Consider the following 57,671-nt stretch of genomic DNA (forward strand, 5'->3'; position numbering starts at 1 on the left):
CATCCGTGACCGGCGTGACTCAGAGAGCTCCTCTCACCGACCCTGGCAATATCGCGGCCGTCAACAGCTTCCTGACCACCATTACGACTCCACTCGAGATGGACAAGCAGGCCGAGTTGATGGAAGACGCGTTCATCACCAGAGCGCGGGAGGAGTTCGATTGGAAGAGGGTCGAGCCGCGCAAGGGATACTTTGAATGGCAGAAATTCGACCTCGCCGTCAACGTTGCCTATGCCAGAAACATCGACTTCATCGGAAAGCTCGTGTATACCGCGCCCTGGGCTTCATCTGCCCCCCCGGGCACGGCTCCTCAGGACGTTGAATACTACCCGCCGTCTAACATGGACGACTACGTCCGATACGTCGAAGCAGTCGTCACCAGATATAAAGACCGCGTTAAGGTCTGGGAGGTCTGGAATGAGCCCAACATACCGACATTCTGGAAACCGAGCCCAGACCCGCAGCGTTACGCAGAGATGCTGTCTAAGACATATGCAGCGATCAAGAAGATCGACCCTGACGCAGTAGTTCTGTCAGCTGGTGTTGCGGGATTCGACAACAACTACATGGAGGCCATGGCTGCCGCCGGCGCCGGCGCGTCCTACGACGGACTTGGGCTACATACGTTCGGCGCAACGAATCCAGAAGCCGACGAGTCGCACGTCTGGCTCTCGAACGCTCGCTCGTATCTTGCGCGACACAACCCGAACGCGAAAATCTGGATTACGGAGATGGCCTGGTCAACGTGCCAGTTGGGTGGAGAAGCCTGTTCGAACCCTGTATCCGAGGCGACTCAGGCCTCCTATCTCTCACGTGCGTATATAGACGCAGCCCAGCAGGGCGTCGCGTCGATCGCCTGGTGGAGTCTCACGGAGTTCGGGGATTCGAGTTCTCGCCTTGACAACTACGGCTTAGTGGACCGAACCGGAAGAAAGAAACCCGCGTATACGTCGCTTCAGGACGTCGGTCGGGCTCTGTACCGCTCGGTCAGCCTTGGTGAAGTCATGCCGTCAAGTGGCCCGGCGACAGTGATCGATGCGCTGGCCAGTACATCTGGCTGGTCTGCATGGGGACTTTCCGGCTCGAATGCGACAAAATCTTCTACTGGTATTTCGGGAGGGACACGAGTCTCGTACGACATCGGAGTCGGCGCTGGCTTCGCGCTCTCGGCTAATCGTGTGATACCGGGCGAGCCCGGCGCGATCTCACTGCTTGTGAGAGGCGATGGCAGCTCCAACCCCGTATACCTCAAGTTCACGGACGCGAAGGGTGAGCAATTTCAGGGGCTCATCGGACATTTGGAAAGCCCGTCCTACTGGAATCGGATGGTCTTCCACCTCGACGGAACCGGTGTCGATCGAACTTCGGCTGGCGGAGACAGGATCGTTGACTACCCGATCACCGTGAACAATGTTTTCGTCTACTCCGGGAGAACACCCGTCAAGCAGGGCGTGGTCGACTTTCAGAACCTGACGGCGCACTACGGGGTTGCCCTCCGTGGGGCATCCTTCATCGGCCAGGGCTTCAACACCCAAGCCGTCTACTCGTTACGGCCACCAAGCGGCAGCGTGACCGTTCCCGTCAGCAGCACGACGGCTTACTCGAGAAGCGGAGGCGGCTTCGTGAGCCTCGCGGTCGCAAACGGCAGTGCCTCTGCGCAACTGGGGACTGCTCCGAAGTTCATAGTCTCTGTACTCGGTATCCAAGTCGGCACGGACAATGTGAGGATCCGCTGGATCGGCGGAGACCTCGTGTCGAGCGAAAGCGTCAGGATCCTTACGGGATCGATGTCTGCAGTAGCTCAGCCGACAATAGCCTCCCGAGCGGCTGATGGCTCGGTACTCTCCACGTGGAACGGTCGGATCGGCACTAGCCGTGCGCCTGGGATGAGCTACCGCGCACAGATGACGGTCAGCGGGACAAACGGCCGCTCTGCAACAATCGAGACGATTTTCAGCTGGCCGGGCTAGCGAGCATGGCGAAGGGTGCATCTCGTGTTCGCCAGCAGCCGCAACATTCCCCACCCTGCTGGCTTAGCGGTTACGGGCGGACAGCGAAAGAGTCGCGTTCTTGACCGGAATCGCCTGCTCAGAGGCTTCGAGACAGGACGTCCTTCACATCCGCGTGATGCGCACGAGGCCCAAACCATCCAGCCGTGCGAAGAAGGATTCGAGCTCTGGTGCAACGAGATACGGTTCCACGCCGAAGTCGTCTGCCGCCTTCCTTACGAGTTCTGCCAGCGAGCTACGCTCTTCCAGCAAGCTCCAGATCGTGCGAGCTGTGTTCTCGAGAACCAGCGGTACAAGCGCTTGCGGCTTCGCACCGGTGTGCAAGATGTAGAGACGCTCGTCGGTATCGATGCAGACGAGCGTCGGGCAACGGACCACGAGGACGTCTTGTAAGTGATGTCCTCGAAGGACCCTCGTTGCGGAGCCCCTGCTCTCGACCTCGCCGTCGGCGTCCGAAGGGCTAGCGCTCCGGGCCGCCGCATTAGACTCGACATCAGCAAGCGGAGTTCCGTCCGCCTGAGCAGTGAGGGTCCTGGCTCCGGGGTCTCCGCCGGCCGGATGCGGAGGGGACACGCGCCACTCCTCACGAACCGCTTGGACAGCAGTGGGGAACGCTCTCGCTGCAGCGACTAGCCGGAGCGCGCGCACCCTCAGAAGAGCTCTGGCTCCCGCTCTGCCTGCGGGATGATCGAGGTACAGGTCGTGCCGGGCCGGGAACAGCGCTCGCTTCAAGACAACCGGTCGCTCAGACCAAGCAGAAGCCTTCAGGAGGGAAAGCCAAGCAGCAGCCCTATTTCTCTGCCGTTGATTTCTTAGCCACTCACCGTACCCAGGCGGCGGCGGCGCCGCGACACCTGCATCGATGCCGATTTCCGCGAAAAAGGGCTGAATGGTCCAAGACGCACCAGAGGCAGTAGCAAGAGTGCGCAACTCGCCGCGCAGGGCCTCGGTCTCGACGGCCTTCCAACGCTCGAGCAACGTCCTGTACTCAGCTGCACCTCGGACGTCGAAAGGCGTCCGCAGCGAGTGCAAAGCGGCGATCAACACGCTGGTGACGAAGTCAGCAACGGGAACTCGGCCACCTTCGACTTCCAAGGTGTCTCGACGCTCCCACAGCCCCTCGAATGCCTGAGGATCGAGAAGGCCGGGATATGAAAGATGAACGTCTATGTCGCATGGCCAGTCCGGCTGGATCAGCGCCACCGAGTGCGTGACGAACTTCTGACTGGCCAGCGAAGCGGGTCGGGGGCTCCAACCGTACTCGGACAGAGCATCGATGAGCTCGTCTGCTCGATCAGGCTCTACCATGACATCTACATCGCTTGCCTGACGAGCGCGCCGCAACCGATGATGATTCGCGACCGGACCCTTGATGAAAACAATTCGGATACCGAGGCGTTCGGAGATGCTTGCTACGAGCAGGTGGCCGAGATCAACAGCGACGCTGATCGGGAGATTGCTGATCTCGGACGTCCGGTCCACTAGTACTCCTTCCATCTCAAAACCATCGCGAACACTAGCACTGCGAAGTGGGGCTCTGCGCGACGCGACGCGTCTCGCCTCACGTCTCTTATATCCGCACCGTTCAAGCTCACGCGCGCGAGGGTTCTGCGGCGCGCGGAACGTGGAGCGCCCGTGCTAGTTGCGACGCAGCCACCCTCAACCGCGCTCGCTACGCGGGGCGACCAAGGGCCTGGCGCGCAAGCGGACCCCTGCCTGCGCTGACTCACCTTGGCGCAGCCCCCGGGTCCGAATAACACGCTCCAGCGATCACGCCACGGACAGGCGCTCCAGGACGACGGTCCGGGCTGGCGGAGTGTTTGGTGATGCTGCCGGTCAGGGCGCAGAGGGCGACCGCCTGCTCCGACGCTGAGGCCGCTGGCGGAGGCGGATCCCTCTTCTGAGGGCGTTCAATCTCGTCAACCGCCCGGAGCCGGTCGAGTGCGTCTGAGGAGCTTCTCGGCCGGGTGATGTGGTCGGGGCCTACACGGCAGCGGTTGTTCGCGGCCGTCTCCCATCAGCCCCGTCAAGCAGCGGTCCGCGAGCGGCTCAGAACGAGGCTTACCCTGCACCCTCGGCCAACCCGACTGCCGTTGAACCCAAATTAGCCTCGAGGGCGCCACCAGCCACCAGCTCCGGCGATCTCCGTCATGCCTCTCCTGAACGCTCTAGGCGGGCATACCCCCATTTCGTGACAGGCACAACGCTGGTGTGAGCCAATCCGTTACGCTCAAACGTTCAGAGGAGGCCGCGAATGGGCGCTAGAGGATCTCGAGGGTTTCGGCGGGCACTGACCGGAGGGGCGCTCCTGATCGTTCTCTGGCTCATCGCTGCCACCGTTGTCTTTCGCTTCCCCCGAGCGGATGACCTCCCGGCGCACGCTGACGCAGTCTCGTGCTCGGTCCTGCCACGCAACCACGACTCGAACAGGGCAGGCGTCTTGTCGAGTCAGGGGTCGCCGAGACTCTCGTTGTGTCTGTGTGGTGGGCTGACTACGTGGCCACTCCGGGCACGCGAGCCGTCGACGAATGCGATGACTTGGCCCTAGACGTCGTCTGCTTTGTCGCATTTCCCCCGACAACCGGAGGAGAGGGGCGAGCGCTAGCCGCGCTTGCTGCGCAGCATCAGTGGCGCGACGTGATCGTAGTCACTCAAACTCCGCACTTGGAGCGCGCCCGGCTGATTCTGGGATTCTGTTGGAGCGGTCGTATCAGCGTCATCTCTTCTGGGGAACCAGATAGCATCGCGACGTGGGTGTATGAATACTTTTACCAGACCGGCGGGTTTGCGAAGGTCTTACTTTCTCCTAAGTGCGGCGACTCCCCTGAGCCCACGCGAGTGCTCACAAGGCCGTTGCCTCAGTCAGGAGAATCCCCGCCTTCGTAGAGAGATATTCACAACGCGAGTTCGCAAGCGCCCCTGGAGCCGTTGGCCAAACTTTCAGAGACCAACTACCTCGTCCACACGTGCTCAAAGCGTAGCCTGACTAAGACACCCGGGCATCAAAAACATTGTTTGCGGGAACGCGTGATAAGAGGTCGTATAGAACAAGCGCCACGGTGCTCATTCAAATGCGCTCAAAACATTTGCGGGTTCTCGCCTTGAATACACTCAGTACTCGCATGTACGACGCGAACAAGGTTGACGGGTGCGGTACGAACTCGCTTGACCGACGGCATTTACGACTATCGTTGCGGACCAATACGACGCCATCATTCATGCTCGACCTGAAGTGACAGCCTCGGCACCGCAAATGGACCACCTGCCGGGCCACATGTAGGCTGATTCACCGGCAGAGACCGATCCCCGCCCAACCACCCAGCCAACTCTGAGAACAGTGAGGCCGATCAGAATGCCCCGATTCCTAAGCGTGACCCTCGAGATTCCACACAAGGGAATTGCTGACGCCGGCGGCGAATTTATACGCCGTCACTATGCGGTCCTTTCTTCCCTCGGTCACCTCGACGTCATCGGTAGGCGAACTGCCGCGAACATAGCCGCGGCCGAGAACCCCAGTCCGGAGAATTTGCACACGACCATTCTCGCTGCCACAGGGTGGGAATCACCCGCACTGCGTCCCGCACGGATAGTTCGCAACACGCTTCGTGGCTTGTCGCTCGGACCCGAGTTCTCCGCTCCTCTTCTGGATCTCCTGAAAAAGAGCGACTTACGCGAGTACGACACGATCGAGTTCCACTGGGTCGAGTCGGCCCAATGGGTCAGACGGATCCGAAAGCTGGCGCCGAAGGCACAGCTCGTCCTCGTCGCCCACGACGTACTCAGTCAGCGTCGTGAACGGGTCTACACCGGCGCGCAGAAACCGGTGGACCGTCTGCAAGCTTGGATTCGGTGGCGAACCGCCGTCGCCGCTGAAAAGCGGTTGTTTCCCCTGTTCGATACCGTCGTCTTGTTCAGTGAGAAAGATCAACGGCTGGTCTCTACGATCAGTCCGCGCTCACGACCTAGGGTTCTGAGACCGTGGTTGACTCCAGAAGACGAGCCAGCGATGCGCAACAGGCCCTCGATCCCATTGAACGAAAGCCGTCCGACCGCGCTTTTCACCGGCGCGATGTCTCGGGCGGAGAACGACGACGCGGCACAGTGGCTTGTTAAGCATATCTGGCCCTCCGTTCGCGCGAGTCTCCCGCACGCACGCTTGGTAGTCGCCGGAGCGGGCCCAAGCGCCACACTTCGTCAGCTAGTCAGCAATGACGAAAGCATCGAGATAACCGGGTTTGTTGAAGACCTCGATGTCTATTATGCAAATGCTGACGCATTCGTCGTGCCGTTGCGGTTCGGCGCTGGCGTGAAGTTCAAGACGATTGCAGCACAACTCGCTGGCCTGCCTATCGTCTCGACACGAGTGGGCGCTGAAGGTGTCGGTGGGGAATTTGCTGGGATAACGGACGACGCGTCGGAGTTCGCCAGAACGCTAACTGAGGTCTTGCGCGACCCTGACTCATGGCGAGAGAGAAGCCGCGAGACGCAAATAGCAGCACACGCCCGATTTGGTTTGCATGCGTACACAGAATCGGTTCGTGCGATTTGGGATCCAGCTGCGCTTAGCGGGCAGCCGGCCGCTGATGAGTAGCGTTCGTGTTGGGCAGGCGGGTGCACGTGGCGCCGGGGTGACGATTCTCGGCCAGGCCGGAAAAGTTGCGATCCAACTTGCCTCTATCGTGGTAATGTCGCGACTACTCTCGCCAGCTGATTTCGGCCTGGTCGCGATGCTCGGCATCTTCATCGCAATTGGAGAACTCCTTCGTGACTTCGGCCTGACAGCTGCCGCGATACGCGCACGAGATCTGTCCAACAAGCAGAAGTCGACGCTTTTCTGGATAAACTCTGCAATCGGAGTTGCGCTCTTCGCGACGATGGCGGCATGCTCCGTTCCCATCTCTATGCTTTACGGCGAATCTCGCCTGGTGCCACTGGCCCCAGTGGTCGCCCTCATATTCCTTATCAATGGAATTCAAGCACAATTCATGGTGGAACTCGTCCGCGGCTTGAGATTCACTGCACTTGCCGTAAGCGATCTTCTTGGCCAATTAGGCGGCTTCATCGTCGCCGTCGGCACTGCACTCGCCGGCTGGGGGTACTGGTCGCTCGTCTTCCAGATGATCGTCGCCTTCGCGGTCACTCTCGTGATCCGGGTATTCGCGGCCAAGTGGCGTCCGGGGTTACCTTCCCGGTCGGCTCACGTGCGGGACCTCATAGGGTTTGGGGGGCAGGTCGGCGTCGCGCAAACTCTTTCATATGCAGCAAGCAACGTCGACACGCTCGTCGTCGGACTTCGATGGGATGCGAACGTTCTCGGTTTCTATAATCGTGCGTATCAACTCATGTCACTACCCGTCAATCAACTCCTGAATCCTCTCACTAACGTAGCGCTACCGCTTCTTACCGGTCTGCGAGAGGAGCGAGAACGACTTTGGGGGCTGATCACGACAGCGCAAATCGGCATGGGGTACATGTTGGTGACGTCCCTCGCGATAGTGGCAGGAAGCGCAGAGGCCGCGTTCGCCATAATTCTTGGCTCGCAATGGTCGGCGGCCATCCCGATTTTTCAGGTGCTCGCGTTTGGCGCATGCTTCCAAGTCCTTTCCCAAACAAACTACTGGGTCTTTCTCACCTTCGGATTGGGAAGAAGCCTCGTCCGGTCGAACCTGGTGACGAAATCTATAGGAATCGTCCTCCCAGTCGTCGGCTCTACGTACGGCGTTCTTGGGGTGGCTGCAGGGTATTCTGTCGCTCTCCTCGTCGCGTGGCCTATCAACCTGCTCTGGTTGCGGTCGGTAGCACAAATGCCGTCCGGCCGCTTCCTGATATCGGGCGCGAGGACTATTGCCCTTGGCGCGGTTGCATTCGCTACGAGCTGGGCGGCATCGTCCGTCCTGCACGGTGCTACGCCCATCCTTTCGCTGGCAGCGAGCCTTGCAGCGTCCTTGACGTCGGTGGCGGTCCTGGTCGGTATCGTGCCTGTGTACCGTCGAGATGTCGTCATGATGTGGAGCACCGTCCGCCTCCTTCGAGGATGACGACCCGATAAATGCGGGAAGTGGTTCGATCGCTCGTGACGTTTGCGAGCCGACAGACGGTCGCGGAACGTCGAGGCACCGCGGCGAAGTCGACAGGACAGCGGCGGACGCTGAGAGCGTTTCCTTGTGCGATCTACTTGCTTCTCGCGCGCGAGCCGTGTGATTGGCGCAGAAAGGGCTCGTGACTCCCGCTTTGCTGAGTATTTGCCAGCGCATATAGCGCTATGGCATGCCGCGCTTGAGACGGCCGCGCAGAGTGAGGTTTGGGACGGCCTTTTAGAGCGACGTGGTTGAAGCGGTGGCATCAGCACTCCTCGTGGATCAGGTTACGACCGCACAGGGATCCTGACCCACTCCCGGTTCCGCCGAGGGCCGCCAAGCGGCGATGTACGACGGGCCCACCGAGACGACCCCTCCGTCCTCGCGGGCCGTGGCTTCCAGTAGCCGTAGCCGTAGGATCAGGGCGCGAGCCTCAGCCTCAATAGCGGAGCGTATTCGTCGTCTTGGACGCTTTCCCCTGCGGACTGCGTCGAATGCTCGCCCAGCTATAAAACCATCCCGCGTCTCTCCCTAGCCCGCGGAGGGGCCGCGAACCGACAACATTCGGCGGCGTCTCAACGGGGACGTCAACGTCGGGCCGCACCGAAGCGCCCCCTGCACTGGACTCTCTCTAGCGGAAGCACGGTGCAGCTATGAGTAAGAGCGCGGGGCACCCGGAATGAGATCGGGCGACGGCGGCGATGCGCGCGTGCGACCACATTGCTCCTCGTGGATGAGCGCCTGGGCCGCACGGCCATTCTGCGAGCTTCGCTCATCCCGTACTTCGACAACTCCCCGGACTTCGACAACTCCCTTCGCACGATCCGTCGGCCCCTCGCACACCTCGAGAAATCATTGAAGCCGATCCAACTGTGCCAGTTCCTGGATCAAAGCCTTCTCGCGACCGGCCGACTCGGAGCGAATGCCCCTGCAGTGCGCTAGTCCATCGCCGTCAGCGCTGTAGACGGCTCTACATCACTGTCGACTGTGCAGACTGCCACGACACTGCCGCCTCGGAGCACCCCCCAAGAAGGGTGGTGAAAGCCGCAGTCACACTCACTTACCAGTTCTTCGAGAGCGCTCACATCCACGACCGCCTCTCGCGGCGGAGGGACGATCAGGAGGGTAGCGCAGAATATTGGGCATTCCTCGTGTTTGCCTGCACGCGAAGCTTCTTCCATACTTCTCCAGGGGAGCTTGTGGAGCCCTAGTCTCAAAGGCACCCCGATGACCATGGTCAACCCTGCAGGGCTATAGTGCATTCTGGTGCCCTATTGATTATCCGAGTTCTGACTTTCTACTGATTTGCTAACAGCAGAGTAGACACGGCCGATGCGAACGTACGGGTGCGTCAAAGAATTTCTTCCTGTGCACATAGAGCTATCGTCACTGTTTGCCTGGTCGGCTCGGATTGCAGTATGCAACTATCGGCGACCTGCGATCTCTGCGCAGACTGCAGCAGAGTCCTTGGAACCCGGGTCTATCTACGGCACCGAACCGATCGGCATGACATAACCGCTCTTAGGAATACCAAACTCACCCTCCGAGTAAAAGGGATATATGCCTTGAGAAACGTGATGCGGAAGGCCCGAGAAGGCGAGCGCTTTCTTCGACAGAGCCGATTCTATCTCGGCGGCGGGTACGCAATCGACCGGTCTCTTGCAAATTTACATCGCATAACCAGACGGCGAAAAGGTGTTACGTACCATCTGTTGCTGCCGACAGATGGACGCGGCAACATCGGCGATCAGGCGATGTTTGAATCATACCTTCAGAACACTACCGGCCCGATCGTCGCGCTAGTGCGAAGTCGGCTCGATTTTTCCACCCCCCCGGCGGACCGAGATCGAGTTCAGTTCGTCGAGGTACCGAATCTCGTCGGAGGAGGACGATTCGGACGCAAAAAGGATGTCGTCTCGTTCGTCAATGCGCTTTCTCAAGCTGTTGACTTTTCCATCATTGGAGCCGACGTCATGGATGGGGGTTATGAGCGACGCGAAGCGGTGAGACGAGCGCAACTTCTACGAATAGCGGCTTCATTCGGCGTACCCTCACGCGTGCTCGGCTTTAGCTGGAACGCTCACTCAGATGTCGTGGCACGACGGGAACTCCGCCGCGTCTCGAACAGCGTCGAGCTCTTCGCTCGAGATCCCCAGTCGCGCGCGAGACTACAACGAGAGAGAATTCGTGCGAACGAGTCGGCCGACATCGTCTTCAGCCTCTCGACCGAGGCGTATCCAGAAGACATTGCCGCCTGGTTAAACCGCCAGGCAGGCCGTGTCGTCTCGGTCAACGTCAGTGGTCTCATCATGCGGAAGCTCGACCTCGTGTCCGAGTTTGCAGAAGTTGTTCATCGTTTGCTGGCCCACGGGCACAAGGTCATACTCCTTCCGCATGTCATTCGAGCCGGCGACAATGACTTGGACGCCTGTCGACAAGTGGCCGAGCTACTGAGCGACGCCGACCGTTCGGAGATTTTGCTTATTGAACGAGTACTGGCTCCGTCGGAAGTCGCATGGGTGGCGGAGCACTCGGCAGTTGTACTGACGGGAAGAATGCACTTCGCCATTTTGTCTCTTAGTCAGGGCACGGTACCGATTACTATGGCGACGCAGGGCAAGGTCGAGGGCCTTGCAGAGCTTTTCGGAATAGAGGAGCTCGTGCTTTCTCCGGAACGCGGAGTTGGGGCTACTGCGCTTGAGCTGGTCGAGAAGGTCCTGGCCTCGGATGAGTACCGGACGAAGATCGTCGCGGCTCTTCCTGTCGCCCTTGAACTGTCCAGTCGCTCATTCAGCGGATTGAAAACTCTTAAACATTGAGGGGACCCACACGCGCCCTTACCTGTCGCGAGCATTGGGCCCGGAACGCGTTCGGGTCCGTCGGAGATCGCGATCCACGCAGACACACGAAGCGGCTTGTGGTAGTCCTCTATCAAAGACATGATCCCGGCGCGTCCCTGTTGCGACCGGCCAGGCCGTCTGGCTCCCAATCGAAGCCGTCAACTCGACTACGTCGGCTTGCGCGAGATCATCGTGATCAGGCGCGATTCGGACGCCGCTCGCATTTCTTGCGCTCGCTTGGTGTACTACCGATATGCGCGGCTTGAGCTTTGGGGCTAGTACATGTCACCATCCTGTCTGCGCCTGAAGGGCCGTGCCCTGTCAGGCCGACGTGGCGCTCGAGACTGGTGCCATCTTCTTCAGGCAGAGCCGGGAACGGCTGTAGACTAGTGCTGTGACTCACGATATTGAGCAAGTGATCGCTCGCGGTATGTGCATCGGCTGTGGTGCATGCGCCGTGCGCACGGGCGGCGCGATACCAGTAACGATCGGAAGATTCGGCGTTTATCAAGCTCGTCCGGAAGGCGTGGCAGCCGAGAAGCTGCAGCAAGGAAGTAGAGTCTGTCCCTTCTCTGACGACTCCCGGTCAGAAGACGACCTCGCTGCTTCACGCTTCGGCCACCTTCCGAACGACAAGCGGATCGGGCGTCACTCCGCCATTCATGCCGGTCGTATCGCCGACGACTCCGGAATTGTGGACAGTAGCTCGGGAGGGCTCACAAGTTATGCACTTGAGGCGTTACTCACTCGTGATCTGGTAGACGGGATCATCAACGTGGGCCGGTCCGAAGGGTCCGCGTTGTTCGAATACACGGTCTCGTCGAGCATCGATGACCTCCGCCAGTCTCGAAAGTCAGCATACTATGCCACGTCCTTCACTGATGTCCTCAGTAGGATCAAGGGAGACGGTACTCGCTACGCCATCGTCGGGGTGCCGTGCTTCATCAAAGCCGCCCGGTCCCTTGCAGAAGAAATGCCCGACCTCGGTGCCCAGATCAAATACTATATCGGAATCGTTTGTGGACACTTGAAGAGCACGTTCTTCGCAGAGTCACTTGCGTGGCAAGTCGGAGTCGCACCCGATGAGATTGCATCCGTCGATTTCCGAGTGAAGAACCGCGAGAAGAGTTCCAATCAGTACGATTACGAAGTCACGGACGTTTCCGACGGAGTGAGGACCCGGAATGTACTCAGTACGATCGACGGAAACTGGGGTTATGGGGCTTTCCAGCCCGAAGCGTGTAACTTCTGCGATGACGTTTTCGCTGAGACAGCGGATGTCGTTTTCGGTGATGCCTGGCTGCCCCGATACGAGGGCGATTGGCGCGGAACCAACATAGTTGTCTCTCGGAGCGCAGTGATAGATGAGATAATGCAGTCTGGTCAGGCCAGCGGTGCACTTGTACTGGACGAGCTTTCCATCGACGACGCTGCGGAAACCCAGGGTGGTAACTTCCGCCACCGCCGAGATGGGCTTCGTGTCCGTTTGATGGATGATCTGTCCAAAGGTCTGAGCGTCCCCGCTAAACGAGTCAGCCCGGGATACGACGATATCCGCCCGAAACGAATCGCCCTGATCCGTCAACGGAGAGCGATGTCTAGACTCTCGTTGGAGTCCTTCGCGGCGGCGCGAGCAGCCAGGGATTATTCCCTTTACAGCAAGCCCATGAGCGAAGCCGTCGCAGCATACCGGAGAATCGACGCAGCGAGCCGTGGTTGGAAGTGGCGGGTCCGAACGCAGCTTGGGAAGTTGCGGCAGGACGTGGTTCGACGATTCGTCGCCCGGAAGAGAGGATGAAAGCTCCGAAATCTGGCTACGAATGCGGCGAAGCGGGTGTCGCACCTGGGCATACGCGCGCATCTGAACGTCACGGCATCGGTGAGGTCGTTCGGCTATCCGCGGCCAATTCTGCGGCCTCTAAGCGATTGCGCGCTTCAGCGCACCGCCACCGTCGACCGATCGCGCCCCGTCAGGTCGCGCTGCGTCGTCGCTCCGCGCCAACCGTCCGAGGTCAGCAGCTCCCGGATCGCCGCCCCCTGCAGCTCCCCGTGCTCGATCACGAGCACTCCCCCGGGGCGCAGCAGACGGCGCGCGGTGTGCGAAAGCCGGCGCACGACATCGAGTCCGTCCTCTCCGCCGTACAGGGCGGCGGGCGGATCGAAGAGGCGGACCTCCGGGTCGCGGGGAATCGCGGCCGAAGGGATGTACGGCGGGTTGGAGACGACGACCGACACCGTGCCGTCGAGGTCGCCGAGAGCGTCCGCCAGGTCGGCGAAGACGATGCGGGCGTTCTCGAGCTGCAGGCGATCGCGGTTGCCGCGTGCCCAGATGAAGGCCTCGACGGAGTTCTCGACGCCGATGACCCGGGCATGCGGCACCTCGTGAGCGAGGGACAGCGCGAGCGCACCGCTGCCGGTGCCCAGGTCGACCGCGAGGGGCGACGGGTCGGCCACCGAGCGCAGGGCGTCGATCGCGAGCTGCGCGACTCCCTCCGTCTCAGGACGCGGCACGAAGACGCCGGGGCCGACCGCGAGCTCGATGCTGCGGAACGGGGCGACTCCGGTGATGTGCTGCAGCGGCTCCCGGGCGGCGCGGCGCTCGACGAAGCGGTCGAACGCGTCGACCGTCGACTCCGCGAGGGCGAGACCGGTGATCAGGCGCGCTTGCAGCTCGCCGCGGCCGAGGCCGAGGAGGTGACCGAGCAGGAGCTCGGCGTCGATGTCGGCGTTGGGGACGTGCGCGCGGGTCAGGCGCGAGACCGCGTCGGTGAGGAGGGCGCGGGCGTCCACGGAGGTGGTCACCGCGCTCACGCCTCCTCGGACCCGATCTCGGCGAGGCGCGCTTCCTCGTCGGCCTGGATGGCGCTCTCGACGACGGGGTCGAGCGCTCCGTTCATGACGCCGTCCAGGTTGTAGGCCTTGTAGCCGGTGCGGTGATCGGCGATTCGGTTCTCGGGGAAGTTGTAGGTGCGGATGCGCTCGGAGCGGTCCATGGTGCGGATCTGCGTCTTCCGGGCGTCGGACGCGGCCGCGGCGATCTCCTCCTGCTGGCGCGCGAGGATGCGGGCGCGCAGGACGCGCATGCCGGCCTCGCGGTTCTGCAGCTGGCTCTTCTCGTTCTGCATCGAGACGACGATGCCGGTCGGGAGGTGGGTGATGCGCACCGCGGAGTCGGTCGTGTTGACCGACTGGCCGCCGGGGCCCGACGACCGGTAGACGTCGATCTTGAGGTCGTTCTGGTTGATCGCGACCTCTTCGGGGGCGTCGACCTCGGGGAACACCAGAACACCGGTGGTCGACGTGTGGATGCGTCCCTGCGACTCCGTCACGGGCACGCGCTGCACGCGGTGGACTCCACCCTCGTACTTCAGGTGGGCCCAGACGCCCTGCGAGGGGTCGGTCGCGTTGCTCTTGATCGCGACCTGGACGTTCTTGTAGCCGCCGAGGTCCGACTCGTCGCGGTCGAGGATCTCGGTCTTCCAGCCCTTCGCCTCGGCGTAGTGCAGGTACATGCGCAGCAGGTCGGCCGCGAACAGCGCGCTCTCGGCTCCGCCCTCGCCGCCCTTGATCTCCATGATCACATCACGGCCGTCGTCGGGGTCGCGCGGGATCAGGAGTCGGCGGAGCTTCTCCTGGGCGACGCGGAAGGCCTCCTCGAGCTCGGGGACCTCCTCGGCGAACGCCTCGTCCTCGCGGGCGAGCTCGCGGGCGGCGTCGAGATCCTCCCCCGCCTGGATCCACGCGGCGTGGGCCGCCTTGATCTGGCTCAGCTCGGCGTAGCGGCGGTTGACCTTCTTCGCTCGGGCCGCGTCGGCGTGCAGAGCCGGATCGGAGAGCTGCGTCTGCAGATCCTCGTGCTCGGCGAGGAGGACGCTGACGGATTCGAACATGAGGGGCCTGGCTTCCGGAGTGGGTGGGAGAGAGGGGTCTCGATACGTCGCTTCGCGGACTACTCGACCAGCAGGAACGGGAGCGTCACGTGTCTGGTTCGGCGGATGCCGAGACACCCCCGGGAACGCGAAAACGCCCGCGGCCGCCCCCGGGAGGGGACGACCGCGGACGTGAGGGCGCTAGTGGTGGCCGTTGCCGTGACCGGCGGTGGTCGGGCCCACGGCGGACTTCGAGACCTGCATCAGGAACTCGACGTTCGAGGACGTCTCCTTCAGGCGCGACAGGATGATCTCGAGCGCCTGCTGCTGGTCGAGACCGGCGAGGGCGCGACGCAGCTTCCAGGTGATCTTGACCTCGTCCTGGCTGAGGAGCATCTCCTCGCGGCGGGTGCCCGACGCGTTGACGTCGACCGCCGGGAAGATCCGCTTGTCGGCGAGGTGGCGCGAGAGGCGGAGCTCCATGTTGCCGGTGCCCTTGAACTCCTCGAAGATCACCTCGTCCATCTTCGATCCGGTCTCGATGAGCGCCGTGGCGAGGATGGTGAGCGAGCCGCCGTTCTCGATGTTGCGCGCGGCACCGAAGAACTTCTTCGGCGGGTACAGCGCCGACGCGTCGACGCCGCCCGAGAGGACGCGGCCCGAGGCCGGCGCCGTCACGTTGTAGGCGCGGCCCAGACGCGTGATCGAGTCGAGCAGCACGACGACGTCGTGACCCAGCTCGACCAGGCGCTTGGCGCGCTCGATGGCGAGCTCGGCGACGGTGGTGTGGTCCTCGGCCGGGCGGTCGAAGGTGGAGGCGACGACCTCGCCGCGCACGGTGCGCTGCATGTCGGTGACCTCCTCCGGACGCTCGTCGACCAGGACGACCATGAGGTGGACCTCGGGGTTGTTCTGCACGATCGCGTTGGCGATCTGCTGCAGCACGATCGTCTTGCCGGCCTTGGGCGGCGCGACGATGAGTCCGCGCTGGCCCTTGCCGATCGGAGCGACGAGGTCGATGATCCGCTGGGTCAGCTTGCCCGGCTCCGTCTCGAGGCGCAGGCGCTCGGTCGGGTAGAGCGGCGTGAGCTTCTGGAACTCGACGCGCGCCGCGGCCTCCTCGACGGTCTGCCCGTTGATGGAGTCGACCCGGACGATCGCGTTGTACTTCTGGCGGCCGCCGCCCTCGCCCTCGCGGGGCTGGCGGATCGCGCCGACGACTGCGTCGCCCTTGCGCAGGTTGTACTTCTTGACCTGGCCGAGCGAGACGTAGACGTCGCTGACGCCCGGCAGGTAGCCGGTGGTGCGCACGAAGGCGTAGTTGTCGAGGACGTCGAGGATGCCGGCGACCGGGATGAGGACGTCGTCCTCACTGATCTCGGGCTCGAAGTCGTCTCCGACGGTGGTGCCGCGGCGCTTGCGGTCGCGATAGCGGCTGCGACGGCCGTCCTCGCCCTCGGCCGGCTGGCCGTTCTGCGCGCCCTGGGCCGGTCCGGCCGACTGCTGAGCGGCGGCGGGCTGGCCGCCCTGGCCGTTCTGGCCGCCCTGGCCGTTCTGGTTGCCCTGGCTGTTCTGCTGCTGGCCGCCGTTCTGGCCCTGCTGGTCGGCACGGTCGTCGCTGCGGTTGCGGTTGCGGTTGCGGCGGTTGCGGCCGCGACCGGAGCCCTGCTGCTCGCCGTTCTGCTGGTCGCCCTGGTTCTGATCGGAGTCGTTCTGCGCCTCGGCGGAGTCGTCCGAGCTCGAGTCGACGGCGTCCGTCTGCTCGGGCTGGTCGTTCTGCTCGGCGGCGCCGCCACGGCTGCGGCGACGGCCGCGACGCTCGCGCTGCCCGCCCTCGCGGGAGGAGTCGTCGGACTCGGGGCCGTTGGGCAGCTCGATCTCGATGACCGGCTTCGGGGCCTGCTCGGCCTCGGGGGTCTTCTCGATCACCGGCAGGTCGGGGATGAGCGACTCGACGCCCGTCCCTCCGGGGATGTTGAGGTGCTCGCCCGCGGCGACGGTGCCGCTGGACGCGCGACGCGAGCTGCGGCGGCGCGGAGCGCGCTCGGCGGGCTCGGCGACCTGCTCCGCGGAGGGGAGCTCGATCTCGACCGGGGCCGCCTCGGCGACGGGCGACGGCGCCTCGTCGACGGTCGGCGCCGCCTGCTCGAGCACGTCGGCCGTGTCGGCCTCGGTGCTCTCGACGGGCACCGGCACCTCGGCCGGGGCCTCGAGCACCGGAGCGGCCTGCTCGGCCACGTCGGCCGGCTCGGCCTCGACGCTGGTAGCGTCGACGATCGGCTCCTCGGACGCCGCGGCGGCGCGGAGGTCCGTGATCGCCTGCACGAGCTCGCCCTTGCGGAGCTGGAGGCTCCACCGAGGCCGAGGCTCGTCGCGAGAGCCTGGAGCTCCGCGACGCGGAGTGCCGACAGGTCGGCGTTGAGTTCCACGGTCGAGCCGTGGGTGTTGACATCTGTCACTGGAGAGGGTTCCTTCCCCCCGGGAACGACTGCTCACCGGGAGAGCTCATCGACCGTGCGGTTCCATCACGTGTTCTGATCCACGTGATGCTCTCGGTCGCACGCGCAGTCCCCCTCGGAAAGCGCAGGAGGAGCGCGGACGACCGGACGCCGAACTGCAAGAGAAGCAGTGGACGCCCTTCACACGATGCGATGGCCGTGGTTATCGGGACGATCCGTCGGACAGATTCCGCTCGTTACGCGGTTCCTCAGGATGCGATCCCCACTGTAGCACCCTTGAAGTCGACGGCCAGCATGTGGGCGCGCCACGGCGAGTGCGCCTCCTTCTCGACCAGTTCGGCCGCCGCGAGGCGCTGCGCGGGGTCGCTGCAGAGCACCAGGACGCTGGGTCCGGCGCCGGACACGACGGCGGCGTAGCCGTGCGAGCGCAGGAGCGCGATGAGCTCCGACGTCTGCGGCATCGCCGCCGCGCGGTAGTTCTGGTGCAGCTTGTCCTCGGTCGCCGCGAACAGCAGCTCGGGGCTCTGGATGAGCGCGGCGATCAGGAGCGAGGAGCGCGAGACGTTGAAGACCGCGTCCTCGTGCGGCACGCTCTGCGGCTGCAGGGACCGGGCGAGCCGGGTCGACATCTGGTGCTCGGGCACGAAGACGACGGGCGAGACTCCGCGGTGCACCATCAGGCGCTTGGAGCGCGGTCGGAGCGGGGCGTCGTCGGCTCCGGACGGCTCGACCCAGGCGATGGTCAGACCGCCGAAGAGGGCGGGCGCCACGTTGTCCGGGTGCCCCTCCATCTCGGTCGCGATGCGCAGCAGGTCGTCGGCGTCGAGCTCGACGATGCCGTCGAGCAGCCCCTTCGCCGCCATGATCCCCGACACGATCGCCGCACCGGAGGAGCCCATCCCGCGGCCGTGCGGGATGATGTTCCGCGCCGTGACGTCGATGCCGGGCATCTCCTGGCGCTGGTCCCGGAAGGTGTAGGCGATGGCCTGCACGACGAGGTTCGTCTCGTCGGTCGGCACCTCCCCCTCGCCCACGCCGTGCACGGTCACGCGCGCACCGGTCGCCGACACGGCCGTCACGTCGAGCTCGTCGTAGGACGACAGGGCCAGCCCGAGCGTGTCGAAGCCGGGCCCGAGGTTCGCGGAGGTCGCCGGGACCTTCACGTGGACGGTGCGGCCGACGGGAACCGCCGAGGTCATGCGCCGGCCAGCCCCAGCACGTCCGCGATCGCGGCGGTGTCCACCGGCACGACGGTCGGAGTGATGTCGGAGCCGTCGGCGGTGCGGAGGGCCCACTGCGGGTCCTTCAGTCCGTGGCCGGTGACCGTCAGCACGACGGTGGCGTCCTTGGGGATCTGCCCCGCCTCGGCGCGCTCGAGCAGGCCCGCGACGCTGATGGCGGAGGCGGGCTCGACGAACACGCCGACCTCGCCGGCGAGCAGGCGGTAGGCCTCGAGGATCTTCGCGTCGCTGATCGCTCCGAAGTACCCGTCGCTCACGGTGCGCGCGTTGAGCGCGAGCTCCCACGAGGCGGGGTTGCCGATCCGGATGGCGCTGGCGATGGTCTCGGGGTGGCGCACCGGTGCGCCGTGCACGATCGGTGCGGAGCCCTCGGCCTGGAAGCCGAACATGCGCGGCAGCTTCGTCGACTCGCCGCGCTCCAGCTCCTCGGAGTAGCCGCGGAAGTAGGCCGTGTAGTTGCCGGCGTTGCCGACGGGGACGATGTGGAAGTCCGGAGCGTCGCCCAGGACCTCGACGACCTCGAACGCCGCCGTCTTCTGACCGGCGATGCGGTCGGGGTTCACGGAGTTCACCAGGTGAACCGGGTAGTTCTTCGCGAGGTCGCGGGCGATGTCGAGGCAGTCGTCGAAGTTGCCCTGGACCTGCAGCAGCTGCGCGTTGTGCGCGATCGCCTGGCTGAGCTTGCCCAGCGCGATCTTGCCCTCGGGCACGAGCACCGCGGCGGTGATGCCGGCGTGCGTCGCGTAGGCGGCGGCCGAGGCGGAGGTGTTGCCGGTCGAGGCGCAGATGACGGCCCTGGCGCCGTGCTCGACCGCCTTCGAGATCGCCATGGTCATGCCGCGGTCCTTGAAGGAGCCGGTGGGGTTCATCCCCTCGTACTTGACCCAGACCTTGGCGCCCGTGCGGGCCGAGAGGGCCGCGGCCGGGATGAGCGGCGTGCCGCCCTCGCCGAGCGTGATGACGGGGGTCGCCTCGGTCACATCGAGGCGGTCCGCGTACTCGTGCAGGACTCCGCGCCACTGCTTCGCCATCTCAGGCTCCTTCAACTCGTAGGACTGACGTCACGGCGCCGACGAACCCGTGGGAGTGCAGCGCGGTGACGGTGGCCGCCAGATCGGACTCTGCCGCCGCGTGCGTGCCGATGACCAGGGTAGCGGTCGGCTCGCGGCGCTCCAGACCGGACACCTGCTCCTCGAGCGGGTCGGTCGACGGCGGGGTCTGCACGAGGGTCTCGACCGAGACCTCGTGGTCGGCGAACACGCCGGCGATCTGCGCGAGCACACCGGGACGGTCCAGGACCTCGAGGGTGACCTGGTACCGCGTGGTGACGTGGCCGATGGGGAGGACGGGGAGGCCCGAGTTCGCGCTCGTGACCAGCCCGGGGCCCCCGACGACGTGCCGACGGGCGGCCGAGACCACGTCGCCGAGAACGGCCGAGGCGGTCTCGATGCCGCCGGCACCTGCGCCGTAGAACATCAGGCTGCCGGCGGCCTCGGCCTCGACGAAGACCGCGTTGTTGGCGCCGTGCACGGCGGCCAGGGGGTGGGCGCGGTGCACGAGGGCCGGGTAGACGCGGGCCGACACGCCCTCCTCCCCCGTCTTCGCGTCGACGAGCCGCTCGCAGATCGCGAGCAGCTTGACGACGTAGCCCGAGTCGCGCGCCTGGTCGACCTGCTGCTTGGTGATGCCGGTGATGCCCTCTCGGTGCACCATCGTCACCGGGACGTCGGTGTGGAAGGCGAGGCGTGCGAGGATCGCGGCCTTCTGCGCGGCGTCGTAACCCTCGATGTCGGCGGTCGGATCGGCCTCGGCGTAGCCGAGCTCGGTCGCACGGGCCAGCGACTCCTCGAGCGTCGCGTGCTCGGTGTCCATCCGGTCGAGGATGTAGTTGGTCGTGCCGTTGACGATGCCGAGGATCCGGTGGACCCGGTCGCCGGCGAGGCTGTCGCGCAGCGGCCGGATGATCGGGATGGCTCCGCCGACGGCCGCCTCGTAGTTCAGCTGAGCGCCGACCTGGTCGGCGGCCTCGAAGAGCTCGGTGCCGTGCGCCGCGAGCAGAGCCTTGTTCGCGGTGATGACGTCGGCTCCCGACGAGATCGCCTTCAGGATGTAGCTGCGCGCCGGCTCGATGCCGCCCATCAGCTCGACCACGATGTCGGCGCCGAGGATCAGCGCCTCCGCGTCGGTCGTCAGGTACTCGCGGGGGATGTCGGCGGTGCGCGGCGCGTCGAGGTCGCGCACCGCGACCCCGGCGAGCTCGAGGGGCGCGCCGACCCGCTGGGCGAGCTCGTCCCCGTGGTCGAGCAGGAGTCGCGCCACCTGGGCACCGACGGACCCGGCACCCAGGAGGGCGACCCGGAGGCTGCGGTACTCGATCATCGGCTGGTGGCCTTTCGTTCGATGCCGGCATCGCGGCGGAGGAGGTCCTCCTCGGTCTCGCCGCGCACGATGACGCAGGCCTCCCCGTCGCGCACGGCGACGACGGGTGGGCGGCCGAGGTAGTTGTAGTTGCTCGAGAGCGACCAGCAGTAGGCGCCGGTCGCGGCGACGGCGAGCAGATCGCCGGGGTGCACGTCGGCGGGAAGGAACTCGTCGTGCACGACGATGTCGCCCGACTCGCAGTGCTTCCCCGCCACGCGCACGAGCGCGGGCTCGGCGTCCGACACGCGGCCGGCGAGGCGGGCGGAGTAGTCCGCGCCGTAGAGCGCCGGACGCGCGTTGTCGCTCATCCCGCCGTCGACGCTGACGTAGCGGCGGACGCTCGTCGAGCCCGCGCCGCCCACGACGACGTCCTTGATCGTGCCGACCTCGTAGAGGGTGAGGCCCGCGGGACCGATGAGGGAGCGGCCGGGCTCGATCGCGATGTGGGGCACCGGGATGCCGTGCCGCGCGCACTCCGAGGCGACCGCGTCGGCGATCGCCGCGGCGATCTCGTCGATCGGAGTGGGGTCGTCGGCGCTCGTGTACGCGATGCCGAATCCGCCGCCGAGGTTGAGGTCGGGGACGGGGCCGTCGGCGAGCAGGCCCGCGTGCACCTCGAGGAGGCGCGAGGCCGACTCCGCGAATCCGGCGGAGCCGAAGATCTGCGAGCCGATGTGGCAGTGGAGGCCGAGGAAGCGCAGGCTCGCGTGCGAGCGGATGCGCGCGACCGCGGCCGGGCAGTCCGAGAGCGGGAGGCCGAACTTCTGGTCCTCGTGCGCGGTCGCGAGGAACTCGTGGGTGTGCGCGTGCACTCCGCTGTTGACGCGGAGGCGCACGTTCTGCACGCGGCCGTGGCGCTCCGCGGCGGAGGCGACGCGCTCGATCTCGATGAGGCTGTCGAGCACGATCGCCCCGATGCCCGCCGCGACGACCCGGTCGATCTCGGCGACCGACTTGTTGTTGCCGTGCAGGCCCACTCGGGCGGGATCGACTCCGGCGGCCTGGGCGACGGCGAACTCGCCGACGCTGCACGCGTCGATGTTGAGCCCCTCCTCGCGCATCCAGCGGGCCACCTCGGTCGAGAGGAACGCCTTGCCCGCGTAGTACACGGTGACCTCGGTGCCGATGCGGCCGAGCTCGCGCTCGAAGGCCTCGCGCGTCTGCACGGCCCGACGGCGGGCGTCGGCCTCGTCGATCACGTAGACCGGAGTGCCGAACTCCTCGACGAGGCGGGACGCCGGGACGCCGGCCACCTCGAGGGAGCCGTTGGAGCCGCGGGCGGCGTTGTCGGACCACACGGCGGGGTCGAGCGCGTTGGCGTCCTCGGGCCGCTCGAGCCAGTCGGGCGCGAGCGGATGACGCGGGGCGCGGGCGTGCGCGTCGTCGTTGTCCACGGGTGAGACCTCACAGGAGAGAGTGGGAGCGTCACTGCGTGGCGAGCGAGTCCGGATTGACCCCTGAAGCCAGCAAGTTCGATGAGTGCTGTCGTTGAGTGCTGTCGGTGCTGGGCCCGCGGGAAGCGCCGGCGCAGGCCTCCGATCCTACCGGGCGGGCGCACCCGGCCGAGCGCGCGCAGATCGCGGGATCAGGGGCAGACTCCGGGCTCCTGCTGCGCGGGGTCGCTGAGGAACGTCGGAGTGAGCGAGAAGGTCGCGATCAGCGACTCCTCGGCGACCTCCACGTCCGTCAGGGTGAGCCCGCGGGCCACCGAGTCCGCGATGCACAGGGTGCCGGGACCGAGCAGGCCGTCCGTCAGCCCGCCGAAGCGCTGCTCCGCGTCGTCCGCCGGGAACGTGGCTCCCGCGACGGTCACCTCGGACGGAGTGAGCTCGATCTGCCCGTCCACGGCGCCGAGCTCGAGTCCGACTCCGGCCGAGAGCGAGAGCCCCAGCACCTCGACCGAGGTCGCGACGCGCACGAGCGGTGCGTCGAGCACCACCGAGTCGATCGGCACGGTGCTGCGCTCCGAGATCAGATCCGTCACGGAGTCGGCGTCGAGCGCCGTCGTCGCGGTGCCCGAGTCGAGGGCGCCGCTCCCGCTGGCGGGTACGCCGCGGAGCACCAGGGAGACGTCGCCGGACAGCTCGTCGAGTGCGACGTCCTCGGTCCGGATATCGAGCCGGTCGAACTTCCCGGAGATCAGCTGGGGCAGAACGGCCCAGCCCGCGACGTCCACGTCGACGGGATGGTCGGCCGGGAGTTCGAGGGCGTCGCGGACGCTGGTCGCCGCGGAGTCGGCCACCCCGCGGCGCACGAGCGAGTCGGCGACGACCGCGGCGACGGCGAGCAGCACGAGCACGATGACGACAACGATGACGACCGCGCCGCGGCGCGATCGCGATCGGCGGGGCGCCGGCGACCCGCTCACATGCGGTCCGGAGCGGTCACGCCGAGCAGGGAGAGCCCGTTGCGCAGGACCTGCCCGGTGGCCTCGTTGAGGCGCAGCCGCGTGGAGTGGACCGCCTCGATCGGATCCTCGCCCTGCGGCACGACGCGGCAGTTGTCGTACCAGCGGTGGTAGAGCCCGGCGATCTCCTCGAGGTAGCGGGCGATGCGGTGCGGCTCGCGCAGCTCCGCGGCGTGCGCCGTGATCCTCGGGAACTCCTGCAGACCGCCCAGGAGGGCCGACTCGGTCGGGTGGACCAGCGTCTCGGGGGCGAACGGCTCGCGCGGGACTCCCGACGCCTCGGCCTTCGCCGCCACCTGGCGGGTGCGGGCGTGGGCGTACTGCACGTAGTAGACGGGGTTGTCGTTGCTCCGCTTCGTGAGCAGGTCCAGGTCGATGTCGAGCGTCGAGTCGGCGGAGGAGCGCACGAGCGAGTAGCGCGCGGCGTCGACGCCGACGGCCTCGACGAGGTCCTCCATCGTGACGACGGTGCCGGCGCGCTTGGACATCCGGACGGCCTGGCCGTCGCGCAGCAGGTTCACCAGCTGCCCGATCAGGATCTCGAGGTTCACGCCCGGGGTGTCCCCGAACGCGGCGCACATCGCCATCATTCGGCCGATGTAGCCGTGGTGGTCGGCGCCCAGCATGATGATCGCCCGGTCGAAGCCGCGCTCGCGCTTGTCGAGGTAGTAGGCGAGGTCGCCCGCGATGTAGGCGGCCTCCCCGTCGCTCTTGATGATGACCCGGTCGCGGTCGTCACCGAAGTCCGTGGTGCGCAGCCAGGTCGCTCCGTCGGCCTCGTAGATGTGGCCGAGGCCGCGCAGCCGCTCGATCGCCCGCTCGACGGCGCGCGACTCGTGCAGGGAGTTCTCGTGGAAGTAGACGTCGAAGTCGACCCCGAACTCGTGCAGGCTCTGCTTGATCTCGCCGAACATGAGCTCGACGCCGATCGAGCGGAACGTCTCGTCCAGCTCCTCCTCGGGCAGGACCGAGAGGTCGCCCGGATACGCGGCGACGACGCGGTCGGCGATGTCGGCGATGTAGGCGCCGCCGTAGCCGTCGTCGGGAGTGGGCTCGCCGCGGTGAGCGGCGAGGAGGCTGCGGGTGAAGCGGTCGATCTGGGCGCCGTGGTCGTTGAAGTAGTACTCGCGGGTGACCTCTGCCCCCTGGGCGAGCAGCACGCGGGCGAGGCTGTCGCCGACGGCGGCCCAGCGCGTCCCGCCGATGTGGATGGGGCCGGTGGGGTTGGCCGAGACGAACTCGAGGTTCATCCTCACGCCCGTGTAGAGGGTGCCGGAGCCGTACGACTCCCCCGAGGAGACGATCACGCCGGCGAGCGCGCCCGCGGCGGCCGCCTCGAGGCGCACGTTGAGGAAGCCCGGACCGGCGACCTCGACGCTGGCGACACCGTCGACCGCCCCTAGGCCCTCGGCCAGCTCGGCCGCGAGCTCGCGCGGGTTCGCTCCGACCTTCTTGGCGAGCTTCATGGCGATGTTCGAAGCCCAGTCGCCGTGGTCGCGGTTCTTCGGACGCTCGAGCACGACGTCGGCGAGAGCCGGTTCGGCGTCGCTCCCCCGTCGCTGCACGGCGTCGAGGACGAGGGCGTGCAGGGAGGCGGCGAGCTGTTCGGGAGTCACGGGGGACGATTCTACCGGCCGGGTCCCGCGCGGGCGGGGCGCCCTCGGCCGCGGGCGGGGAGCGCTTGCTAGGGTGCAGCGCATGCGACGCCCCGCCGCCCTCCTCCTCGTCGTCGCCGTCAGCGCGCTGACCGGGTGCACGGCGGCTCCGGAGCCCGCTCCGACCGCCGCCGGAGGCGTCACCGGCACCCCGGTGCCGCTGACCTGCGAGGAGCTCGTGCCCGCCTCGGCGCTGACCGGGCTGTGGTCGGCGTTCACTCCCGACGACTCCGTCGAGCGGACGGCCGTCTCGACCGAGATCGCGGGGTACGACGGCCTGGTCTGCGGCTGGTCCGACGACTCCGGCGCCGAGCTGCAGATCGCCGTGGCGCACCTCGACGCGTCGCTCGTCGAAGCGCTCAAGAACGAGTTCTTCCGCACGAGCAACGCGGTCCCGACCTACGGCAAGCCGCCCGCTGTCGAGGGCTACTACGAGATCGCGTCCGGCCGCGGAGTAGCGGATGTGCTGCTCGACGAGCACTGGATCGAGGCGTCGAGCGCGTCGTTCGTCGAACCCGGCGATCCGGAACCGCTCGTGCGCGCCGCCGTCGCCGCAGTGGGGACCTGACCTCAGCCGAGACGGACGGGCGACACGTGGTCGTCCTCGACGACCGTGTCGCACTCCGCGTCGACGCTCATCCCGGTGAGCGCTAGGTCGGTGAGGTAGCTGCTGAGGAAGGCCGTGTCGGCGGTGTCGCGTCCCGACGAGATGCGGAGCATCGACCCGCGCGGAGCGAGCCGGGTCGCGTCGATCACGTGCCACGCGCCGCCGACCCACGCCTCCGTCACCGCGTGGAAGTCCTTGGGCTCGAGCCCGGGAGCGTAGACCGCGCTGACCCGCGCCGGGATGTCGAGCGCACGCAGCAGCCCGGCGCAGGTGTGCGCGAAGTCCCGGCACACTCCCCGGCCGCTGTCGATGACCTGCGCCGCTCCCCCGGTGGCGACGGTCGAGCCGTACTCGTAGGAGAGGTGCCCGTTGACCCACGCCTCGACCGCTGTGAGCGCCTCGAAGCCCCTTGCGCGGCCGAACTCGCGGCGGGCGATGCCACCGAGCACGTCCGCCTCGGCGTACCGGCTCGGTCGGAGGTACTCCACCAGCTCGAGCTCGCTCGGCTCGTCGGGTGCGCCCCGGCCGTGGACCTCCGCCCGGTACTCGACCCGCATCTCGCCCCGGTTCGCCTCCACGCGGTGCACGCGCGATCCGTGCCGAGCGGGGAACTGCCTGACGGGCAGCACCTCGCCGTCGAGCCGGACCGAGAAGGAGTCCTCGAACGAGTCGCCCGTCTCCGCCGCGGCCACGAGGAAGATCAGGTCGGTCGGCCCGGAGAGACGCAGGTCCAGCGAGGCGGAGACGGTGCGCAGCATGGCTCCATCGTGGCACGCCGCACGGCACGTTCCGGCGTCGGATCGCCTCCGGCCGGGTGCTAATGTGGTCAGGCACTCCTGGCCCCCATAGCTCAGGGGATAGAGCACTGCCCTCCGGAGGCAGGGGCGTAGGTTCGAATCCTACTGGGGGCACCACTTTCCAGGGGCCGGTCCGGTGAGCGAACACCGTGTCGGATACCTTCCGGCGAGGTCGAGACCGCCCTCGATCAGCGATCGAGGACCGACAGCTCCGTATGCGTCTCGTCGATCACGTCCTTCAGTCTGTGAGGTGGCTCGCCCTCCCGACCCGCGGCCTAGCGGTGGCCGGAGCCCCGGCCGGCTTCTCGAAGTGGATGCGGATCCGCAACTCCTTCAGGGCTCGGTCTAGCGCCGAGCCTGCACTGCCTTCGGGCCGCTACTGGTCGCGTGCGGGGGATCAACCGCACTGAGTTCCACTCGAGCTCGCAGCGCAGGAGAACACCGGGACCTGCCCAGAGAGACCTCCCGCTAGGACTTCCGGCTGCCGAGGATCGATCAAGCTTCGCGTTTTCTGGCAACGAGCAAGGATTATCGTGCTGCGGCCCCCGTATGGGTGCATTTTTGGCGCGAAGCGGCCTATGATCGGCGCACGCGCCACCCCGAGTGCAGACCCGAAACCTCACTCGTCCCCCGATGGAAGCCCGGCGCGTGAATCCCTGGACCGATCATGCTCATCGAACTCCCGCCCCGACTGACGGGCGCCGTCTCCTTCACCTCAACCACAAGAAGTGCGAGGCGTGCGGCAGCAATCGTGCCCGCCGTCACTCGCCCTTCTGCTCCCAGGAGTGCGCGAGCACCTTCGTGTACTACGACTGAGCGGCAGCACTCCTCGCGGAGCCGCCCCGAAGATCCCTCGAACGGCTCTCAGGAACACTCGTTCCTGAGAGCCGCGCCGTAGGGTGAGGCCCGTGAAGATCCTTGTCGTGGAAGACGATCCGGCCATGGGCGAAGCTCTCGTGGGAGGCCTCGGCGACGCCGGTTACGAAGCCGTGCTCACCACCAACGGAGTGGACGCGCTGGTCGCGTTCAGCAACGCCGAGTTCTCGGCGGCGATCGTCGACGTGATGCTGCCCGCGATGTCGGGCTTCGAGATCTGCCGCCGCATCCGCGAGCTCGGCCGGTCGACCCCGATCATGCTGCTCACCGCGCGCGACGCGATCGAGGACCGGGTGTTCGGCCTCGACGCTGGAGCGGACGACTACCTCACGAAGCCGTTCGCGTTCACCGAGCTCAACGCGCGTCTGCGCGCCCTGCTCCGACGCAGCCCGTCGCTGATGTCCACGTCGATCGAGGTGGGGCGCATCACGGTGGACGGCTCCAGCATCCGCCGCACCGCCGACGCGAGCCGCATCCATGTCAGCCCCAAGGAGCTCGAGCTCCTGAAGCTGCTGATCACCCCGGTCGGATCCGTCGTCACGAGGCAGCGGATCCTCTCGGAGATCTGGGGCGGCGGCGAGATCGTCGACAACAACATCGTCGACCAGTACGTCAGCTACCTCCGCAAGAAGCTCCCCACCGAGGACACCGGAGTGACCATCGTGACGGTGCGCGGCAAGGGCTACTTCCTCCGCCCGGTCGACTAGCCGTGGCAGCCCCGGCGCAGCCCGAGAGCCGACGGCCCACCGCCCTCTCCATCCGCGCGCGGATCACAATCGGGAGCGTCGCGGTCGCGACGGTCCTGTTCGCGCTCGCGGCACTGCTCTTCTACCAGGTCGTCTCCGGGATCGTGGAGCGCAGCGAGCGGACGATCCTGACCTCCATCGAGGACGAGATCCGACGCGACATCTCGGCCGGCAACGTCCCGCGCACCGCGGAGACCTCGACCGGCCAGCTCTACCTCGCGCTCGCTCCCGACGGCTCCGTCGCAGCGACGACCATGCCGACGAACCTCACCGATGCGGTTCTCGAGGACCTGCGCGCGACCGGAGCGGACACGACCGCTCGGTACGAGGAGCTCTCGACCGGGAGCACCGGCTACGTCGTCCGTGTGGCCGCGGTCGACGACGACGGAGCGACGTGGTCGGTCGTGACCGCGCGCGACCAGGCCGCCTCGCAGCTGGTCCTCGACGACTTCGCCCACGTGCTGGTCTACGCGGCGATCTTCCTCGTGGTCACGTTCGGGCTGGCGTCGTGGATCCTGACGGGCACCGCGCTCGCACCGGTGCGCCGCATGCGGGCCAGGGCGGACCAGATCGCGGCCGACCCCGGGCAGGGCGACCAGCTGCCGGTGGTGGGCACCCGCGACGAGATCGACGAGCTCGCCGAGACGCTCAACGCGTTCCTCCTGAAGCAGAGCGCCTCTCTCGCGCGGGAGAAGCAGATGGTGTCGGACGCGAGCCACGAGCTGCGCACTCCCCTGGCCGCGCTCTCGGCGCAGCTCGAGATCGCGCACCACCGGGTCGACGACGCCGCCGCCGTCGACCGCGTGATCCTGGACGCGCGCAAGAGCGTCGACCGCCTCGTGCGCCTCGCCTCCGCACTGCTCGACATCTCTCGGATCGAGAGCAGATCGGCGCGACCCACGTCGCCGTTCGCGGAGCTCGTCGACGAGCTCGTCTCGGCCGTCGACCGCACCCGGCTCCTCGCAGCGGAGTCCGGCGTCGAGATCGACTACGAGATCGACGAGCGCGAACCCGCCCGCCTCTACGGTGTCGCGGCGCAGGACTTCGGCCGGGTGATCGACAACCTCGTGCGCAACGCGATCCAGGCCCTGGAGCGCGGAGGGATGGTCGTCGCCTCCGTCGCGCAGAAGGACGGACGCCTGCTGCTCTCGGTCGCCGACGACGGGCCCGGCATGCCCGAGGAGTTCATCCCGGTCGCCTTCGACCGGTTCTCGCGCCCGGACGACTCGCGGACTCTGGCGTCGGGCGGGAGCGGGCTCGGGCTCGCCCTCGTGCACACGACCGTGCTGTCGGCCGGAGGGACCGTCGGGATCGCGAACCGGCAGCCGCACGGACTCGTCGTCGAGATCGTGCTGCCGCCGGTGGGGTCGGCCGCGGCGTAGGCGAGGCGATCCGGCCCGACGAGGTATCAAGAGCGGGTGGGGCGGGTCTCGATACGCCCCTGCGGGGCTACTCGACCAGCAGCACGCTCCAGACCGCCACTGCGCGGGGCTACTCGACCAGCAGCACACCTAGACCGCCACTGCGTGGGCTGCTCGACCAGCAGCATGCCGCAAACCGCGGAGTCGCGCTTCATTCCCGGCGGTTGCACGACGAATGCCCCCGGCCGGAGCCGGGAGCGTTCGGGGTGGATCAGCGCTGGTCGTCCTCGGGGCGCACAGGGACCGGGTCGCCGACGTTCGCGGGCGGCGGGGCCCAGCTCGTCTGCGGAGCCTCCTCGGTCGCCGACTGCCCGTCGAGGAGGTTCCTCCCCCGGTTCACGACCTCGGGATCGGCCAGGACGGAGTAGCTCGTCGCGATGACCTGCATCGTCGAGGTGAAGTCGCGTCGACGGCGGTTCACCGCGTACGAGGCGAGTCCGAACAGCATGCCGAAGCCGGCGCCGAGCAGCACGGCCGCGAACAAGAACGAGATCTGCGTGGTCGGCGAGAAGATGATGAGCAGGAGGCCCAGGAAGATTCCGAACCAGGCGCCCGAGGCGGCGCCCGCCAGTGCGACCCGGCCCCAGGTGAGCTTGCCGGTGACGCGCTCCACGCTCTTGAGCTCGTTCCCGATGATGGCGAGCTGCTTGACCGGGAAGTCGGCGCGGGCGAGGACGTCGACGGCGGCCTGCGCCTCCTGGTAGGTGTCGAAGGTCGCGAGGATCTCGCCGCGCGGGATGGTCGGGAAGACCGCCTTGCGGCCGTTGAACGGCGTCTGCTGAGTCACGCGCTCAGAATCGCACGGCGGACTTGGAGGACTCTGGAAGCGGACGGGGAGCGGGCCGAAGGGCAGCAGGGAACGCTCGGCTCCCGTCCGGGCGGGCGGCACTAGGTTTGTAGCCGTGAGTTCCGCCAGAGTCTTCGTCGCGCGCTTGGTCGGATGCACCGTCTTCGACCCTGCCGGCGATCGCGTCGGCAAGGTCCGCGACGTGCTCCTGGTCTACCGTCAGAACGATCCGCCCCGCGTCGTCGGGCTCGTCGTCGAGATCCCCGGACGCCGCCGCGTGTTCGTCTCGATCGGCCGGGTGACGAGCATCGGCAGCGGTCAGATCATCACCACGGGCCTCATCAACGTGCGCCGCTTCGAGCAGCGCGGCGGCGAGGTGCGCGTGATCGCCGAGCTGCTGGGACGTCGGATGACCTTCGTCGACGGCTCCGGTGACGCCGTCGTCGAGGACGTCGCGATCGAGGAGGTCGGCCCCGGCGAGTGGCAGCTCGCCCAGCTGTTCGTGCGCCGCCCGAAGACCTCCCCCTCCCCCTTCGCCAAGGGGGCCACCACCTTCGCCGGCTGGCGCGAGGTGCGCGAGACGGGTTCCGGAGAGGCTCAGTCGGCCGAGCAGTACGTCGCGAGCCTCGCCGAGCTCAAGCCCGCCGACCTCGCCAGCACGCTCCTCGACCTGCCGACCCAGCGCATGCTCGAGGTCGCGGGCGAGCTCTCGGACGACCGCCTCGCGGACGTCCTCGAGGAGATGCCTGAGAGCGAGCAGGTCGAGATCCTGGGCCAGCTCGACGACGACCGGGCCGCCGACGTGCTCGACCAGATGCAGCCGGACGACGCGGCGGACCTCATCGCCCAGCTCTCGGACGAGCGCGGCGAGGCGCTGCTGGGGCTCATGGAGCCCGAGGAGGCGGACGACGTCCGCATGCTGCTGACCTACGCGCCCGAGTCGGCCGGTGGTCTGATGACGACCGAGCCGATCATCGTGTCGGCCGAGGCGACCGTCGCGGAAGGGCTGGCCCTGATCCGCCGGCACGAGCTGGCCCCGGCGCTCGGTGCGGCCGTGTGCGTCACGCTGCCGCCGTACGAGCCTCCGACCGGTCGCTTCCTCGGCATGGTCCACTTCCAGCGGATGCTCCGCTACCCGCCGCACGAGCGCCTCGGCACCCTGCTGGACCAGAGCTTCGATCCGATCACGCCCGACACCTCGGCGGCCGAGGTCGCCCGCATCCTCGCGAGCTACAACCTCGTGTCGGTGCCGGTGGTCGACGAGACGCACCGGCTCGTCGGCGTCGTCACCATCGACGACGTGCTCGACTACCTCCTCCCGGATGACTGGCGCAGTCACGACGGCGACGACGAACCGCGCACGCCGGTGAGCACGACCACCCGGGGCATCCCGCTGGTGCCGCCGCCCGCGAAGGCGGCGAGCGGCGGACGACGACGAGGACGGAGGGGTGCGCGTGGCTAAGGACGCGAAGCAGGATCGGCGGCTCGACGCCCCGAAGGGACTGCGCACGCGAGTGCTGCCGTTGCGCAACCGCCGGAGCAGCGACCGCTTCGGGCGTCTGACCGAGTCGTTCGCGCGGGGCATGGGAACGCCGTGGTTCCTGTTCGGGATGACGATCTTCTGCGTCTTCTGGCTCGTCTTCAACACCTACGGCCCCGAGGACGCGCGCTTCGACTCGCAGGCGCTCGGCTTCACCGTGCTGACGCTCATCCTGTCGCTGCAGGCCTCGTACGCGGCGCCCCTCCTGCTGCTGGCCCAGAACCGCCAGGACGACCGCGACCGCGTGCAGATCGAGCAGGACCGCCAGCGCGCCGAGCGCAACCTGGCCGACACCGAGTACCTCGCCCGCGAGGTCGTCGCCCTGCGACTGGCGATCCGCGACATGGCGAGCAAGGACTTCATCCGCTCGGAGCTTCGGAGCCTGGTCGAGGAGCTCGAGAAGGACAGGGCCGAGCGGGACGGGGGCACCGAGCCTCTCGACGCAGTGACGCGGAGCGATGCGGCTCGGGCGGACCGGACCCGTGCGGACACGTTCCGGTTCGAGGAGAGCGGAGCGGAGTCGCCCGGGACCGAGCGCGGCGATGCCTGAGGCGTCAGCCCTCGAGGCCGCTGTCCTCGCCTCTCTCGCCCGGGTGATCGATCCCGAGATCCGCAAGCCCATCACCGAGCTCGACATGGTCGAGTCGGTGGCCGCCGCCGAGGACGGCACCGTCGACGTCGCGATCCGCCTCACGATCGTCGGCTGCCCCGCCGCCTCCGCCATCGAGCGCGATGTGACCGAGGCCGTCTCGGGCACGCCGGGGGTCAGCGCCGCCCGCGTCTCGGTCGGTGTCATGACTCCGGCTCAGCGCACCGCACTGACCGAACGGCTGCGCGGCGCCAAGCGCGCCATGCCGTTCGGCCCGGACTCGCTCACCCGCGTGTACGCGGTGACGAGCGGGAAGGGCGGGGTCGGCAAGTCGACCGTCACCGCGAACCTCGCGGTCGCCCTGGCCCAGCAGGGGCTCTCGGTCGGCCTGGTGGACGCCGATGTGCACGGCTTCTCGATCCCGGGCCTGCTCGGGCTCATGCACGAGGGACACGTCGCCGGGCCCACGCGGGTGGGCGAGCTGATGCTCCCCCCTGTCGCGCACGGCGTGAAGGTCATCTCGATCGGCATGTTCCTCGAGGGCGACACCCGCGGAGCCGCGGTGTCGTGGCGCGGTCCGATGCTGCACCGCACCATCTCGCAGTTCCTCACGGACGTCTACTTCGGCGATCTCGACGTGCTCCTGCTCGATCTCCCGCCCGGAACGGGCGACGTGGCCATCTCGATCGGGCAGCTGCTTCCGCACGCCGAGGTCCTGATCGTGACGACACCGCAGCCCGCTGCGGCGGACGTGGCCGAGCGCAGCGGCGCGCTGGCGCGCCAGTCGGGTCAGCGGATCATCGGCGTGGTCGAGAACATGGCGGGTCTGCCCCAGCCCGACGGGACCGTGCTCGACCTCTTCGGCAGCGGAGGCGGCGACGAGGTCGCACGACGCCTCAGCACGTCCGGGGACGAGGTGCGCGTCCTCGCCTCCCTGCCCATCAGCGTCGCGCTGCGCTCCGGAGGCGACGAGGGCGTCCCGGTCGTCGTCGGGTCGCCCGACGATCCAGCGGCGTGGGCCATCACCGAGCTCGCACGGACCCTGGCGGCACGACCGCGCGGCCTGACCGGTCGGCGACTCCCGATGAGCGTGGGCTGACCCCTCCGGGAGACGCCTCCGCGCGCCGGCTGCGGCTGCACGCGGGAGCACCGACGCGAGTGCCGCCGAGGGCACCCGTCACGGCACCGTCGGCGTCAGGTCGCTTCGGAGTCGATCGGCGGAGGAGCGACGGCCGAGAGACGGCCCTCGCCGGCCGAGCGCTTCATCGTCGTGTAATAGCTGTCCTGCGTCGAGGGGGAACGGCCGCCCACCGTGACGGGTGCTCCGACGGCGGTCGGCGGCTTGACGGTGGGGACCGGGTCGTCCTCGAGGAGGGCGTCTCGGATGATCCGACGCGGGTCGTACTGGCGCGGATCGAGTTTCCGCCAGTCGACCTCGTTGAACTCCTCGCCCATCTCGTCCTTGACCCGTTCGCGCGCCTGAGTGGCGAATCCGCGCACCTTGCGCACGAGCTGACCCAGCTGCGCGGCGTAGTGCGGGAGACGATCGGGGCCCAGCACGAAGACGGCGATCACTCCGATGATGAGGAGCTTGTCGAACGTCAAACCGAACACGAGACAAGAGTAACCCGCCGCGCCTGCGGCACCGACCCCGCGCGCCACCGTAGCCTTGCCTCGCGCGGACGCGATCCGTCCACCGCATCGACAAGAGGAGCCCGATCGTGTCCGACAAGGATGCCAACTGGAAGTACGCCGAGGACGCGATCGTCGAGCCCGAGGCCATCGCCTCCGCCCGCCGCCTCTCGGTCGAGCTGGGCATCGACGCGGTCGCGCCGTCCATCGGGGCGCAGGCGTCGCTGATCGCGGCCGCCGCGCGCGCCTCGCAGATCATCGAGATCGGCACCGGCACCGGTGTGAGCGGTCTGTGGCTGCTGGACGGCGCCCCCGAGGCCATGCTGACGACGATCGACTCGGAGGCGGTGCACCAGCAGCACGCCCGCGCGCAGTTCCACGAGGCGGGCGTCTCGCCGAACCGCCTCCGCCTGATCCCGGGCCGGGCCCTCGAGGTGCTGCCGCGGATGAACGAGAACTCCTACGACATCGTCTTCGTCGACGGCGACCCCCTGCAGGTGATCGAGAACGTCGAGCACGCGCTGCGGCTCGTCCGACCGGGCGGCACCGTCCTCATCCCGCACGCCCTCTGGCGCGGCCGGGTGTCGAACCCCGCTCAGCGCGACGAGATCGCGTCCGCGTTCCGCACTCTCGTCGCCGAGATCAGCGCGTCCCCGGCGGTGGTGAGCGTCCTCTCCCCCATCGGGGACGGACTGCTGCAGGCGAACAAGCGCCGGGCCTGACCGCCCGGATCCCTCTCCGGCTCCCGGAACAGAGGAACGCCCGCCGCACGGAGTGCGACGGGCGTTCTCGACGGTGCCGGTGGATCCCCGTCAGGCGGGGGTCACCACCGATGCGAGAGCATCGTGCAGCTCTTTCGCCTCTGCATCGTTGACCGAGACGACGAGGCGTCCGCCTCCTTCGAGCGGAACGCGCACGACGATGAGTCGGCCCTCCTTAACAGCCTCCATCGGTCCGTCTCCGGTCCTGGGCTTCATGGCCGCCATAGAGTTCCCCTTTCGTGACGTATCCCCCTATTATCGTGCATCCGCGGTCCCGGAGAAATCGCGCTCTCCGGAGTGCCCGCCGGGAGTCGATCACGGCGGCGTCCAGTCGTAGCCGTCGACGGCCCAGCAGACCGAGATCCAGACGATCTGCCCGCCGATCCCGAGCAGCACCAGCACGACCCGGAAGAGCGGCGAGCGGGGCACGGCGAGTGCTCCGACGAGCGGGAACAGCGGCCCCAGCAGCCGGAACGTGCTCGACTGGGGGAAGAAGAACGCGAAGAGGTAGACGGCGTACCCGGCGAGCCAGGCGCGGCTGAACAAGTCGAGTCTGCGGGTCCACGGGGCGGCCATCAGACCGGCGAACGCGATGACCACGAGCACCACGAGCACGATCCCGACCCTCGGCGACTCGAACCACCACTGCCCCCACCAGGAACCGCCCTGGAACCAGGAGGTGAACGGGAGCAGCTCCTGGTAGCCGATGTACGAGCGCGCCAGGCCAGCTCGGTGTCGGTGTAGGCGGTCATCGAGCCGGTGACCACCCACGCCGCGGCAGGCCAGAGGAAGCCGACCACGAGCCCCCACACCGTCAGCGCCACGGTGGGCAGCCACTCCGCTCGCTCGAAGGGCTCGCGCGAGCGGCGGAGGAACCGGACGAGGACGTAGAGCCCCATCGCCGCGGCGAACGCGAGGCCGCTGGGCCGCGTGAGACCCAGGAGGAGGACGACCGGGAACACGAGCGCCCAGCGGCGGCGCACGAGCAGCAGGAGCACGATCGCGGTCAGCATCATGGCCGCCGACTCCGCGTACGCGAGCTGGAGCAGGGGCGAGGTCGGCGCCACGCAGAAGAGGAGCACGGCGACGAGCGACTGGCTCTCGCTCAGCGAGTGCCGGAGGAGGCGGTAGAGGACCAGGCACACGACGGCTCCGCAGACCACCGAGACGGTCACCGCGGCACTCCCCCAGCCCAGACCCGTGATCAGCATGAGCAGTCGCACCACCGCCGGGTAGAGCGGCATGAACGCCCAGGCGTTCTCTCCGACCTCGCCCTCCGCGGTGACGGGGAGCTCGGAGGGGTAGCCGGCCGTCGCGATGATCTCGTACCAGCGGCCGTCCCAGAGGCTGGCGAAGGCGGAGTAGGACGGAGACGGGCCGGTCCAGGCGTTCGCGGCCTGGTTCGCGGCGAACTGCAGGAGGATCGTCGTCGTGACGACGCGGGTCAGCACGTACATACCCAGCACCCGCGCCCACCAGGGCACGAGGCGGAGGCGGGCCCGGCGGCGGGTGCTCAGCACCGGGGCGACGGCGCTCACGCGGGGGTGCTCAACCAGCGGCGGAGACCATCGGCGCACGCCGTGATCTCGTGCACGGCGACGCGCTCGTCGTCGGCGTGGGCCCTCAGCGGATCGCCGGGTCCGTAGTTCACCGCGGGGACGCCGAGGGCCGAGAAGCGGGCGACGTCCGTCCAGCCGTACTTCGGCCTGGCCTCGGCGTCGACCGCGGCGAGGAAGGCCTGCGCGAGCGGAGCGTCGAGGCCGGGACGCGCCCCCTCCGCCAGATCGACGACCTCGACCTCGAAGCCGTCGAAGAGCTCGCGGAGGTGCTGGACGGCCTCCGCTCCGGTGCGGCTCGGGGCGAACCGGTAGTTGACGTGCACCGTGCAGAGGTCGGGGATCACGTTGCCGGCCACGCCTCCCGCGATGCGGACCGCGTTGACGCCCTCGCGGTAGAGCAGGCCGTCGACCTCGACGACGCGCGGCTCGTAGGCGGCGAGGCGCTCGAGGATCGGCGCGGCGGCGTGGATCGCGTTCTCGCCGACCCAGCTGCGCGCCGAGTGCGCCCGCCGCCCGCGCGTGACGACGTCGACGCGGAGGGTGCCGTTGCAGCCTCCCTCGACCTCGCTGCTCGTGGGCTCGCCGAGGACGGCGAAGTCGGCGGCGAAGAGGTCCGGGCGGTTCCGGGAGAGGCGGCCGAGGCCGTTGAGGTCGGACGCGACCTCCTCGTTGTCGTACCACATCCAGGTGATGTCGACCGCGGGCTCGGTCAGCTCGGCCGCGAGCACGAGCTGGACCGCGACTCCGGCCTTCATGTCGACGGTGCCGCGACCGACGAGGTGCTCGACGCCGTCGATCGTCTCGTCGACGACGGGCAGGTTGGCGTTGATCGGGACGGTGTCGAGGTGGCCGGCGATGACGACCCGCTGAGCCCGGCCGAGCAGGGTCCGCGCGACGACGGTGTCTCCGTCGCGCACGACCTCGAGGTGCGCGCAGTCGGACAGGGCGGCCTCGATCGCGTCGGCCAGTGCCGACTCCGCGCCGGAGACCGACGGGATGTCGCACAGCACGCGGGTCAGCGCGATCGGATCGGAGCGCAGATCCAGGGGCGCGACGGGCGGAGCGGCGGGGGTCGGAGCGGCCATGGCACCCAGGGTAGCGGCCGGAGGCCGCGCGCTACCCTGGGTGCCATGACCCCCGAGCACCCCTCCGACTCCTCCGCGCCCGCCTCCGCCTGGGGCTACGGGCTCGCCACCATCGCCTCGGACGGGACCGTCCTCGACACCTGGTTCCCGGAGCCGCGCCTGGGCACGATCCCCGCCGGACGGGACCCGTGGATCGTCCCCGCGGAGTTCGAGGCGCTCGCCGGCGAGGACGCGCGGCGCGAGGTCCGGATCGACGTCGTCACGCTGCAGATCGATCTGCAGGCGCCGCCCGCCTCGACGTCGGACGCGTACCTCCGGCTGCATCTGCTGTCGCACCTGCTCGTGCGGCCGAACACGGTCGACCTGGACGGGATCTTCGCGCACCTGGCGAACGTGGTCTGGACGAACGCGGGCCCCGTGTCGCCGGACGCGTTCACACGGCTGCGCCCCTCGCTCCGCCGCCACGGGATCCAGGCGGCAGGGATCGACAAGTTCCCGCGGCTCACCGACTACGTCACCCCGGCGAAGGTCCGGATCGCCGACACGTCGCGCGTGCGCCTGGGAGCGCACCTCGCTCCCGGGACGACGGTCATGCACGAGGGCTTCGTGAACTTCAACGCGGGGACGCTCGGCAGCTCGATGGTCGAGGGGCGCATCTCGCAGGGCGTCGTCGTCGGCGACGGCTCGGACATCGGCGGCGGCGCCTCGATCATGGGCACCCTGTCGGGCGGAGGGACGCAGCGCGTCTCGATCGGTGCGCGCGCGCTGCTCGGCGCGAACTCGGGCATCGGGATCTCGATCGGCGACGACTCCGTCGTGGAGGCGGGGCTCTACGTCACCGCGGGCACGAAGGTCGTGGTCGTCGGAGGGGCGCCCCGCGCCGACGGGCGCCCGCAGACGGTGAAGGCCGTCGAGCTGTCGGGCGTGCCGAATCTGCTGTTCCGCCGCAACTCGCTGACCGGCGCCGTCGAGGTGCTCCCCCGCACCGGTGCGGGCATCGAGCTGAACACGGCGCTGCACGCCTGAGGGCGGGCTGCGGGGGTCTCGATACGCCCGCTCGCGGGCTACTCGACCAGCGAGGGGGCGAACGGACGATGCCGCCTCCGCTGGTGCGGAGACGGCATCGATACGGCGGGTCAGCTGCCGGTGGGCCAGTGGCGCTCGGGGGCGCCCATGTAGAGCTGCTGCGGGCGGCCGATCTTCGTCTGCTTGTCGATGTTCATCTCGCGCCAGTGGGCGATCCAGCCGGGCAGGCGGCCGATCGCGAAGAGCACGGTGAACATCCGCGTCGGGAAGCCCATCGCCTTGTAGATGACGCCGGTGTAGAAGTCGACGTTCGGGTAGAGGCGGCGCTCCTTGAAGTAGTCGTCCTCGAGCGCGAGGGCCTCGAGCTCCATCGCGATGTCGAGGAGGGGGTCCTTCACTCCGAGCGCCTGCAGCACCTCGGAGGCGCTCTCCTTGACGAGCTTGGCGCGCGGGTCGTAGTTCTTGTACACCCGGTGGCCGAAGCCCATCAGGCGCACGCCCTCCTCCTTGTTCTTCACCCGCTCGACGAAGGTCTGGACGCTCTCGCCCGACTCGCGGATGCGGCCGAGCATCGTCAGGACCGCCTCGTTCGCGCCTCCGTGCAGGGGGCCGAAGAGCGCGTTGATGCCGGCGGAGACGGAGGCGTAGAGGTTGGCCTCGGTCGAGCCGACCAGGCGCACGGTCGACGTCGACGCGTTCTGCTCGTGGTCCTCGTGGAGGATCAGCAGGCGGTCGAGGGCCTTGGAGAGGACCGGATCGACGTCGTACTTCTCGGCCATGGTGCCGAAGTTCAAGCGGAGGAAGTTGTCGACGAAGCTCAGCGAGTTGTCGGGGTAGAGGAACGCCTGTCCGATGCTCTTCTTGTGCGCGTAGGCGGCCATGACGGGCAGCTTCGCGAGAAGGCGGATCGTCGTCAGCTCGACGGCCTCGGGATCCTTCGGGTTCGAGCTGTCCTCGTAGTAGGTGGAGAGCGCCGAGACTCCGGCCGACAGCACCGACATGGGGTGGGCGCTGTGCGGGAGCGCATCGAAGAAGCGCTTGAGATCCTCGTGGAGGAGCGTGTGGCGGCGGATGCGCTCGTCGAAACCGGCGAGCTCGTCGGCGGTGGGGAGCTCGCCGTAGATGAGGAGCCAGGCCACCTCGAGGTACGTCGCGTTCGTCGCGACCTCCTCGATCGGGTACCCGCGATAGCGCAGGACGCCCTTGTCGCCGTCGATGTAGGTGATCTGCGACTTGGTCGCCGCGGTGTTCACGAAGCCGTAGTCGAGCGACATGAAGCCGGTCTGCTTCGTCAGGGTCGAGAAGTCGATGCTCGAGGCGCCGTCGACGCTGCGGAGGATCGGGAAGTCGGCGGTGCGGTCGCCGAAGGTGAGCGTCACCTTCTCGGGCTGGGCCTCGGCCGCCGCCGGCGCGCTCTCCGTGGCGGGCTCCGGTGCCTCCACCGTCGCGGTTCCGTCGCTCTGCGTGCCGGATTCGGTCACAACGCCTCCCAGGTCGTCACGGTCGCTCCCCGGGCAGCGCGCTCTCTCGGAGCGGGCGGCGCCGGGTGTGTGGGCGGTGCAGCCGGCGCCGTTGTGTGGCGACATCGACCGAACCTCCTACAGCCTAAGGGCACAGCAGGGGACCTGCTGCACCGGCCAGTCGTCCCCGGCGCGCGTTGTGGGAGAGCGACAGAGACGGTCCGCCCCGAGCGCCCGGCCGGCGCTAGGACAGGCCGGCGGACAGGCGGGACGCGGCCGCGTCGATCCGCTCGTCGGTCGCCGTCAGCGACAGGCGCACGTGCTCGGTGAAGTGGTCGCCGTAGAAGCGCCCGGGCCGGCGAGGACGCCGATCCGCGCGAGCCGCTCGATCGACTCCCACGCGGGCCGCCCCTCGGTCGCCCACAGGTACAGGCCGGCCTCGCTGCGGTCGATCCGGAAGCCTGCGGCCTCGAGGGCGGGGCGCAGCCGGTCGCGACGCGCCCGGTAGCGCTCCTTCTGCTCCGCCACGTGCGCGTCGTCGCCCAGGGCGGTGATCATCGCCTCCTGGAGCGGGCCCGGCACGATCATGCCGGCGTGCTTGCGCACGGTGACGAGCCGCGCGATGAGGGAGGGATCGCCCGCGACGAACGCGGCGCGGTAGCCGGCGAGGTTCGACTGCTTGCTCAGCGAGTAGACGCCCAGAACGCCCGCGCGGCTCGCTCCGACGACCCGGGGATCGAGGATGCTCGGGATCGGCTCGTCGGCCCAGCGGCCGTCCCAGCCGAGCTCGGCGTAGCACTCGTCACCGGCGATGACGGCACCGAGCCCGCGGGCCCGCTCCACCGCACGCGCGAGCGCCGGCACGTCCAGGACGGCGCCGTCGGGGTTGCCCGGGGAGTTCAGCCACACGAGGCGCGTGGCCTCCGGCCATTCGGCCGGGTCGTCCGAGGCGAGCACGGAGCGCCGGCGATCGCCGCGCCCATCGCGTAGGTCGGGTAGGCGGCGCGGGGGTGGACCACCACGTCGCCCTCGCCGAGACCGAGCAGGAACGGGAGCCAGGCGACGAGCTCCTTGGAGCCGATGGTGGGCAGGACCTCGTCGACCCCGATCCCCGGGACTCCGCGGCGGCGGGCGAACCATCCCGCGATCGCCTCGCGCAGGGCGGGGGTGCCGACCGTCGTCGGGTAGGAGTGCGCATCCGTCGCCCGCGAGAGCGCGTCGCGGATGAGCGCGGGCGTGGGATCGACGGGCGAGCCGATCGAGAGGTCGACGATGCGTCGGGGTGCGAGGACGCGAGGGCCGTCGCGGGCCCCATCAGGTCCCAGGGGTAGTCGGGCAGGGCTCCGAGCGCCACCGGACGGCCGCTCAGTGGCCCTGGGGCGGGAGGACCGCGATGACCGGGTGGTCCTTCGCGATCACGCCGACCTTCGCCGCTCCGCCGGGGGAGCCGATCTCGTCGAAGAACTCGACGTTCGCCTTGTAGTAGTCGGACCACTCCTCGGGGAGGTCGTCCTCGTAGTAGATCGCCTCGACGGGGCAGACCGGCTCGCAGGCACCGCAGTCGACGCACTCGTCGGGGTGGATGTAGAGCGAGCGCTCGCCTTCGTAGATGCAGTCGACCGGGCATTCGTCGATGCAGGCGCGGTCTTTGACATCGACGCACGGAAGTGCGATCACGTAGGTCACGGTCGTGGCGTCCCTTCGAACAGAGGCTTCTATCGTACGCGGAGCGGCGGGGCGTCGAGTCCCGTCGGTGCCGGCTCGGGCGCGGGGCCGGCGGGCGCAGGCGCGGCCAGGCGATCACGACCAGCGCGATCAGGGCGGGGACGAACGTCCAGGCGATGCCGAGGCCGTTCGCCGGCACCAGGACGGAGCCCCCCGCGCTGCGCAGCGCCAGCAGGCCGATGATCCCGAGGAGCCCCATGGCCGTGCAGAACGCGACGAACCGGTCGACCATCACGAGGCGGAGCCCCAGGAGCAGGAGGAGCACGGCGGCGAGCGACGCCAGCAGGCCCAGCGGCAGGACGGCGTCGCCGACGACGACGGTCGTCTGGTGGGCGATCGTGGTGATCGCTCCGACGACGGCGCCGACGAGCACCGAGAGGGTGCCCGAGACGACGCGGGAGCGGAGGTCGGGCCGGTCGTCGGGGACGAGCGCGTCCGACGACGCTGCGAGCGCGGGGGCCGGACGGAACCGCTCGACGCGCCCGACGGGGAACGCCGGGCCGCTGGAGAGCCGGGCCGACTCCCCCTCGACGACGATCTGGGTGGCGTGGGCCTCCAGGGCGGCGCGCTTGCGGGCGTAGTCCTCGTCGCCCAGCTCGACGACGACGTCGCCGTCCTCGGGCGGCGCGTCCTCGGGCAGGACCGCGAGGAAGCGGATCCCGAGCAGCTCGGCCGCCCGGCGGGCGACGCTCGCCGTGCGCACGTGGTCGGGGTGGCCGTACCCGCCCCCCGCGTCGTACGAGAGCACGACGCCGCGCGGGTCTGCTGGAGGACGGCGACGAGATCGGCGATCTCCTCCTCCTCCGGCGCCGCCGTGAAGGCCGCGGGATGCACGGGCTCGAGCGGGACCGGCACTCGGCCGGGGCCCCACTGCATGCCGGAGTCGCGGTAGACGCGCGGAGCGGCGCCGCGCGCGCGGGCGTTCTCGGCTCCGAGGAAGCGGTGATCCGCGACTCCGAGAGCCGTGAGCGCCACGACGAGCTCGGTCGTGCGGTGCGAGGCGAGCTCGTCGGCGCCCTCGAGCGCCGCGAGGTCCTCGGGGATCACCTCGCCGCACTCGCCGCGCGTGGCCGTGACGACGGTGACCGCCGCTCCCTGCGCGACGAGACGGGCGAGGGTGCCGCCCATGGTCAGGGTCTCGTCGTCGGGGTGCGCGTGGACCGCCACGACCCTCTCGTGCACTCCAGCTGGGCTCGCGTCCACACTCCACCTTCCGTCCGGCGCGTCGAGGGCGCACCCGGCGCACTTCTGGACAGGCGCTCGGGCGGCGCACTACAGTCGACTCCGGTAAGGCAAGGCTTACCGAAGGATGAGGCCCGGGGCGGGGGTCGTCCCGCCCCCTCCCGCGATCGACCGAGAGAACACGCGTGCTCGCAAATTACCTCATCGGCCTCCGCGAAGGCCTCGAAGCAGGCCTCGTGGTCGGCATCCTCGTCGCGTACCTGACCAAGCTCGGCCGGCGCGACGTGCTCCCGCGTCTCTGGACCGGCATCGCCGCGGCGGTCACGATCTCGCTCGTGACCGGGGCGATCCTCACCTGGGGCCCGTACGGGCTGTCGTTCCAGGCGCAGGAGCTGCTCGGCGGCGGGCTGTCGATCCTGGCCGTCGGCCTCGTCACCTGGATGATCTTCTGGATGGGGGCGAACGCCCGGAGCCTCAAGGGCGAGCTGGAGTCGCGGCTCGACGCCGCCGTCGGCGGATCCGCCCTCGGGATCGTCGTGCTCGGCTTCGTGAGCGTCGGCCGCGAGGGGATCGAGACCGCCCTGTTCGTCTGGGCCAGCGTCTCCGCGAGCAGCGCCTCCTCCGAGGCGGACGCCTGGGGCGGCACGATCGAGGCCCTGCTCGGGATCCTGTCGGCCGTCGTCATCGCCTACCTGATCTTCCGCGGCTTCGTCCGGATCGATCTCGGCCGGTTCTTCACCTGGACGGGCGGCTTCCTGATCGTGGTCGCGGCGGGCGTGCTGTCGTACGGCGTGGGAGACCTGCAGGAGGCGTCGCTCCTGCCCGGCTGGGGCGCCCCGCTGTTCAGCCTCGGTGCGGTGCTGCCGGCGCCGATCACCGCGATCCTCGGCGGCCTCTTCAACTACACGCCCGAGCCGACCGCGCTGCAGTTCACCGCCTGGCTCGCGTACCTCGTCGTCGTCGGCGCCCTCTTCGTCCGCCAGGTCCGGCTCCGCCGGCCGCGTCGGGGCAGCGCGGCCCCGGTCGCGACTCCCGCTCCCACCTCCGTCTGACACCGGCACCGCCGGTCCCATCCCCTACTCCAGGAGAACCATGCCCTCGCGCGCAGTCATCCGCCGCTCCCCGCTCCCCCGCGTCGTGTCCGGCCTCGCCGGTGCCGGCGTCCTCGCGTTCGCGCTCTCCGGCTGCGTGCCGAACTCGGCCGCCTCCTCCTCGGCGGCGCTCGACGTCGCGATCAGCGACGAGGCCTGCGACGTCTCGGCCGCGACCGCCTCGGCCGGTGCGGTGACCTTCTCGCTCGCGAACGAGGGCACCGACGTCAACGAGTTCGAGATCCTCGCGGACGACAAGCTGCGGATCGTCGGCGAGAAGGAGAACGTGACGCCGGGGCAGACCGTGTCGTACGTCGCGCAGCTCGAGCCCGGCACCTACTACACGGCCTGCAAGTTCCAGCAGGTCGGCGCTCCCATCGGCCTGTCCGAGTTCACCGTCACCGGTGAGGCGACCGAGCAGTCCGCGGACGAGACGGCGGCGACGGAGGCGGCCGTGACCAACTACGTGGCCTACGTGAAGTCGCAGGCCGGCGAGCTGCTGCCCGCCGTGCAGGCGTTCACCGACGCCTACGTCGCGGGCGACGACGAGACGGCGCGCGGCCTGTTCGCCTCGACGCGCGTCTTCTACGAGCGCATCGAGCCGACCGCGGAGGCGTTCGGCGACCTCGACCCGAAGATCGACTACCGCGAGGTCGACGCCGTGGCCGAGGGGCTGGACTGGACCGGCTTCCACCGCATCGAGAAGGACCTCTGGGTGCCGGCGCAGGACGCCCTCAACTCCGACGGCACGAGCGCGTACCTCGACTGGGCGCCGTCGACTCCGGAGCAGCGCGCCGAGTTCGGCCAGGGGCTCGTGGACGACGTGCAGAGCCTCTACGACCTCGTGAACGCCGACGACTTCACCGTCTCGGTCGGCGACATCTCGAACGGCGCGATCGGCCTGCTCGACGAGGTCGCCGCGGGCAAGATCACCGGCGAGGAGGACTGGTGGTCGGGCACCGACCTGATGGACTTCGCCGCGAACGTGCAGGGCGCGGAGGTGGCCTTCGGCAACGTCGAGCCGATCGCGACGGCCTCGGGCGACGAGGGCGCCGACCTGACCGCCGACATCGCGGAGCAGTTCACCGCGCTCGACTCGCTGCTCGCGCAGTACGGCTCGATCGACGCCGGCTTCGCGCCCTACTCCTCGGTCACCGATGAGCAGAAGAAGGAGCTCTCGGACCAGGTGAACGCCCTCTCGGAGCCGCTGTCGCAGCTCACCCACACGGTGCTCGGCGTCGAGGAGCCCGCGGAGTAGATGGACGACGACCAGCAGGACACCGCGGCGGACGTCTCCCCCGACTCCGCCGCCCCCGTCGAGCAGCCCCGCCGCCTCTCGCGGCGCGGGCTGCTCGGCCTCGTCTCGGCCGGAACCGCGGGGATCGCCGCGGGCGTCGGCGGGACCGTCGCGGTCGCCTCCGCGACGACCGCGAACGCCTCCGGCGCCTCGAACACGGTGCCGTTCTTCGGCGCGAACCAGGCCGGGATCACGACCGCGGCGCAGGACCGGCTGCACTTCGCCTCCTTCGATCTCGCGTCGGGCACCACGCGCGAGGACCTGATCGAGCTGCTGCAGGACTGGACGCTCGCCGCGTCGCGACTGACGCGCGGACTCGACGTCAGCGAGGAGGGCGCGGTCGGCGGACCCGACACCGCCCCTCCGGACGACACGGGCGAGGCGCTCGGGCTCGACGCCGCGGCGCTGACGATCACCTTCGGCTTCGGCCCCGGCGTGTTCACCGACGCGGACGGCGCCGACCGCTTCGGGCTCGCGGCCCGTCGTCCGCCCGCGCTCGAGACGCTCCCCCGCTTCCGCGGCGACGCTCTCGTGCCCGCGGCGAGCGGAGGCGACCTCTGCATCCAGGCCTGCGCGAACGACCCGCAGGTCGCGGTGCACGCGATCCGCAACCTCAGCCGCATCGCCTTCGGCCGGGCGTCGCTCCGCTGGTCCCAGCTCGGCTTCGGGCGGACGTCGTCGACGTCGACGGCGCAGGCCACCCCGCGCAACCTCTTCGGCTTCAAGGACGGCACGGCCAACGTGAAGTCGGAGGAGACGGACGCGGTCCAGGAGCACGTCTGGGTGCAGGAGTCAGACGGCCCGGACTGGCTCGTCGGCGGCAGCTACCTCGTGGCCCGCAAGGTCCGCATGATCATCGAGACCTGGGACCGGAGCCAGCTCGGCGAGCAGGAGCGCGTGATCGGGCGGAGCAAGGGCTCGGGGGCGCCGCTCTCGGGCGGGGACGAGTTCGCCGAGCCGGACTTCTCGGCGACCGGCGCCAGCGGAGCGCCGCTCGTCGACGAGGTGTCGCACGTGCGCCTCGCGCATCCGTCGGTCAACAACGGCGCACGGCTGCTGCGGCGCGGCTACAACTTCGTCGACGGCAACGACGAGCTCGGGCGCCTGAACGCGGGCCTGTTCTTCCTGTCGTTCCAGCGGTCGCCGGAGCAGTTCATCACCGTGCAGCGCTCCCTCGCGGACGATGCGCTGAACGAGTACATCAAGCACGTCGGGTCGGCGCTCTTCGCCGTGCCTCCCGGGGTGCGCAGCGAGGGCGACTTCGTGGGGTCGGGGCTGTTCGGCTGAGCGGGACGGGGAGCGGGATCCTGCAGCGTCTGAAGGACGGGGGTCTCGATACGCCGCTGCGCGGCTACTCGACCAGCGAGGGGGCGGGACGCGGAAGACCGGCCGGAGGTCGACCTCCGACCGGTCTCGAGCCGAGCGGGCGCGCGGGGCGCCCGGCGGATCAGCCCTGCTTCTTCAGACGGCTGGTCTGACGAGCGCGCGCGTTGGCGTCGAGCTCGACCTTGCGGATGCGGACGATCTCGGGGGTGACCTCGACGCACTCGTCCTCGCGGGCGAACTCGAGGCACTCCTCGAGCGTCAGCTGGCGCGAGGGCGTCATCGACTCGAACGTGTCGGAGGTGGACTGACGCATGTTGGTCAGCTTCTTCTCCTTGGTGATGTTCACGTCCATGTCGTCGTTGCGCGAGTTCTCGCCGATGACCATGCCCTCGTAGACCTCTTCCGTGGGGTTCACGAAGAAGGTCATGCGCTCCTGGAGGGCGATGATGGCGAAGGGAGTGACGACACCGGTGCGGTCGGCGACGATCGAGCCGTTGTTGCGGGTGACGATGGCGCCGGCCCACGGCTCGTAGCCGTGCAGGATCGCGTTCGCGATGCCGGTGCCGCGCGTGGTGGTGAGGAACTCGGTGCGGAAGCCGATCAGACCGCGCGAGGGGACGATGAACTCCATGCGGACCCAGCCGGTGCCGTGGTTCGCCATGTTCTCCATGCGGCCCTTGCGCGCGGCGAGGAGCTGCGTGATGGCGCCGAGGTACTCCTCCGGGGCGTCGATCGTCAGGTGCTCGAACGGCTCGTGCGTCTTGCCGTCGACCTGGCGGGTGACCACCTGGGGCTTGCCGACCGTGAGCTCGAAGCCCTCGCGGCGCATCTGCTCGACGAGGATCGCCAGCGCGAGCTCGCCTCGGCCCTGGACCTCCCACGAGTCGGGGCGGCCGATGTCGAGGACCTTGAGCGACACGTTTCCGATGAGCTCGCGGTCGAGGCGGTCCTTGACCATGCGCGCGGTGAGCTTGTGGCCCTTGACCTTGCCGACCAGCGGCGAGGTGTTGGTGCCGATGGTCATCGAGATCGCCGGGTCGTCGACCGTGATGGCCGGGAGCGGGCGGATGTCCTCCGGGTCGGCGATGGTCTCGCCGATGGTGATCTCGGGGAAGCCCGCGATCGCGACGATGTCGCCGGGGCCGGCGGACTCGGCCGGGTAGCGGTCGAGCGCCTTCGTGATCAGCAGCTCGGTGATGCGGGCGTGGTGTGGGTGCCGTCGTGGTGGACCCAGGCGACCGTCTGGCCCTTCTTGATGTTGCCGTTGAAGACGCGCAGCAGCGCGAGGCGGCCGAGGAAGGGCGAGGCGTCGAGGTTGGTGACGTGCGCCTGGAGGGGCGCCTCGTCGTCGTAGGTCGGCGCCGGGATGTGCTTCAGGATCGCCTCGAACAGCGGCTCGAGGTCTTCCGCGTCGGGCAGCGTGCCGTTCTCGGGCTTGTTGGAGGACGCGCGGCCCGCCTTGCCGGACGCGTAGACGACGGGGACGTCGAGGATCGCGTCGAGGTCGAGGTCGGGGACGTCGTCCGCCATGTCGGACGCGAGGCCGAGGAGGAGGTCCTGGCTCTCGGCGACGACCTCGTCGATGCGCGCATCGGGGCGGTCGGTCTTGTTGACCAGCAGGATGACGGGCAGCTTGGCCTCGAGCGCCTTGCGGAGCACGAAGCGGGTCTGCGGGAGGGGGCCCTCGGACGCGTCGACGAGGAGGCAGACGCCGTCGACCATCGAGAGGCCGCGCTCGACCTCGCCGCCGAAGTCGGCGTGGCCCGGGGTGTCGATCACGTTGATCGTGATGGGGCCCTCGGTCGCGTGCTTGCCGCGGTACGAGACCGCGGTGTTCTTCGCGAGGATCGTGATGCCCTTCTCGCGCTCGAGCTCGTTCGAGTCCATCGCGCGCTCGTCCACGTGGGCGTGCGCGTCGAAGGAGTTCGTCTGCTTGAGCATGGCGTCGACCAGAGTGGTCTTGCCATGGTCGACGTGGGCGACGATCGCGACGTTGCGCAGGTCGGAGCGGGTGGCACTTGCCATGTGAACGGACTCGTCTCGTGTTCTCGTGCATGAAGGGGGACCCTCCATCGTACCGCAGGCGCGCGGCCGAACGACGGAGGGCCCCGATCCGGCCCGATCACCCCGCGGGAAGCGGGACTCTCGGGCGCGGAACGGGGCCCTCGCGGCGGCGGATCAGACCGCGAACTCGATCCCGGCGCCGGGGATCGCCTCGAGCAGCTCGCGGGTGTACTGCTGCTGCGGCGAGTCGAACACCGTGTCGGTCGGCGCGTGCTCGACGATGCGGCCCTTCTGCATCACGCAGACGTCGTCCGCGATCACGCGGACCACGGCGAGGTCGTGGGTGATGAACAGGTAGGTGAGCCCGAGCTCGGCCTGCAGATCCGCGAGCAGGCGGAGGATCTGCGCCTGCACGAGCACGTCGAGCGCCGAGACGGCCTCGTCGAGCACGACGATCTCGGGCTTGAGCGCCAGCGCCCGCGCGATGGCGACGCGCTGGCGCTGTCCGCCCGAGAGCTCGTTCGGGTAGCGGCCCGCGATGACCCGCGGGAGCGACACCTGATCGAGCAGCTCGAAGACGCGCTCGCGCTGCGAGGCGCGATCGCCGACCTTGTGCACCCGGAGCGGCTCCGAGATCGTGTTGCCGATGTTGTGCAGCGGGTCGAGCGAGCCGTACGGGTCCTGGAACACGGGCTGCATCGAGCGGCGCAGCGCCAGCATCTCCTTCCCGCGGAGCTTCTCGGTGCGGCGCCCGTCGATCGAGATGGCCCCCTTGGTGGCCGTCTCGAGGCCGAGCACGAGGCGCGCGATCGTCGACTTGCCCGAACCCGACTCCCCGACGAGGGCGGTGGTGGTGCCCTTCGGGATCGAGAACGAGACGTCGTCGACGGCCGTGAAGTCCTCGGCCTTCAGTCCGCCGCGGCGGATCTTGAAGACCTTCGTCAGGTTCTCGATCTCGATCATCGGCTTCGTCGTGGTGGGTGCTCCCGCGTGGGTGCCCGCCGCGCGGACGAGGTCGACCTCGGCGACGGCGGCGGACTCGCCGGGCACCGACTCCTTCGCGGCTCCCGCCGTCGACTGGATGCGGCGCGACGCGAGGCTCGGAGCCGCGGCGATCAGGCGCTGCGTGTAGGGGTGCTGCGGGTTCTGCAGCACCTCGACCGAGGCGCCCGACTCGACGATCCGGCCCTTGTACATGACGATCAGCTTCTCGGCGCGCTCGGCGGCGAGGCCCAGGTCGTGCGTGATGAAGAGCAGCGCCGTGCCGTCGGTCTTCGTCAGCGTCTCGAGGTGGTCGAGGATCCGGCGCTGCACCGTCACGTCGAGAGCCGAGGTCGGCTCGTCGGCGATGAGGAGCTGGGGCGCCGCGGCCAGGCCGATGCCGATCAGCACGCGCTGGCGCATGCCTCCGGAGAACTGGTGCGGGAACTGCTTCAAGCGCTTCTCGCGTCGGCGAGGCCCGCGTTCTGCAGCACCTCGATCGCCTTGGCGCGCACCTCCTTGCGACCGGTCGCGAGACCGTTCGCGCGGATGGTCTCCTCGACCTGGAAGCCGACCGACCAGACCGGGTTCAGGTTCGACATCGGATCCTGCGGGACGTAGCCGATGCGGCGGCCGCGGATGTCCTCGAGCTCGGGCCGGGTCGCCTTCGCGAGGTCCTTCCCGTCGAAGAGCACGGAGCCGCCGGTCACCTTGCCGGAGCCGGGGAGCAGGCCGATGATCGCCGCGGCGGTCGTCGACTTGCCGGAGCCCGACTCCCCCACGATGGCGACGGTCTGGCCGTGCTCGATCGTGAGGCTGACGCCGCGCAGGGCGGGCACCAGGCCGCTGCCGGTCTGGAAGCCGACCTCGAGGTCGGTGACCTGGAGCAGGGGCCCCTTCGGAGTGGTCGAGTCGGTCATCGGAGGGCCCTCGCCTTCGGGTCGAGCGCGTCGCGCAGGGCCTCGCCCATGAGGATGAAGCTCAGCACGGTGATGGTCAGCGCGGCGGACGGGTAGATCAGCGTCTGCGGGTTGGTCCGCAGGTCGCGCTGGGCCTGGCTGATGTCGTTGCCCCAGGACATCACGGAGCCGGGCAGGCCGACGCCGAGGAACGACAGGGTCGCCTCCGCGGTGATGGCCGCACCGAGCGAGATCGTCGTGACGACGATCACGGGGGCGATGGAGTTGGGCATGACGTGGCGGAACAGGATCGCCATGCGGGACAGGCCCGTGGCGGTCGCGGCCCCGACGAAGTCCGACTGCTTCACCCGCAGCACCTCGGAGCGGAGGACGCGGGCCGTGGTCGGCCAGGCGAACGCTCCGATCGCCAGGGCGATGACGAACACGTTCCGGTGCGCCGAGAAGACCGACATGATGACGACGGCGGCGAGGATGTAGGGGATCGAGAAGAAGATGTCGCCCGCGCGCATGATGACGGTGTCGACCCAGCCGCCGAAGAAGCCGGCGAGGGCTCCTCCGATGACACCCGTGATCGTGGTGATCAGGATGACGATCAGCCCGACGGTCAGCGAGGTCGACGTGCCGTGGATGATCCGCGCGTAGACGTCGCAGCCCTGCTTGGTGAAGCCCAGGACGCTGCCGTCACCGGGGCCCTGGTTGCTGAAGCCGAGGTCGCACGCCCGCGGGTCGACGGAGGTGAAGAGGGTCGGGAGCAGCGCGACCGCGACGATCAGCACGATCATCGCGCCCGAGATCCAGAACATCGGCCGGCGGCGCAGGTCCTGCCAGGCGTCGGTCCACAGGTTGCTGGGCTTCTCGTCGAGCGAGACGGCGTCGACCGAGGCGATCGGCGTCTCCTCGAGCGGTGCCACGAAGTGATCGATGCGACGGGGGGCGTCGCGGTTCATCTCATTTGGCATAGCGGATCCTCGGGTCGAGTACGGCGTAGAGCAGGTCGACGAGGATGTTCACCACGAGGTAGAACAGCACCATGACCGTGACGAAGGAGACGACGGTCGGCCGCTCCCCTCGGATGATCGCCTGGTAGAGCGTGTTCCCGACTCCGGGAACGTTGAAGATGCCCTCGGTGACCGTGGCGCCGACGATCAGCAGGCCGAAGTCGGCGCCGAACTGGGTCGTCACCGGGATCAGCGAGTTGCGCAGGATGTGCACGGGCACGACGCGCTTGCGCGAGAGCCCCTTGCTGTAGGCGGTGCGGACGAAGTCGGAGCCGGCGGTCTCGATGACCGAGCCGCGCGTGAGGCGGATCGCGGAGGCGACCACGAAGAGCGCGAGCACGATGGCCGGCAGCAGGAGCCGCTCGAACGTCGGCGACCCGCCGACCGTGGGCGAGAACCAGCCCAGCTGCACGGCGAAGAAGGACTGCGCGATGAAGCACAGGACGAAGATCGGCACCGACACGAGCAGGAGGCTGACGACGAGCGCGCTGGCGTCGAAGAACGAGCCCTTCCGCAGTCCGCTGATCAGGCCGATCGTGAGAGCGACGACGATCTCGATGATGATCGCCATCATGGCGAGGGTGAGCGTGACCGGGAACGTGCGGGCGAGGATGTCGTTCACCGACTGCCCGGAGAAGGAGATGCCGAAGTCGCCGCGGACGACGCCGCCGAGGTAGTAGAGGTACTGCACGATGAACGGCTCGTTCAGGTGGTACTGCTCCTCGAGGCGCGCGAGGAGCGCGGCGTTCGGGGTCTTGTCGCCGAAGAGGGCGAGGAGGGGGTTCCCCGGCATGGCGAAGACCATGAAGTAGATCAGGAAGGTCGTCCCGATCAGGACGGGGACGGCTTGCAGGATGCGTCGGACGATGTAGGCGAGCACGTCAGCCCTGCCTGTTCCGGTGTCGCATGGTGGACCTCATTCGATCGTGACCGAACAAGGCGCTCCGCCCGTGGGAACGGTCGTGCCGTCCCCACGGGCGAAGCGCCCGTCGTGTCTGATGTCAGCTCTTGGTGATCTGGTAGAACAGCGGAACCGAGTTCCACCCGAACTCTACGTCGGAGACGGTCTCGCTGTAGCCACCGGTCACGTTGGCGTACCAGAGCGGGATCGAGGGCAGGTCCTGGAGCAGGACCTCCTGAGCCTTCTGGTAGTCCTCGTTCGCGGTCGCGAGGTCGGTCTCGGCCGAACCGTCGGCCAGGAGCTGGTCGAACTCGGGGTTCGAGTAGTCACCGTCGTTCGACGAGGCGTTGGTCGCGTACAGCGGGCCCAGGAAGTTGTACAGACCCGGGTAGTCGGCCTGCCATCCGGTGCGGAACGCGGTCTCGATCGAGCGGTCGACGATCTTGGTGCGCGCCTCGGCGAAGGTCGGGTAGGCCTCGCCCACCGCGTCGATGCCGAGCGTGTTCTTGACCGCGTTCGACACGGCGTCGACCCAGCCCTGGTGGCCGCCGTCGGCGTTGTAGGCGATCGAGAAGGTGCCCGTCCACGGGGAGATCGCGTCGGCCTCGGCCCACAGCTTCTTCGCCTCGTCGGGGTTGTACTCGAGAACCTCGGCGCCCTCGAGGGAGTCGCTCCAGCCGTCGATCACCGGGGAGGTGAAGTCGGAGGCGGGGGTGCGGGTGCCCTCGAAGATGACGTCGGTGATCTGCTCGCGGTCGAAGGCCATCGAGATGGCCTGGCGGCGCAGCTTGCCCTCTTCGCCGCTGAAGTGCTCGAGGCGCTCCGGGATCGTGAAGGACTGGAAGACGGCGGAAGCCTGGTTGACCGCGCGGTCGCCGAGGTCGCTCTCGAAGGTGCCGAACGCGGAGTCCGGGATCTGGTCGATCACGTCGACGTTGCCCGCGAGCAGGTCGGCGTACGACGCGTCCTGGGTCGCGTAGAACGTGATGGTGATGCCGCCGTTGACCGGGACGCGGGGTCCGTCGTAGTCGGGGTTCACGACCAGGTCGATCTGGACGTCGTGCTGCCACGCGCCCTCGCCGTCGAGCATGTACGGGCCGTTGCCGATCGGGTTCTCACCGAAGGCGTCCATGTCGTCGTAGGCGACGCTGGGCAGCGGGTAGTAGGCCGAGTAGCCCAGACGCTGCGGGAAGTCCGACTTGGGAGCCGAGAGCGCGACGGTGAACGTCGTGTCGTCGACGACCTTCAGACCGGTGAGCTCGGTGTCCTCGTCGTAGCTGAAGCCCTCGATGTCCTCGAAGAAGTAGCTCTGGAGCTGCTCGTTCGAGTACTTCGCGCCGTAGTTCCAGGCGTCGACGAACGACTGGGCCGTGATCTCCTCACCGTTGGTGAAGGTGCGGCCCGACTCGATCGTGATGGTGTAGTTCTGCGCGTCGTCCGACTCGACCGACTCGGCCAGGTCGGGCTGCGCCGCGCCCTCGGCGTCGTAGTAGTAGAGACCGGCGAAGATCTCGTCGAGGATCTTGCCGCCGCCCACCTCGTTGGTGTTGGTCGGGACCAGCGGGTTCTGCGGCTCGGAGCCGTTGGTCAGGATGATCGCGGCGGAGTCGCCGGCCGCATCCCCCCCGCCGTCGTCGTTCGAGCTGCTGCAGCCGGCGAGGACCAGGGTGCTCGCGGCGACGAGCGCCAGAGCTCCGAGGCCGAAACGTCTGATTTTCACTATTCCTCCAGTGGTGTGAGGGCGCTCGGGAAGTGATTTCCCGGATGCTGTGTTGGCCGCGCGCGTGGCGACGGCATCGGCGCACGAGAGACTGTTGGCCCCCGCGCAAGTGCCACCGACGAGACTATGTATCGGCTCGCTATCTGCACAAAAGCATGTGGAAACCGTTACACAGCGGTAACCGGGAGGTGGAATCCTTGCGTCTTTCCGCACGAAACCTGCGTGATGGACCGTCCCCACGCAATGCTTCGATTCAGAGGAGGCCCACGCAGTGTCCACCGCGCTGACAGGATCCATGCAGCCACGAGGGCGGATCGGGATCGAGATCCTGCTCGTCCTGGGGCTCTCGCTCGGCGCCTCCGCGATCTACTCCGTCGTGTCGATCACCAACCGGCTCACCCGCGACGTCGCGCTGTCGGAGCAAACGGCGACGCTGAACGGAGCGCTCAGCGACCGCCCCGCGTTCGACCTGGTCTACCAGCTGCTCGCGCTGTTCTTCGACCTGGTGCCGGTGGCGCTCTGCGCATTCCTGCTCTGGCAGAGCACCGGACGGCCGTTGGGGCGGCTGGGTCTGGATCTGCGGCACCCTCTGCGCGATCTCGGCACCGGGACCGTGCTCGCGATCGCGATCGGCGCCCCGGGGATCGCGCTCTACGCCCTGGGCCGGGCTCTGGGCGTGACGGTGGCGGTCGTCGCCTCGCCGCTGGACGCGTACTGGTGGACCGTGCCCGTGCTGGTCCTCTCGGCGATCCGCGCGGGGATCCAGGAGGAGGTGATCGTGGTCGGCTACCTCTTCGCCCGGCTGGGCGACCTCGGCTGGGGGCGGTGGCGGATCCTGTTCGCCAGCGCGCTGCTCCGGGGCAGCTACCACCTGTACCAGGGCATCGGGCCGTTCATCGGCAACGTGATCATGGGCGTGGTCTTCGGGCTGTTCTACCAGCGGTTCGGGCGGACGCTGCCGCTCGTGATCGCGCACTCGATCATCGACATCGTGTCGTTCGTGGGGTACCCGCTCGCGGTGGCTCTCTGGCCGGAGCTGTTCGCGGCTCCGGAGCCCGCTTCCTAGCTCGAGCCTGTACGCAACCGAGGTTCAGAGCGTCGGAGGCAGGGTCTGACCGTCTTCTGCCGCCGATCGACCTCGGTTACCGACGTTCCCCGTGCCACCGACCGGACCAGAGGTGCTCCCTGCGCTGGACGAGACCCCTGATGACGGTTTCGGTCCGCTCCCACGAGGCGATGATCTGACGGGTCGAGAGCCGGATGCAGAGGTACCCCTGAGCCGCCAGCTCGAGGCTCCGCCGGTAGTCCTCCTCGAGCTGGTGGGAGCCGGAGTGGAATGCGCGGCCATCGGGCTCGAACACGAGCCGCTCCCCCAGAAGGACGTCGACCCGCCCCACCCGGGGGATCGGCACCTGCGACCTCACGCGGACGCCCAACCGGCGACCGCATCGGCGCACCCTCGTCTCCAGACCGGACTGGGACAAGGGGTCCACCTCGTCGAACACCCACTGCTTGCCGGTGGGCGCGAGACCGCGCAGTGCGAGGAGATCACCGAGAGCGATCGCCCCCGAGTTCACAGCGCTGTCGAAGGTCATGAGGGCGTTCTCGCCGTCGACGCAGGCGAGCAGATGGAGAAGGGAGGAGCGGAGGCCGTCGAGCGATGACGTCTCAGGACCGCATCCCTCCCACGCGCGCCAGTGCAGCACCGTGCCGTCGCCTGCTCGGCGCTCCGAGGAGTGGGGCGGGACGGCGACGTGCAGTCGGCCCGTCTCGAGCACCCAGAGGCCGCGAGCGTCCAGGCCCGAAGCGCAGCTGAGAACGCCGCCGGCCGCGACGGCGCGGCGCTGGTCGAGCGGAACGGTGGGAAGCGCGAACCACCCGCGTCTCAGCCGGAGGACGGCTCCGGAGTCCACCGCCGCTCGCAGAGCACGCGCCGCGACTCCCGCGCGAGCGAGCTGCGCCGTCGTCGCAACTCCGTCGAGTCCTGCCAGGACATGCATAAGGCGTTCCACGAGATCACGATCGCCGGATGCGCGATCACCTCAGCACGCTCCGCGACGATTCGTGGACTGCACGCCGCAGCGACGTCGTGGGGAGGACCGTGCGTGTTCGCAACCGAGGGTGGACGACGCGGAAGACGGGCAGAACGCCCCGATCCCGCATCTCAGCCTCGGTTGCGAACACGCACCTGCCGGTGGATCAGGCGAAGGCCTCGATCGGCGGGCAGGCGCAGACCAGGTTGCGGTCGCCGAAGGCCTGGTCGACGCGGCGGACCGGCGGCCAGTACTTGCCGCGCACGAGCGAGCGGACGGGGTAGACCGCCTCCTCGCGCGAGTACGGGTGCGTCCACTCCCCCGTGACGAGGCACTCCGCGGTGTGCGGGGCGTTGCGCAGCGGGTTGTCGTCCACCGGCCACTCCCCCGCGCCGACCCGGTCGGCCTCGGCCTTGATGCCGATCATCGCGTCGATGAAGCGGTCGATCTCGGCGAGGTCCTCGCTCTCGGTCGGCTCGACCATCAGGGTCCCCGCGACGGGGAAGCTCATGGTCGGGGCGTGGAAGCCGTAGTCGACGAGGCGCTTCGCGACGTCGTCCACGGTCACTCCGGTGGCCGCGGTGAGCGGGCGGATGTCGAGGATGCACTCGTGCGCGACGAGGCCGTTCTCGCCCGTGTAGAGCACCGGGAAGTGCTCGCGCAGGCGCGCGGCGACGTAGTTGGCCGAGAGCACGGCCGCACCGGTGGCCGCGCGCAGGCCGTCCTCGCCCATCATCCGGGCGTACGCCCACGAGATCGGGAGGATGCCCGGGCTGCCGTAGGGCGCGGCCGAGACCGGGACGCCGCCGTGCACGACCGTCCCGCCGTGCTGGCCGCTCGCGTGCTCGAGCCGCTGCGCGAGCGGGTGCCCGGGCAGGAACGGCGCGAGGTGCGCCTTGGCCGCGACCGGTCCCACTCCGGGACCGCCGCCGCCGTGCGGGATGCAGAACGTCTTGTGCAGGTTGAGGTGCGAGACGTCGCCGCCGAAGTCGCCGAACCGGGCGAAGCCCAGCAGCGCGTTCAGATTGGCCCCGTCGACGTAGACCTGCCCGCCCGCCTCGTGCACCAGTCGGCAGATCTCGGAGACCTCGTGCTCGTAGACGCCGTGCGTCGACGGGTACGTGATCATGAGCGCCGCGAGGTCCGCCGCGTGCGCGGCGATCTTCGCGCGCAGGTCGTCGAGGTCGACGTTGCCCAGCTCGTCGCACGCGACGACGACGACGCGCATGCCCGCGAGCACCGCGCTCGCCGCGTTGGTGCCGTGCGCGCTCGAGGGGATGAGGCAGACCGTGCGCTCGAGGTCGCCGTTCGCGCGGTGGTAGCCGCGGATCGCGAGCAGTCCCGCGAGCTCCCCCTGAGAGCCCGCGTTGGGCTGCAGCGAGACGGAGTCGTAGCCGGTGAGGTGCGCGAGCCAGCGCTCGAGCTGGTCGATCAGCGCGAGCGAGCCCTGCACGTCGGCCTCGGGGGCGAACGGATGCAGGTTCGCGAACTCGGGCCAGCTCACCGCCTCCATCTCGGCGGCGGCGTTGAGCTTCATGGTGCACGAGCCGAGCGGGATCATGCCGCGGTCCAGCGCGTAGTCGGCGTCGGCGAGGCGCTTGAGGTAGCGCATCATCGACGTCTCGCTGC

General features: G+C 68.5%; 42 protein-coding genes, 1 tRNA gene and 4 pseudogenes (1 of these 47 running past the window's edge). 19 read left to right on the top strand and 28 right to left on the bottom strand.

The window, feature by feature from the left end; all coding sequences use genetic code 11:
• Positions 1-1,970, top strand: a 1,970-nt coding sequence (locus tag B0T42_RS19375) for an endo-1,4-beta-xylanase (protein WP_139344396.1), incomplete at its 5' end; no start/stop codon positions are given.
• 144 nt (positions 1,971-2,114) lie between these two features.
• On the opposite strand, the gene B0T42_RS03060 is transcribed toward B0T42_RS19375, so the two are convergent.
• Positions 2,115-3,491 (bottom strand): PqqD family peptide modification chaperone, encoded by a 1,377-nt coding sequence (locus tag B0T42_RS03060; protein WP_158078024.1) that lies wholly within the window; start codon positions 3,489-3,491, stop codon positions 2,115-2,117.
• 1,888 nt (positions 3,492-5,379) lie between these two features.
• On the opposite strand from B0T42_RS03060, the gene B0T42_RS03065 reads away from it, so the two are divergent.
• The 4 genes from B0T42_RS03065 to B0T42_RS03080 all read left to right on the top strand — a co-directional run bounded on the left by B0T42_RS03065 (position 5,380) and on the right by B0T42_RS03080 (position 12,724).
• Positions 5,380-6,600, top strand: coding sequence for a glycosyltransferase (locus B0T42_RS03065; RefSeq protein WP_158078025.1), 1,221 nt, complete (start codon positions 5,380-5,382; stop codon positions 6,598-6,600).
• Positions 6,601-6,637: 37 nt separating this feature from the next.
• Positions 6,638-8,047 carry a lipopolysaccharide biosynthesis protein gene (locus B0T42_RS03070; RefSeq protein ID WP_158078026.1) on the top strand — a complete coding sequence of 470 codons (1,410 nt, stop codon included), beginning with the start codon at positions 6,638-6,640 and terminating at the stop codon, positions 8,045-8,047.
• A 1,751-nt stretch (positions 8,048-9,798) separates the two neighbouring features.
• On the top strand, positions 9,799-10,905 hold the full coding sequence (locus B0T42_RS03075) for a polysaccharide pyruvyl transferase family protein (protein ID WP_158078027.1): 1,107 nt from the start codon (positions 9,799-9,801) through the stop codon (positions 10,903-10,905).
• Between the two features lie 547 nt (positions 10,906-11,452).
• Positions 11,453-12,724 carry a Coenzyme F420 hydrogenase/dehydrogenase, beta subunit C-terminal domain gene (locus tag B0T42_RS03080; RefSeq protein WP_158078028.1) on the top strand — a complete coding sequence of 424 codons (1,272 nt, stop codon included), beginning with the start codon at positions 11,453-11,455 and terminating at the stop codon, positions 12,722-12,724.
• A gap of 137 nt (positions 12,725-12,861) precedes the next feature.
• Here the strand turns inward: B0T42_RS03080 and prmC are convergent, their stop codons facing one another.
• The 9 genes from prmC to argS all read right to left on the bottom strand — a co-directional run bounded on the left by prmC (position 12,862) and on the right by argS (position 24,939).
• On the bottom strand, positions 12,862-13,737 hold the full coding sequence (gene prmC / locus B0T42_RS03085; RefSeq protein WP_077221903.1) for a peptide chain release factor N(5)-glutamine methyltransferase: 876 nt from the start codon (positions 13,735-13,737) through the stop codon (positions 12,862-12,864).
• Positions 13,734-14,816, bottom strand: coding sequence for a peptide chain release factor 1 (prfA, locus tag B0T42_RS03090; RefSeq protein WP_077221904.1), 1,083 nt, complete (start codon positions 14,814-14,816; stop codon positions 13,734-13,736). The genes prmC and prfA overlap by 4 nt, the downstream gene beginning before the upstream one ends.
• Before the next feature lie 180 nt (positions 14,817-14,996).
• Positions 14,997-17,120, bottom strand: coding sequence for a transcription termination factor Rho (gene rho, locus B0T42_RS03095; protein ID WP_446737351.1), 2,124 nt, complete (start codon positions 17,118-17,120; stop codon positions 14,997-14,999).
• 382 nt (positions 17,121-17,502) lie between these two features.
• Entirely contained in the window at positions 17,503-18,453 is a 951-nt protein-coding gene (gene thrB / locus B0T42_RS03100; RefSeq protein ID WP_056866820.1) for a homoserine kinase, read from the bottom strand.
• Positions 18,450-19,526, bottom strand: coding sequence for a threonine synthase (thrC, locus tag B0T42_RS03105; protein WP_077221905.1), 1,077 nt, complete (start codon positions 19,524-19,526; stop codon positions 18,450-18,452). The genes thrB and thrC overlap by 4 nt, the downstream gene beginning before the upstream one ends.
• Position 19,527: 1 nt before the next feature.
• Positions 19,528-20,874 (bottom strand): homoserine dehydrogenase, encoded by a 1,347-nt coding sequence (locus B0T42_RS03110; RefSeq protein ID WP_077221906.1) that lies wholly within the window; start codon positions 20,872-20,874, stop codon positions 19,528-19,530.
• Entirely contained in the window at positions 20,871-22,310 is a 1,440-nt protein-coding gene (gene lysA, locus B0T42_RS03115) for a diaminopimelate decarboxylase (protein ID WP_077221907.1), read from the bottom strand. The genes B0T42_RS03110 and lysA overlap by 4 nt, the downstream gene beginning before the upstream one ends.
• Before the next feature lie 191 nt (positions 22,311-22,501).
• On the bottom strand, positions 22,502-23,284 hold the full coding sequence (locus B0T42_RS03120; protein WP_077221908.1) for an LmeA family phospholipid-binding protein: 783 nt from the start codon (positions 23,282-23,284) through the stop codon (positions 22,502-22,504).
• The gene (gene argS / locus B0T42_RS03125; RefSeq protein ID WP_077221909.1) at positions 23,281-24,939 is read right to left on the bottom strand and encodes an arginine--tRNA ligase; all 1,659 of its coding nucleotides are present in this window, start codon (positions 24,937-24,939) and stop codon (positions 23,281-23,283) included. The genes B0T42_RS03120 and argS overlap by 4 nt, the downstream gene beginning before the upstream one ends.
• An 82-nt stretch (positions 24,940-25,021) precedes the next feature.
• On the opposite strand from argS, the gene B0T42_RS03130 reads away from it, so the two are divergent.
• On the top strand, positions 25,022-25,546 hold the full coding sequence (locus tag B0T42_RS03130; RefSeq protein WP_077221910.1) for a hypothetical protein: 525 nt from the start codon (positions 25,022-25,024) through the stop codon (positions 25,544-25,546).
• Positions 25,547-25,548: 2 nt separating this feature from the next.
• Here B0T42_RS03130 and B0T42_RS03135 read toward each other — a convergent pair whose 3' ends face one another.
• On the bottom strand, positions 25,549-26,343 hold the full coding sequence (locus tag B0T42_RS03135; RefSeq protein ID WP_077221911.1) for a transglutaminase-like domain-containing protein: 795 nt from the start codon (positions 26,341-26,343) through the stop codon (positions 25,549-25,551).
• Between the two features lie 81 nt (positions 26,344-26,424).
• Between B0T42_RS03135 and B0T42_RS03140 the strand changes: the two genes are divergently transcribed.
• From B0T42_RS03140 to B0T42_RS03150, 3 genes are all read left to right on the top strand, one after another.
• Positions 26,425-26,499 (top strand) — tRNA-Arg (locus B0T42_RS03140).
• Positions 26,500-27,323: 824 nt separating this feature from the next.
• Positions 27,324-27,965, top strand: a complete 642-nt coding sequence (locus B0T42_RS03145) for a response regulator transcription factor (RefSeq protein ID WP_094742661.1) — start codon at positions 27,324-27,326, stop codon at positions 27,963-27,965.
• Between the two features lie 2 nt (positions 27,966-27,967).
• On the top strand, positions 27,968-29,386 hold the full coding sequence (locus B0T42_RS03150) for a sensor histidine kinase (protein ID WP_077221912.1): 1,419 nt from the start codon (positions 27,968-27,970) through the stop codon (positions 29,384-29,386).
• Between the two features lie 250 nt (positions 29,387-29,636).
• On the opposite strand, the gene B0T42_RS03155 is transcribed toward B0T42_RS03150, so the two are convergent.
• Positions 29,637-30,212 (bottom strand): YflT domain-containing protein, encoded by a 576-nt coding sequence (locus B0T42_RS03155; protein ID WP_094742662.1) that lies wholly within the window; start codon positions 30,210-30,212, stop codon positions 29,637-29,639.
• 115 nt (positions 30,213-30,327) lie between these two features.
• On the opposite strand from B0T42_RS03155, the gene B0T42_RS03160 reads away from it, so the two are divergent.
• From B0T42_RS03160 to B0T42_RS03170, 3 genes are read left to right on the top strand one after another with little or no spacing between them, the layout of a single operon-like run.
• Entirely contained in the window at positions 30,328-31,674 is a 1,347-nt protein-coding gene (locus B0T42_RS03160; RefSeq protein WP_055788538.1) for a magnesium transporter MgtE N-terminal domain-containing protein, read from the top strand.
• Positions 31,667-32,302 (top strand): DUF1003 domain-containing protein, encoded by a 636-nt coding sequence (locus tag B0T42_RS03165; RefSeq protein ID WP_077221947.1) that lies wholly within the window; start codon positions 31,667-31,669, stop codon positions 32,300-32,302. The genes B0T42_RS03160 and B0T42_RS03165 overlap by 8 nt, the downstream gene beginning before the upstream one ends.
• On the top strand, positions 32,295-33,440 hold the full coding sequence (locus B0T42_RS03170; protein WP_077221913.1) for an Mrp/NBP35 family ATP-binding protein: 1,146 nt from the start codon (positions 32,295-32,297) through the stop codon (positions 33,438-33,440). Before B0T42_RS03165 ends, B0T42_RS03170 begins: the two co-directional genes overlap by 8 nt.
• Before the next feature lie 95 nt (positions 33,441-33,535).
• Here B0T42_RS03170 and B0T42_RS03175 read toward each other — a convergent pair whose 3' ends face one another.
• Complete coding sequence (locus tag B0T42_RS03175; protein WP_077221914.1) at positions 33,536-33,955, bottom strand: twin-arginine translocase TatA/TatE family subunit; 420 nt, start codon at positions 33,953-33,955, stop codon at positions 33,536-33,538.
• Between the two features lie 107 nt (positions 33,956-34,062).
• Here B0T42_RS03175 and B0T42_RS03180 point away from each other — a divergent pair, with 107 nt between their 5' ends.
• Entirely contained in the window at positions 34,063-34,695 is a 633-nt protein-coding gene (locus tag B0T42_RS03180; RefSeq protein ID WP_077221915.1) for an O-methyltransferase, read from the top strand.
• Between the two features lie 90 nt (positions 34,696-34,785).
• On the opposite strand, the gene B0T42_RS03185 is transcribed toward B0T42_RS03180, so the two are convergent.
• The 4 genes from B0T42_RS03185 to dapE all read right to left on the bottom strand — a co-directional run bounded on the left by B0T42_RS03185 (position 34,786) and on the right by dapE (position 37,378).
• Positions 34,786-34,959, bottom strand: coding sequence for a DUF3117 domain-containing protein (locus tag B0T42_RS03185; RefSeq protein ID WP_077221916.1), 174 nt, complete (start codon positions 34,957-34,959; stop codon positions 34,786-34,788).
• Between the two features lie 90 nt (positions 34,960-35,049).
• Positions 35,050-35,349 carry a hypothetical protein gene (locus B0T42_RS20975; protein ID WP_158078029.1) on the bottom strand — a complete coding sequence of 100 codons (300 nt, stop codon included), beginning with the start codon at positions 35,347-35,349 and terminating at the stop codon, positions 35,050-35,052.
• Entirely contained in the window at positions 35,310-36,272 is a 963-nt protein-coding gene (locus tag B0T42_RS03190; RefSeq protein ID WP_139344399.1) for a glycosyltransferase family protein, read from the bottom strand. The genes B0T42_RS20975 and B0T42_RS03190 overlap by 40 nt, the downstream gene beginning before the upstream one ends.
• Entirely contained in the window at positions 36,269-37,378 is a 1,110-nt protein-coding gene (gene dapE, locus B0T42_RS03195) for a succinyl-diaminopimelate desuccinylase (protein ID WP_077221917.1), read from the bottom strand. Before dapE ends, B0T42_RS03190 begins: the two co-directional genes overlap by 4 nt.
• Before the next feature lie 45 nt (positions 37,379-37,423).
• Between dapE and dapD the strand changes: the two genes are divergently transcribed.
• Positions 37,424-38,404 carry a 2,3,4,5-tetrahydropyridine-2,6-dicarboxylate N-succinyltransferase gene (gene dapD / locus B0T42_RS03200; RefSeq protein WP_077221918.1) on the top strand — a complete coding sequence of 327 codons (981 nt, stop codon included), beginning with the start codon at positions 37,424-37,426 and terminating at the stop codon, positions 38,402-38,404.
• 110 nt (positions 38,405-38,514) lie between these two features.
• Here the strand turns inward: dapD and B0T42_RS03205 are convergent, their stop codons facing one another.
• The 3 genes and pseudogenes from B0T42_RS03205 to fdxA form a co-directional block, all read right to left on the bottom strand.
• Entirely contained in the window at positions 38,515-39,783 is a 1,269-nt protein-coding gene (locus B0T42_RS03205) for a citrate synthase (protein ID WP_236720089.1), read from the bottom strand.
• A gap of 325 nt (positions 39,784-40,108) precedes the next feature.
• A pseudogene (dapC, locus tag B0T42_RS03210) lies at positions 40,109-41,218 on the bottom strand (succinyldiaminopimelate transaminase).
• Positions 41,219-41,229: 11 nt separating this feature from the next.
• Positions 41,230-41,550, bottom strand: a complete 321-nt coding sequence (gene fdxA, locus B0T42_RS03215; RefSeq protein ID WP_056866806.1) for a ferredoxin — start codon at positions 41,548-41,550, stop codon at positions 41,230-41,232.
• Between the two features lie 236 nt (positions 41,551-41,786).
• Here fdxA and B0T42_RS20980 point away from each other — a divergent pair, with 236 nt between their 5' ends.
• Positions 41,787-42,170, top strand: a complete 384-nt coding sequence (locus tag B0T42_RS20980) for a hypothetical protein (RefSeq protein ID WP_236720086.1) — start codon at positions 41,787-41,789, stop codon at positions 42,168-42,170.
• Between the two features lie 241 nt (positions 42,171-42,411).
• On the opposite strand, the pseudogene B0T42_RS22575 reads toward B0T42_RS20980, so the two are convergent.
• Positions 42,412-42,717 (bottom strand): annotated as a pseudogene (locus B0T42_RS22575) (PIG-L deacetylase family protein); the annotation flags it as partial.
• Positions 42,718-42,956: 239 nt separating this feature from the next.
• Here B0T42_RS22575 and efeU point away from each other — a divergent pair.
• From efeU to efeB, 3 genes are read left to right on the top strand one after another with little or no spacing between them, the layout of a single operon-like run.
• The gene (gene efeU / locus B0T42_RS03225; RefSeq protein WP_077221920.1) at positions 42,957-43,823 is read left to right on the top strand and encodes an iron uptake transporter permease EfeU; all 867 of its coding nucleotides are present in this window, start codon (positions 42,957-42,959) and stop codon (positions 43,821-43,823) included.
• Positions 43,824-43,863: 40 nt separating this feature from the next.
• Positions 43,864-45,120, top strand: coding sequence for an iron uptake system protein EfeO (gene efeO / locus B0T42_RS03230; RefSeq protein WP_077221921.1), 1,257 nt, complete (start codon positions 43,864-43,866; stop codon positions 45,118-45,120).
• Positions 45,121-46,446: an iron uptake transporter deferrochelatase/peroxidase subunit gene (efeB, locus tag B0T42_RS03235; RefSeq protein WP_077221922.1), complete on the top strand. Its 1,326-nt coding sequence runs from the start codon at positions 45,121-45,123 to the stop codon at positions 46,444-46,446. It abuts the gene before it with no gap.
• Between the two features lie 160 nt (positions 46,447-46,606).
• On the opposite strand, the pseudogene typA reads toward efeB, so the two are convergent.
• The 5 genes and pseudogenes from typA to B0T42_RS03260 form a co-directional block, all read right to left on the bottom strand.
• A pseudogene (gene typA / locus B0T42_RS03240) lies at positions 46,607-48,510 on the bottom strand (translational GTPase TypA).
• A 153-nt stretch (positions 48,511-48,663) separates the two neighbouring features.
• Positions 48,664-50,390 (bottom strand): annotated as a pseudogene (locus tag B0T42_RS03245) (dipeptide ABC transporter ATP-binding protein).
• Positions 50,387-51,349 carry an ABC transporter permease gene (locus tag B0T42_RS03250; protein ID WP_055788497.1) on the bottom strand — a complete coding sequence of 321 codons (963 nt, stop codon included), beginning with the start codon at positions 51,347-51,349 and terminating at the stop codon, positions 50,387-50,389. The pseudogene B0T42_RS03245 and the gene B0T42_RS03250 overlap by 4 nt, the downstream one beginning before the upstream one ends.
• Entirely contained in the window at positions 51,339-52,268 is a 930-nt protein-coding gene (locus tag B0T42_RS03255) for an ABC transporter permease (protein ID WP_055788494.1), read from the bottom strand. Before B0T42_RS03255 ends, B0T42_RS03250 begins: the two co-directional genes overlap by 11 nt.
• 121 nt (positions 52,269-52,389) lie before the next feature.
• Positions 52,390-54,009, bottom strand: coding sequence for a peptide ABC transporter substrate-binding protein (locus tag B0T42_RS03260; protein WP_077221923.1), 1,620 nt, complete (start codon positions 54,007-54,009; stop codon positions 52,390-52,392).
• A 295-nt stretch (positions 54,010-54,304) separates the two neighbouring features.
• On the opposite strand from B0T42_RS03260, the gene B0T42_RS03265 reads away from it, so the two are divergent.
• Positions 54,305-55,075: a CPBP family intramembrane glutamic endopeptidase gene (locus tag B0T42_RS03265; RefSeq protein ID WP_077221949.1), complete on the top strand. Its 771-nt coding sequence runs from the start codon at positions 54,305-54,307 to the stop codon at positions 55,073-55,075.
• A 76-nt stretch (positions 55,076-55,151) separates the two neighbouring features.
• Here the strand turns inward: B0T42_RS03265 and B0T42_RS03270 are convergent, their stop codons facing one another.
• On the bottom strand, positions 55,152-56,009 hold the full coding sequence (locus tag B0T42_RS03270; protein ID WP_077221924.1) for an endonuclease domain-containing protein: 858 nt from the start codon (positions 56,007-56,009) through the stop codon (positions 55,152-55,154).
• Between the two features lie 199 nt (positions 56,010-56,208).
• Positions 56,209-57,671, bottom strand: the 3' portion of a protein-coding gene (gene gcvP / locus B0T42_RS03275) for an aminomethyl-transferring glycine dehydrogenase (RefSeq protein ID WP_077221925.1). The gene runs 1,426 nt beyond the window's last position; 1,463 of the gene's 2,889 nt are visible here — the last part of the coding sequence; the start codon falls outside the window, past its right edge; it ends in the stop codon at positions 56,209-56,211.

The sequence above is a fragment of the Rathayibacter rhapontici genome (assembly GCF_001995175.1).
Taxonomy (GTDB): domain Bacteria; phylum Actinomycetota; class Actinomycetes; order Actinomycetales; family Microbacteriaceae; genus Rathayibacter.

Excerpts from the sequence above, each read along its gene's own strand:
- prfA (WP_077221904.1), bottom strand. The coding sequence starts at position 14,816 with ATGTTCGAATCCGTCAGCGTCCTCCTCGCCGAGCACGAGGATCTGCAG.
- thrB (WP_056866820.1), bottom strand. The coding sequence starts at position 18,453 with ATGACCTCGGCGGTTCCCGTCGGCCGCACCGTCCACGTGAAGGTCCCG.
- thrC (WP_077221905.1), bottom strand. The coding sequence starts at position 19,526 with ATGGCGAAGCAGTGGCGCGGAGTCCTGCACGAGTACGCGGACCGCCTC.
- B0T42_RS03110 (WP_077221906.1), bottom strand. The coding sequence starts at position 20,874 with ATGATCGAGTACCGCAGCCTCCGGGTCGCCCTCCTGGGTGCCGGGTCC.
- B0T42_RS03130 (WP_077221910.1), top strand. The coding sequence starts at position 25,022 with ATGCGACGCCCCGCCGCCCTCCTCCTCGTCGTCGCCGTCAGCGCGCTG.
- B0T42_RS03135 (WP_077221911.1), bottom strand. The coding sequence starts at position 26,343 with ATGCTGCGCACCGTCTCCGCCTCGCTGGACCTGCGTCTCTCCGGGCCG.
- B0T42_RS03145 (WP_094742661.1), top strand. The coding sequence starts at position 27,324 with ATGGGCGAAGCTCTCGTGGGAGGCCTCGGCGACGCCGGTTACGAAGCC.
- B0T42_RS03170 (WP_077221913.1), top strand. The coding sequence starts at position 32,295 with ATGCCTGAGGCGTCAGCCCTCGAGGCCGCTGTCCTCGCCTCTCTCGCC.
- B0T42_RS03185 (WP_077221916.1), bottom strand. The coding sequence starts at position 34,959 with ATGGCGGCCATGAAGCCCAGGACCGGAGACGGACCGATGGAGGCTGTT.
- dapE (WP_077221917.1), bottom strand. The coding sequence starts at position 37,378 with ATGGCCGCTCCGACCCCCGCCGCTCCGCCCGTCGCGCCCCTGGATCTG.
- dapD (WP_077221918.1), top strand. The coding sequence starts at position 37,424 with ATGACCCCCGAGCACCCCTCCGACTCCTCCGCGCCCGCCTCCGCCTGG.
- B0T42_RS20980 (WP_236720086.1), top strand. The coding sequence starts at position 41,787 with ATGGCCGTGCAGAACGCGACGAACCGGTCGACCATCACGAGGCGGAGC.
- efeO (WP_077221921.1), top strand. The coding sequence starts at position 43,864 with ATGCCCTCGCGCGCAGTCATCCGCCGCTCCCCGCTCCCCCGCGTCGTG.
- efeB (WP_077221922.1), top strand. The coding sequence starts at position 45,121 with ATGGACGACGACCAGCAGGACACCGCGGCGGACGTCTCCCCCGACTCC.
- B0T42_RS03250 (WP_055788497.1), bottom strand. The coding sequence starts at position 51,349 with ATGCCAAATGAGATGAACCGCGACGCCCCCCGTCGCATCGATCACTTC.
- B0T42_RS03265 (WP_077221949.1), top strand. The coding sequence starts at position 54,305 with ATGCAGCCACGAGGGCGGATCGGGATCGAGATCCTGCTCGTCCTGGGG.
- B0T42_RS03270 (WP_077221924.1), bottom strand. The coding sequence starts at position 56,009 with ATGCATGTCCTGGCAGGACTCGACGGAGTTGCGACGACGGCGCAGCTC.